The 56,180-nt window shown below is 69.6% G+C and carries 52 protein-coding genes and 1 tRNA gene; 11 read left to right on the top strand and 42 right to left on the bottom strand.

Annotated elements, in window-relative coordinates; genetic code table 11:
* Positions 1-218: 218 nt before the first annotated feature.
* From ACFRFH_RS15010 to ACFRFH_RS14990, 5 genes are all read right to left on the bottom strand, one after another.
* Positions 219-458, bottom strand: a complete 240-nt coding sequence (locus ACFRFH_RS15010) for a hypothetical protein (protein WP_382463792.1) — start codon at positions 456-458, stop codon at positions 219-221.
* A 195-nt stretch (positions 459-653) separates the two neighbouring features.
* Positions 654-2,777, bottom strand: coding sequence for an ATP-binding protein (locus ACFRFH_RS15005; RefSeq protein ID WP_382463791.1), 2,124 nt, complete (start codon positions 2,775-2,777; stop codon positions 654-656).
* Positions 2,778-2,953: 176 nt separating this feature from the next.
* Positions 2,954-3,679 (bottom strand): hypothetical protein, encoded by a 726-nt coding sequence (locus ACFRFH_RS15000; protein WP_382463790.1) that lies wholly within the window; start codon positions 3,677-3,679, stop codon positions 2,954-2,956.
* A 34-nt stretch (positions 3,680-3,713) separates the two neighbouring features.
* Positions 3,714-4,382 (bottom strand): hypothetical protein, encoded by a 669-nt coding sequence (locus tag ACFRFH_RS14995; RefSeq protein WP_382463789.1) that lies wholly within the window; start codon positions 4,380-4,382, stop codon positions 3,714-3,716.
* Positions 4,379-4,708, bottom strand: coding sequence for a hypothetical protein (locus ACFRFH_RS14990; protein ID WP_382463788.1), 330 nt, complete (start codon positions 4,706-4,708; stop codon positions 4,379-4,381). Before ACFRFH_RS14990 ends, ACFRFH_RS14995 begins: the two co-directional genes overlap by 4 nt.
* A 489-nt stretch (positions 4,709-5,197) precedes the next feature.
* Here ACFRFH_RS14990 and ACFRFH_RS14985 point away from each other — a divergent pair, with 489 nt between their 5' ends.
* From ACFRFH_RS14985 to ACFRFH_RS14975, 3 genes are all read left to right on the top strand, one after another.
* The gene (locus ACFRFH_RS14985; protein WP_382463787.1) at positions 5,198-6,115 is read left to right on the top strand and encodes a sensor histidine kinase; all 918 of its coding nucleotides are present in this window, start codon (positions 5,198-5,200) and stop codon (positions 6,113-6,115) included.
* Positions 6,112-6,714: a response regulator gene (locus tag ACFRFH_RS14980; protein WP_382463786.1), complete on the top strand. Its 603-nt coding sequence runs from the start codon at positions 6,112-6,114 to the stop codon at positions 6,712-6,714. The genes ACFRFH_RS14985 and ACFRFH_RS14980 overlap by 4 nt, the downstream gene beginning before the upstream one ends.
* Before the next feature lie 83 nt (positions 6,715-6,797).
* A complete protein-coding gene (locus ACFRFH_RS14975; RefSeq protein WP_382463785.1) occupies positions 6,798-9,659 on the top strand; it encodes an AAA family ATPase in 2,862 nt (953 codons plus the stop codon).
* Between the two features lie 21 nt (positions 9,660-9,680).
* Here the strand turns inward: ACFRFH_RS14975 and ACFRFH_RS14970 are convergent, their stop codons facing one another.
* Positions 9,681-10,037, bottom strand: a complete 357-nt coding sequence (locus tag ACFRFH_RS14970; RefSeq protein ID WP_382463784.1) for a hypothetical protein — start codon at positions 10,035-10,037, stop codon at positions 9,681-9,683.
* Between the two features lie 264 nt (positions 10,038-10,301).
* Between ACFRFH_RS14970 and ACFRFH_RS14965 the strand changes: the two genes are divergently transcribed.
* The gene (locus ACFRFH_RS14965) at positions 10,302-10,838 is read left to right on the top strand and encodes a hypothetical protein (RefSeq protein WP_382463783.1); all 537 of its coding nucleotides are present in this window, start codon (positions 10,302-10,304) and stop codon (positions 10,836-10,838) included.
* Positions 10,839-10,896: 58 nt separating this feature from the next.
* Here ACFRFH_RS14965 and ACFRFH_RS14960 read toward each other — a convergent pair whose 3' ends face one another.
* The 3 genes from ACFRFH_RS14960 to ACFRFH_RS14950 all read right to left on the bottom strand — a co-directional run bounded on the left by ACFRFH_RS14960 (position 10,897) and on the right by ACFRFH_RS14950 (position 12,482).
* Positions 10,897-11,415 carry a hypothetical protein gene (locus ACFRFH_RS14960; protein WP_382463782.1) on the bottom strand — a complete coding sequence of 173 codons (519 nt, stop codon included), beginning with the start codon at positions 11,413-11,415 and terminating at the stop codon, positions 10,897-10,899.
* 80 nt (positions 11,416-11,495) lie between these two features.
* Entirely contained in the window at positions 11,496-11,789 is a 294-nt protein-coding gene (locus ACFRFH_RS14955; RefSeq protein WP_382463781.1) for a hypothetical protein, read from the bottom strand.
* A 63-nt stretch (positions 11,790-11,852) separates the two neighbouring features.
* A complete protein-coding gene (locus ACFRFH_RS14950) occupies positions 11,853-12,482 on the bottom strand; it encodes a HEAT repeat domain-containing protein (RefSeq protein ID WP_382463780.1) in 630 nt (209 codons plus the stop codon).
* 248 nt (positions 12,483-12,730) lie between these two features.
* On the opposite strand from ACFRFH_RS14950, the gene ACFRFH_RS14945 reads away from it, so the two are divergent.
* Together ACFRFH_RS14945 and ACFRFH_RS14940 are read left to right on the top strand one after the other, a co-directional pair.
* Positions 12,731-13,135, top strand: coding sequence for a DUF6578 domain-containing protein (locus tag ACFRFH_RS14945; protein WP_382463779.1), 405 nt, complete (start codon positions 12,731-12,733; stop codon positions 13,133-13,135).
* Between the two features lie 225 nt (positions 13,136-13,360).
* Positions 13,361-13,489 carry a hypothetical protein gene (locus tag ACFRFH_RS14940; protein WP_382463778.1) on the top strand — a complete coding sequence of 43 codons (129 nt, stop codon included), beginning with the start codon at positions 13,361-13,363 and terminating at the stop codon, positions 13,487-13,489.
* Here the strand turns inward: ACFRFH_RS14940 and ACFRFH_RS14935 are convergent.
* Positions 13,461-14,216, bottom strand: a complete 756-nt coding sequence (locus tag ACFRFH_RS14935; RefSeq protein WP_382463777.1) for a hypothetical protein — start codon at positions 14,214-14,216, stop codon at positions 13,461-13,463. The genes ACFRFH_RS14940 and ACFRFH_RS14935 overlap by 29 nt on opposite strands.
* A gap of 350 nt (positions 14,217-14,566) precedes the next feature.
* Between ACFRFH_RS14935 and ACFRFH_RS14930 the strand changes: the two genes are divergently transcribed.
* The gene (locus ACFRFH_RS14930) at positions 14,567-15,292 is read left to right on the top strand and encodes a hemerythrin domain-containing protein (protein WP_382463776.1); all 726 of its coding nucleotides are present in this window, start codon (positions 14,567-14,569) and stop codon (positions 15,290-15,292) included.
* Positions 15,293-15,364: 72 nt separating this feature from the next.
* Positions 15,365-17,995, top strand: coding sequence for an ATP-binding protein (locus tag ACFRFH_RS14925; RefSeq protein ID WP_382463775.1), 2,631 nt, complete (start codon positions 15,365-15,367; stop codon positions 17,993-17,995).
* Here ACFRFH_RS14925 and ACFRFH_RS14920 read toward each other — a convergent pair.
* From ACFRFH_RS14920 to tyrS, 18 genes are all read right to left on the bottom strand, one after another.
* Positions 17,992-18,807: a hypothetical protein gene (locus tag ACFRFH_RS14920; RefSeq protein WP_382463774.1), complete on the bottom strand. Its 816-nt coding sequence runs from the start codon at positions 18,805-18,807 to the stop codon at positions 17,992-17,994. The genes ACFRFH_RS14925 and ACFRFH_RS14920 overlap by 4 nt on opposite strands.
* A gap of 436 nt (positions 18,808-19,243) precedes the next feature.
* Positions 19,244-19,317, bottom strand: a tRNA-Pro gene (locus tag ACFRFH_RS14915).
* A gap of 96 nt (positions 19,318-19,413) precedes the next feature.
* A complete protein-coding gene (der, locus tag ACFRFH_RS14910) occupies positions 19,414-20,919 on the bottom strand; it encodes a ribosome biogenesis GTPase Der (protein ID WP_382463773.1) in 1,506 nt (501 codons plus the stop codon).
* Positions 20,912-21,589: a (d)CMP kinase gene (gene cmk, locus ACFRFH_RS14905; RefSeq protein WP_382463772.1), complete on the bottom strand. Its 678-nt coding sequence runs from the start codon at positions 21,587-21,589 to the stop codon at positions 20,912-20,914. The genes der and cmk overlap by 8 nt, the downstream gene beginning before the upstream one ends.
* A complete protein-coding gene (locus tag ACFRFH_RS14900; RefSeq protein WP_382463771.1) occupies positions 21,586-22,674 on the bottom strand; it encodes a prephenate dehydrogenase in 1,089 nt (362 codons plus the stop codon). Before ACFRFH_RS14900 ends, cmk begins: the two co-directional genes overlap by 4 nt.
* A 30-nt stretch (positions 22,675-22,704) precedes the next feature.
* Entirely contained in the window at positions 22,705-23,451 is a 747-nt protein-coding gene (locus tag ACFRFH_RS14895) for a pseudouridine synthase (protein WP_382463770.1), read from the bottom strand.
* Positions 23,441-24,055, bottom strand: coding sequence for an SMC-Scp complex subunit ScpB (locus tag ACFRFH_RS14890; RefSeq protein WP_382463769.1), 615 nt, complete (start codon positions 24,053-24,055; stop codon positions 23,441-23,443). Before ACFRFH_RS14890 ends, ACFRFH_RS14895 begins: the two co-directional genes overlap by 11 nt.
* Positions 24,045-24,926 carry a segregation and condensation protein A gene (locus ACFRFH_RS14885; RefSeq protein ID WP_382463768.1) on the bottom strand — a complete coding sequence of 294 codons (882 nt, stop codon included), beginning with the start codon at positions 24,924-24,926 and terminating at the stop codon, positions 24,045-24,047. The genes ACFRFH_RS14890 and ACFRFH_RS14885 overlap by 11 nt, the downstream gene beginning before the upstream one ends.
* On the bottom strand, positions 24,910-25,809 hold the full coding sequence (locus ACFRFH_RS14880) for a ParA family protein (protein WP_382463767.1): 900 nt from the start codon (positions 25,807-25,809) through the stop codon (positions 24,910-24,912). The genes ACFRFH_RS14885 and ACFRFH_RS14880 overlap by 17 nt, the downstream gene beginning before the upstream one ends.
* A 139-nt stretch (positions 25,810-25,948) precedes the next feature.
* A complete protein-coding gene (xerD, locus tag ACFRFH_RS14875; protein WP_382463766.1) occupies positions 25,949-26,854 on the bottom strand; it encodes a site-specific tyrosine recombinase XerD in 906 nt (301 codons plus the stop codon).
* Positions 26,851-27,519 carry an NUDIX domain-containing protein gene (locus tag ACFRFH_RS14870; RefSeq protein WP_382463765.1) on the bottom strand — a complete coding sequence of 223 codons (669 nt, stop codon included), beginning with the start codon at positions 27,517-27,519 and terminating at the stop codon, positions 26,851-26,853. The genes xerD and ACFRFH_RS14870 overlap by 4 nt, the downstream gene beginning before the upstream one ends.
* Positions 27,519-29,276 (bottom strand): CTP synthase, encoded by a 1,758-nt coding sequence (locus ACFRFH_RS14865; RefSeq protein ID WP_382463849.1) that lies wholly within the window; start codon positions 29,274-29,276, stop codon positions 27,519-27,521. The genes ACFRFH_RS14870 and ACFRFH_RS14865 overlap by 1 nt, the downstream gene beginning before the upstream one ends.
* A 52-nt stretch (positions 29,277-29,328) precedes the next feature.
* The gene (recN, locus tag ACFRFH_RS14860) at positions 29,329-31,047 is read right to left on the bottom strand and encodes a DNA repair protein RecN (RefSeq protein WP_382463848.1); all 1,719 of its coding nucleotides are present in this window, start codon (positions 31,045-31,047) and stop codon (positions 29,329-29,331) included.
* 58 nt (positions 31,048-31,105) lie between these two features.
* Positions 31,106-32,032 (bottom strand): NAD kinase, encoded by a 927-nt coding sequence (locus ACFRFH_RS14855; protein ID WP_382463764.1) that lies wholly within the window; start codon positions 32,030-32,032, stop codon positions 31,106-31,108.
* A gap of 102 nt (positions 32,033-32,134) precedes the next feature.
* On the bottom strand, positions 32,135-33,451 hold the full coding sequence (locus ACFRFH_RS14850; RefSeq protein WP_382463763.1) for a hypothetical protein: 1,317 nt from the start codon (positions 33,449-33,451) through the stop codon (positions 32,135-32,137).
* A 100-nt stretch (positions 33,452-33,551) separates the two neighbouring features.
* Complete coding sequence (locus ACFRFH_RS14845) at positions 33,552-34,343, bottom strand: TlyA family RNA methyltransferase (protein ID WP_382463762.1); 792 nt, start codon at positions 34,341-34,343, stop codon at positions 33,552-33,554.
* Positions 34,336-34,524, bottom strand: coding sequence for a hypothetical protein (locus tag ACFRFH_RS14840; RefSeq protein WP_382463761.1), 189 nt, complete (start codon positions 34,522-34,524; stop codon positions 34,336-34,338). The genes ACFRFH_RS14845 and ACFRFH_RS14840 overlap by 8 nt, the downstream gene beginning before the upstream one ends.
* 27 nt (positions 34,525-34,551) lie before the next feature.
* The gene (gene tyrS, locus ACFRFH_RS14835; RefSeq protein WP_382463760.1) at positions 34,552-35,883 is read right to left on the bottom strand and encodes a tyrosine--tRNA ligase; all 1,332 of its coding nucleotides are present in this window, start codon (positions 35,881-35,883) and stop codon (positions 34,552-34,554) included.
* 168 nt (positions 35,884-36,051) lie between these two features.
* On the opposite strand from tyrS, the gene ACFRFH_RS14830 reads away from it, so the two are divergent.
* Together ACFRFH_RS14830 and ACFRFH_RS14825 are read left to right on the top strand one after the other, a co-directional pair.
* Positions 36,052-36,678, top strand: a complete 627-nt coding sequence (locus ACFRFH_RS14830) for a DNA-binding protein (protein WP_382463759.1) — start codon at positions 36,052-36,054, stop codon at positions 36,676-36,678.
* On the top strand, positions 36,675-37,274 hold the full coding sequence (locus tag ACFRFH_RS14825; protein WP_382463758.1) for a hypothetical protein: 600 nt from the start codon (positions 36,675-36,677) through the stop codon (positions 37,272-37,274). The genes ACFRFH_RS14830 and ACFRFH_RS14825 overlap by 4 nt, the downstream gene beginning before the upstream one ends.
* A 112-nt stretch (positions 37,275-37,386) precedes the next feature.
* On the opposite strand, the gene ACFRFH_RS14820 is transcribed toward ACFRFH_RS14825, so the two are convergent.
* The 9 genes from ACFRFH_RS14820 to ACFRFH_RS14780 all read right to left on the bottom strand — a co-directional run bounded on the left by ACFRFH_RS14820 (position 37,387) and on the right by ACFRFH_RS14780 (position 48,130).
* Positions 37,387-38,016: a DNA-3-methyladenine glycosylase gene (locus ACFRFH_RS14820; protein ID WP_382463757.1), complete on the bottom strand. Its 630-nt coding sequence runs from the start codon at positions 38,014-38,016 to the stop codon at positions 37,387-37,389.
* Positions 38,017-38,131: 115 nt separating this feature from the next.
* Complete coding sequence (gene argH, locus ACFRFH_RS14815; protein ID WP_382463756.1) at positions 38,132-39,592, bottom strand: argininosuccinate lyase; 1,461 nt, start codon at positions 39,590-39,592, stop codon at positions 38,132-38,134.
* The gene (gene argF, locus ACFRFH_RS14810; protein ID WP_382463755.1) at positions 39,589-40,527 is read right to left on the bottom strand and encodes an ornithine carbamoyltransferase; all 939 of its coding nucleotides are present in this window, start codon (positions 40,525-40,527) and stop codon (positions 39,589-39,591) included. Before argF ends, argH begins: the two co-directional genes overlap by 4 nt.
* Positions 40,528-40,577: 50 nt before the next feature.
* A complete protein-coding gene (locus tag ACFRFH_RS14805; protein ID WP_382463754.1) occupies positions 40,578-41,807 on the bottom strand; it encodes an acetylornithine transaminase in 1,230 nt (409 codons plus the stop codon).
* The gene (argB, locus tag ACFRFH_RS14800) at positions 41,804-42,724 is read right to left on the bottom strand and encodes an acetylglutamate kinase (RefSeq protein WP_382463753.1); all 921 of its coding nucleotides are present in this window, start codon (positions 42,722-42,724) and stop codon (positions 41,804-41,806) included. The genes ACFRFH_RS14805 and argB overlap by 4 nt, the downstream gene beginning before the upstream one ends.
* A gap of 1 nt (position 42,725) precedes the next feature.
* The gene (argJ, locus tag ACFRFH_RS14795; protein WP_382463752.1) at positions 42,726-43,880 is read right to left on the bottom strand and encodes a bifunctional glutamate N-acetyltransferase/amino-acid acetyltransferase ArgJ; all 1,155 of its coding nucleotides are present in this window, start codon (positions 43,878-43,880) and stop codon (positions 42,726-42,728) included.
* A complete protein-coding gene (gene argC, locus ACFRFH_RS14790) occupies positions 43,877-44,926 on the bottom strand; it encodes an N-acetyl-gamma-glutamyl-phosphate reductase (RefSeq protein ID WP_382463751.1) in 1,050 nt (349 codons plus the stop codon). Before argC ends, argJ begins: the two co-directional genes overlap by 4 nt.
* A gap of 208 nt (positions 44,927-45,134) precedes the next feature.
* Complete coding sequence (locus ACFRFH_RS14785; RefSeq protein ID WP_382463750.1) at positions 45,135-47,447, bottom strand: BNR-4 repeat-containing protein; 2,313 nt, start codon at positions 47,445-47,447, stop codon at positions 45,135-45,137.
* A 38-nt stretch (positions 47,448-47,485) separates the two neighbouring features.
* The gene (locus tag ACFRFH_RS14780; protein WP_382463749.1) at positions 47,486-48,130 is read right to left on the bottom strand and encodes a hypothetical protein; all 645 of its coding nucleotides are present in this window, start codon (positions 48,128-48,130) and stop codon (positions 47,486-47,488) included.
* Positions 48,131-48,602: 472 nt separating this feature from the next.
* Between ACFRFH_RS14780 and ACFRFH_RS14775 the strand changes: the two genes are divergently transcribed.
* On the top strand, positions 48,603-50,075 hold the full coding sequence (locus ACFRFH_RS14775; protein WP_382463748.1) for a hypothetical protein: 1,473 nt from the start codon (positions 48,603-48,605) through the stop codon (positions 50,073-50,075).
* 67 nt (positions 50,076-50,142) lie between these two features.
* On the opposite strand, the gene pheT is transcribed toward ACFRFH_RS14775, so the two are convergent.
* The 5 genes from pheT to ACFRFH_RS14750 are packed head-to-tail and all read right to left on the bottom strand — an operon-like array spanning position 50,143 to position 56,032.
* A complete protein-coding gene (gene pheT, locus ACFRFH_RS14770) occupies positions 50,143-52,686 on the bottom strand; it encodes a phenylalanine--tRNA ligase subunit beta (RefSeq protein ID WP_382463747.1) in 2,544 nt (847 codons plus the stop codon).
* A complete protein-coding gene (gene pheS, locus ACFRFH_RS14765; protein ID WP_382463746.1) occupies positions 52,686-53,726 on the bottom strand; it encodes a phenylalanine--tRNA ligase subunit alpha in 1,041 nt (346 codons plus the stop codon). The genes pheT and pheS overlap by 1 nt, the downstream gene beginning before the upstream one ends.
* A 53-nt stretch (positions 53,727-53,779) precedes the next feature.
* A complete protein-coding gene (locus ACFRFH_RS14760; protein WP_382463745.1) occupies positions 53,780-54,820 on the bottom strand; it encodes an SRPBCC domain-containing protein in 1,041 nt (346 codons plus the stop codon).
* Positions 54,817-55,182 (bottom strand): ArsR/SmtB family transcription factor, encoded by a 366-nt coding sequence (locus ACFRFH_RS14755; RefSeq protein WP_382463744.1) that lies wholly within the window; start codon positions 55,180-55,182, stop codon positions 54,817-54,819. The genes ACFRFH_RS14760 and ACFRFH_RS14755 overlap by 4 nt, the downstream gene beginning before the upstream one ends.
* Positions 55,183-55,228: 46 nt before the next feature.
* The gene (locus ACFRFH_RS14750) at positions 55,229-56,032 is read right to left on the bottom strand and encodes a TrmH family RNA methyltransferase (protein WP_382463743.1); all 804 of its coding nucleotides are present in this window, start codon (positions 56,030-56,032) and stop codon (positions 55,229-55,231) included.
* Between the last annotated feature and the right edge of the window lie 148 nt (positions 56,033-56,180).

Genomic DNA, 56,180 nt, shown 5'->3' with positions numbered 1-56,180 from the left:
TTTTGGACCATACGCGGTCGGGCCGGATTCTTAGCCGCGTCTTAGACCCGGTAGGTGAAAATGCATCAGCGACGTCGGCGGCCGCCCTCCCCCAAGGCAGTTCGCCGCCGGCGCCGCTTTCGAATCCGTGACGCTTCGGCGGGATGGCCGGCTTCGACGGCGCGGCAACCGCAAGGGCGGTTCCCCACGCCGAACCATCCGGTCTTGTCACCCCTCTCCTACGTCGTGGAGTCGAACGCCAGCGCGATCGCACTGCGTGCGGACAGGCTGCGCCCATCGATCTGCGCTTGCCGGAACGCGTCTGCGAGTGGGCTGTCGATGATCGCGTCAACGGCAGGTCCGTAGAGGGCGACCGCGAAGGAGTTCCGCAGTCCGGTCTGATCGCGAATGGACTGCGCCGCCCCGAGAAGAAGTCCCGCGCGTTCGGCGTCGCCCGATCCGGCCGCGAAGACCGCCATCGCCTCCAGCCTGTAGGCCACTCCTTCGTCGTGGCCGAGATCCGCGGACAGCTGGAGTGCGGCGCGGAACTCCTGCGCGGCTCGGTCCGGCTGTGCGAGCGCGAGGTGTGCCCACGCGACGTGGTGGAGGGCGAGCGTTTCGCTGAGCTCGTTGTGATCGGCGCGGGTCAGCGCCAGGCTTTCCTCGAAGCGGCTCTACGCCGCATCCGGTCTCCCCATCACGAGGTCGCAGCGCCCGAGGGTGATCAACGCGTGGGCCTCGCCCCAGGTGTACCCGCTGCCACGGAACAGTGCGATCGCCCTTTCGAACGCGTCGATCGCCTGTGGCAGCCCCGGGCTCGGCGCCGAGAGCACGGCGACGCCGAACATGGTCAGCGCCAGGGCCTCACCGATCGGTTCTCCGGCGTCGTGGAACAGTTCGGCGCTCCGTGCCAGCCGTTGCTCACCGACGTCCTGCTCGTCTTGCCAGTAGCCGATGAACGACCGGAAGTACAGGGCGATCGCCTGTGTCGTGTCGTCCAGCGCGTCCACGTCGGCCAGCATCGTGTCGGCCCAGCGGCGGACCTCCCCGAGGTCGCCGTTGACCCACCAGTACACGAACAACGCCATCGCCAGATGAGCGGCTCGGTCGAAACTCCGGCTGTCGAGGAGGTAGCGCTGCACCGAGCGCAGGTTGTCTCGTTCATCGTTCAGCCGTTGCACGAGTTCCCGCTGATGGGGGCCTTCGAGGTCGGTTTGGATGCGGTCGGCCCAGCCCAGGTAGTACTGCGCCTGACGCTCGTGCAGTTCGTCGAGCTCGTCGTCGCTCAACTGCCCGAGGGCGAACTCGCGGATGGTGGATAGCATGAGGAACTGCGTCCAGGTTCCGCGGTCCCGTTCCGTGACGAGGCTGTTGTCGACCAGGTCCCCGAGCACCGCGAACACGTCGACCTCTGCTCCGCCGAGGACGGTGGCCTCCGCCGCCTCCAGAGAGAAGCCGCCGCGGAAGACGCCGAGCCGGGTGAACACCGTGCGCGTCTGCTCGTCGAGCAGTCCGACGCTCCACTCGATCGCTCCCCGGAGAGTCTGCTGCCGTTCTGGGAGGTCCCTGGCTCCGCCGATGAGGATCGTGAGCGTCCGATCCAGCCGTTCGAGCAACGAGGCCGGGGACAGCAGCCGGATCCGGGCCGCTGCCAGCTCGATCGCCAGGGGCAGCCCGTCGAGCGCCACACAGATCCGTCCGACGACGTCCCGGTTCTCCGGACTGAGCTCGAATCGCGGTTTGACGGCGCGGGCGCGATCGACGAACAACTGCACCGCCGGACTGAGGGGCCCTTCGGTGTCGGTGTCCAGGGGCTCGACTTCGAAGGTCCGTTCGCCGCTCACCCGCAGCGGAGCCCGGCTCGTCACCATGATCTGCAGGTCGGACACGTCGGCAAGGAGGCTCGCGACGGCGGGGGCCGCGCTGACCACCTGCTCGAAGTTGTCGAGCACCACCAGGGTCCGCCGTTCGCGGAGCGCGATGACGAGCTTGTCCGAAAGCGGAGCATCCCCGATGTCCCGGACTCCGACGGCTTGCGCGATGGCGCTCAGCACTCGTTCCGGGTCCCGCACCGTCGCCAGCGGCACGAACGCGGTGCCCCCGACGAACCGACTCCCCACTTCTCGGGCGACCTCGATCGCCAACCGGGTCTTACCGATCCCGCCTGGCCCGATCAGCGTCACGAGGCGGGCCCCGCCGTCACCCAACAGGTCCGTGAGCTCCTGAATGTTATTCTCCCGGCCGATCAAGCTGGTCAGGGGTTCCGGAAGCCGGTTCCGGAGCGTCACGGCGGCCCTGTCCTCGCCGGATCGGGTCCCGGCACGGCTCTGGTCGAAGCGTTCCGCCAGCAGCGTGGCCAGGTCGCTTTCGAGCACGACCTCGAGTTCGGCAACGGAGCCGACGTACTTGAACGAGGCGCTGTCATCGTCCCGTATCCTCGCCAGCAGCTCGGCGAGCCTCGGCTCTCGCGCCTCCGCGGGTTCCTTGATGTAGATCAGCTTCGGGACGGTTGCCGGCACCAGGTTGTACTCGTCCTCCAGCCCCGACACCTGCTCGTCGGGTGCGATCCAGCCGTAGCGTTCCCCGTAGAGTCCGACGAAGACGTCGCTCTGCTCCAGGTATGCCCGGTACAGTTCGCGCGGCGGATGCGGCCGCGCGCCGAGCTCGAACATGACCGGGGCCAAATGCAACCGCTCGATCGCCGCCCGGGCGGCGCCGCGCTCGGGCGCAAGCTCCTTCAGCGTCGAACTGACGAAGACACGTATTCGCTGGTCCGGGGTGCGGATCACTCCGCTCATGCCGGAAAGTTTCCTTCCCGCACACAGCCGTGGCTACCCCCAGTTGAGCTCTTCCGGCACCCCCGGCCGGTGTTGCACAGGGCGGACCGGCAGGTCTACCTTTCACGAGAAGCGGGATCAGAGCATCTGATCCCCGCGTGGGGCGCTCGTGTGGGGCTGCATGAGCTGCCCGGCGGTCAGCCGCCGTACTTGGAGTGGATGACGATCGACGTTCCGTTGGAGCTGCAGATCTGCCCCGCGAGGGTCTCCGCCACCGTGAAGTCCCCTGGGGGCGCATGCATGACGCCGCCGGGGTGATCACCCGTCCCGGTCAGCCATTCCGCGAGGGAGGGGACGACAGTGCCGAGCAGGCCGGCCGACGAGGGATTCTTCTTCGTCTGGGCCGCCAAGGCTGCGACATCGGTCTTCGCCGACGCCGTCAGTTGCGTCCATTGCAGGTCGGAGACGTCACCGTGGTCGTGTCCCTGGTCGGCGTTCACGTAGGCGTCCTGAATCCTGCTGAGGGCGTGGCATTCCTCGGCGGTCACCGGATCGGGTGTGAAAGCCGACGTGCTGAAGTTCATCGTCGCAGCGAACCGGGTGGCATCGGGGACGATCAGTTCGATGGTGAGGCGGGTGTCCGGCGCGATGCTGTGGATGTCGAAGTCGAGTCTCTGTGCGCCACCGCACATGCCGTCTCGAGGCAGATCGACCTCCGGACCGACCGAGTAGAGACCGGAGGTGCAACTGAAATCGACATGGAGTGAGCGGGCTCCGGCCGGGACGGTCAGCAGCACGGAGGCGCGACCCGTGTGAAAGAGCTGCGCGGTCGGCCAGGCGGCAGTCGAGATCGCCGGGCTGACCGACGTTCCGGGTTGCGAAGCGGTGCAGCCGGCCAGAGCCGCACCGACCAGCAGCGTCACGATCCCTGACGCGATCAGTCGCCGGCCGGCCAGCTCACACCTCTTTCGTCAGGTCGCGGTCCCCGCGGATACCGCAGACGGTCCGGAGGGCGCCAACGGCCCGTTCCAGTTGCTCGTCGCGCACGAATCGCGGAAGGACGCGTCCGAATCGCATGAGGTGGACGGTGATCCGGCCCCGGACGAGCCCGTCGGTGCAGACGAGGTCGAGTGTCGGGACGATGCGAGCACCCGTCTGCGCCGAACCGATCTCGACGCCCACGACGACGGATGTGCGGAACGCGGCGACTTCTCGCGGTTCGCGGGCGCCGCGGAAGAACCGGATCAGATCACGGTCGGCGACGAGAGTCATGTACGCGCTGGCGACGAGTCGGGTCCGCTTCCCCGTGCTCTGCAGCGCGAACGCATCCGCGCTCGAGACGAGCGCGGGGTCGGTGGAGACGGAGACGATGAAAGCGTTCGGGTGCGCTTCGGCGAGAGTGCGTGTGCGGATCCGGTCCAGCCAGGCGAACCATTCGAAAAGGACGATCATCAAGCCGAGGCACCCGGCCACGATCAGACCGAGCACGGAAACGACATCGACCCAGCTGAACCCGTCGGCGTGCGCCGCGACGGCGCGCATCACCAGCCCGAACAGTGCGACCGCGATGGCAACACCGTACGCAGTCGCTGCCGCCGGCGAAACCCGGCGCTTCCGCTCCGTCATCGGCAACCGACGAACCCGGAGGTGACGATTCCCCTGCTCACGCCCGCCTGTTCGATGGCAGCCTGGATGTGGTCCTTGAGGAGCCCCGCGAGGATGACCGCCTCGGTCTCCCCCCGGTCTTTCATTATCTTGAGGTCAGCGGCCGACACTTCGCTCAGCGAGACGGGCTCTGTTTGCCAGCGCGGCTCTGTGACGATCGCACGCGCTGTGGTGACAGCCTGCTCTGTCGCGGGATCAGCGGCCGACGGGTCGCGCTTCACGGAGAGTGTGAGGCAGCCTTGTCCGGTCGTGCCATCGCTAAGTTGAAAGACGCGGCGGATCGACACGTCTGGACGGTCCGAGGACGCCGTCGGTCGTGCAGAGGCGCTCGGGATCGGCGCCTTCGCTTCGGAGGCCGAGCTGCAACCGGTCATCGCTGCCGACAGTGTCAGCGCGGCCCCGAGAGCGGCGGCGAGCAGCCACCGGCGACCCCGTGTCCCCCTCATGCGTGAACCTGCTCCCCGTTTTCGTGACCCCGTTGAGTTCGATCGGCGTGCTCGGGTGGCAGGCCCCCCTCTGCCTGCCACCCAGCGTCGCGATCCCCCGCGGCACGACGCTCTTTTTCACGCTATCGGCACTCGCGGGGGCGAGGGAATGTAGCCAAAGTAACATCCGGGTTGGCGCGAGCCGGGCTTCTGAGCGTCCATGATTGTCGTGTGGTCCCAGGTAGCCCCACCCAGCTCTCCGCGGACGAGGCCGCCCGTCTCGACGTCCGCATCACCGACGAACTGGTTCGCCGGCTGACCGCGCGAGGGAGTGCGCTCACCGCTGATCCGGTGGTCATCGAACAGGTCGCCGCCCAAGTACACAGGATTCTGCGGCGCACGTTCGCATCCCTCTGTGGCTCCGTCGACGATGCGCCCCCGCCAGCACCGCCCTCCGGCGTCGGGAGGACACGAGCTGCGCAGAACATCCATCCGAGCGACAGCCTCAACGCGGCGACCCTCCTGTTCGACATCGCCCTGACCGAACTCGCGTTCGACCAGCATGACCCGTCAGAGGTGGCCCGCGCCCTCAACGCGGCGATCATGGACGAGGTCGTCCCGGCATCGCTCGCGTATGTCGATGCGCTGCTGGAACGTCTGGCGGTCGCACACACCGAGGAACGACTCGGGATCTCACGCGAACTCCACGATCGAGTCGCCCACGGAATCGCGGCGGGAATCCAACGTGTCCGCCTCAGCCGGCAACCGACGAGCGCCGCAGCGGGACGCATCGCCGAAGCGCTCGACCTTCTCGAGTCGGCATTGGAGGAGACACGCTCCCTGGCTCTCGACCTCCGGCACTCCGTCGGCGACAAACTCCTCGATCAGGCGATCCTCGACTACGTCGTCGATCTCGTCTCAGAACCGCCGCACGTCGACGCTTCGAGCGAGGGCACCCCGCGCTCCCTGCCGGCGGGTGTCCAGGAGGAAGCGTTCATCATCGTTCGCGAAGCCATCCACAACGCACGCCGCCACTCGCGCGCCGGCCGTATCACTGTGGTCTCGAATTGGCGCCGCGACCGGTTGCGGATCAGCGTTGCGGACGACGGAGTCGGCTTCGAGCGTGACACGATCCGCCCGGGCGCACTCGGCCTCATCGCCGCCCAGGAGCGCGCGGAACTCATCGGCGCGGACCTGTCCATCGACTCCCGCCCGGGAGCCGGGACCACAGTGGCGTTGACGATCGCACGGCGGGAGTCCAGCGCATGACCCGGACGGTGGTGCTCGCCGATGACCACGCCCTCTTCCGCAAGGGAGTGCGCGCCCTCATCGAACGCGACTTCGATGTCGTCGGTGAGGCGAGCGACGGGGACGCCGCGATCAGACTCGTGGAGGACACCACACCCGACGTACTGTTGCTGGATGTCGAGATGCCGGGGCCGCCGCCCGAGCAGACCATCAGCACCGTCCGACGACGGTCGCCGACGACGGCCGTCATCATCCTCACCATGCACACCGACGCCGTCCTTCAGCGCCAGCTCATCCGAGCGGGCGCATCGGCCTTCGCGGACAAGAGCATCAGCGAGAGCGCACTCCACCGCCTCATCGCCACCGCACGACCTCAGGCGGCCTCCCCGCCGGACGAGGCATCGCAGAAGAGCCAACCGGATCGAGTTCTCACGGAACGGGAACTGGAGGTCATCAGGATGATCGCGCAGGCGTACACCAACCGCGAGATCAGCACACGCCTCAACATCACCGAAGGCACCGTCAAGAGGCACACGACCAACATCTACGCGAAGCTCCACGCCACCTCGCGAATCGACGCGGTGCGGAAAGTCGTCCGGCTACGCCTGCTGGAGACGTGAGGTCCTGAGCCGAAGCGGCCCTGTCTCAGGGCGCAGGACCCGTGGGACCATGTCCTATGCCTCCCGCGAGGACGAGCCCCGTCATGGTCGGCCGTGCGGCCGAGCTGGCGGCGATGCGCGACGTGTTCGCTGCAGGCTCGGCGGGCGTCGCGCGCGTGGCACTCGTGTCGGGGGAAGCCGGCATCGGCAAGACCCGCCTCATCGATGAGTTCCTCCACGAGATCGAGGCCGCACCGCACAGGCCGCCTGTCGTGGTCGCGACGGGACAGTGCGTGGACCTGGGAGATTTCGGCGCTCCGTTCACTCCGATCCGTCGAATGCTCCGCGAGCTGTATGCCGCCGTCGGCGATCGTGACTTCCGGGATGCCGCGGGCGCGGCGCTCGCCGTCAAGGCACTGTGTGCTCTGGTGCCGGAACTCGCGCCGGACTCCGACATCACGCCGGACGTCCCTCCGGAGTTCATCGGTGAGGCGGTCGAGCGAGTGGTCGCCGGCTTGGGCCAGGCTCGTCACCTGGTCCTGGTGTTCGAAGACATGCACTGGGCGGACCCCGCGACTCTCGCCCTGATGACGGCGCTGAGCATCACGCCGCGTTCCGCGCATGTGACGACCGTGATGACGTACCGCTCCGACGAGGTCGGGCTCGCTCATCCGCTGCACGCGCTTCTGGCCGAGTTGGATCGTCACCGCACGGTCACCACTCTGCCTCTCACGCGGCTCGAGGCAGCGGATGCCGAGCAGATCGCCCGGGCTGTCAGCGCAGGCCTCGGTCACGACAAGGCCGCGGCGATCGCGGCCCGCAGCGAGGGCGTGCCGTTCTTCATCGAGGAACTCGCCGAGTTGGACGTCGGCACGCCGTTACCCGTCACGCTCCGCGATGTCGTGCTGGCCCGCTACGAGCGTTTGAGCCCGCTCGCTGCCGGCGTGGTCGCGACGGTGGCTGTGGGTGGCGTGCATGTCGACGACGACCTGGTCGCCGAGGTCTACGACGGCGGCCCCGACTCGCTCCGGATCGGGTTGCGCGAAGCGATCGAGGCGAGCGTGCTGGTCACCGAAGGCGATGGGTACCGGTTTCGGCACGCGCTCATCCAGGAGGCTGTGCACGATGTCCTCCTGCCGGGGGAACGCGTGGAGCTGCATGCCCGCTACGCCTCCTCCCTTCACCGTCGCGTGTCGGCAGGTCACCGGGAGCACGCGGCCGAACTGGCCGAACACTGGCTCAGGGCCCGTCGCATCCCGGAAGCGTTCGACGCCGTTCTCGTGGCGCGCGATCATGCGAACGACACGCTCGCGCCGATCTCCGCCGCCACGCTCGGCGAACGCCTGCTCGAACTGTGGTCCCTGGTACCCGACGCGCAAGTGCGAGCGGGACTTTCGCGCGCCGCCGTCGCTCTGGAGGTCGCGCGCGCGTACGAGGACGCCGGCGAACGCGGACGAGCGTTCACTGCGGCCGAGGCGGGCCTGCGACTGGCCGAACCCGGCGAGACGCTGCTGCGTTCGCGGCTGCTGTTCGAAATCGGCAGCCGGCACCGCAGCGCCGGACGCCGCGACAAGGCATCGGAATGCTTCCTCGCGGCGCGAAGGCTCCTGGATGCCGACGGCGAGCCGGACGAACGCGCGCTGCTGGCGCGGATCGATGCGACCCGGGCGATCACCGACGAACGGCTCGCCTCGACAGCCCGTGAGGTGACGGACCGTGCCGTGGCACTCGCGGAGGGTGCGGGAGACCCTGCCTCACTCACGTACGCCCTCTTCTCGCGTGCGCACTGGCTTGACGAGTGGGGGGATTTCGACGGCGGCGGCGTCGCACTGCGCCGGGCGGCGGCAGTGGCGGCAGACGTCGGCACCCATCTTGCCGCCATGGTCAACCTGACCGGTCACCTCCTCCTGATCGGGGAGTATCAGGAAGGCATCGAGGTCGGGCGACGCGCCTACGACGAGGCGATCGCCGCCGGTCAAGAACGCGGGCTCGGCGCATTCCTCAGTCTCAACCTCGCCGAGACGGCGATCGACCTGGGCGACGTCGAGTTCGGCGTCGCCTGCGGCGAAAGGGCACTCCCCTTTCTCCCGACCACTCCGTACTTCCAGAACTGCATCCTCCTCGTTCTGGCGATGGCGGCGCTCTGGGACGACGACGGCGATCGTTCGCGCGCCCTCCGGGAACGCGAAAAGGAGGTGGTGGCCGACGACGGCAACGACGAGAACATCGTCGGCCGGCTGCTGCTCGACGGATATGCCGCGCTGACGGAGGCTGAACCGCACCATCCTGTCGAGGGTTCGGACGCACTCGGCGAACGGATACTGACCGTTCTCGACTGGGAGCGCCCCGGGCGAACAGAATATCTGCTCCCCATGGCGGGCTGGCTCGCCATGCGCGAGCCGGCCCTGCGCGACAGGCTGCTACCCGCGATTCAACATGCACGGGCGATCCCGTCCACGGGTCCGCAATCCGCCGCCTTCGGGGCCGTCGCGTGTGCGTTCACCGACGACACGGTCTCAGCGTGGCGTGATGCGCTCGCCCAGGCCGAGGAGGGGCGCATCCCGAACCGGTACGTGCACCTCGCGCGCCTCCGGCTGGCCGAGGCTCTCCTCGAGAGCCGCCGACGCGACGAAGCGGCCGCCCTCCTCGAGCGGGTGGTCGCCGAAGCGCCCGGGAGAGGGGCGTCCCTCATCGCCAGGTGGGCGCGCGAGCTCATCATCCGCGCGCGCCTGAACCTGCCGGACGTCGTGCCGCGCGCCGACGCAGCCGGCGCTCCACCGCTCACCCGGCGCGAACGGCAGATCCTCGCGCTCGTGGCGGAGGGACTCACCAATCGGGAGATCGCCGGCCGACTCTACATCTCACCGAAAACGGTGTCCGTGCACGTCTCCGCGATCCTCGCCAAGCTTGGGGCTGCCAACCGAGCGGAGGCTGCCGCGTTCTACGCGGTCGCGTCCGCGGGATGAGCCCTCCCCTCCTGACGGCGGTCACCCGCTGCCCGGCACCAGCACACCCATCGGTGTCCCGTTCTGGCTGCAGGCGGCCACCGCATGGCGCAGGTCGCCCTGGAACGGCTGGCCATTCGGGTCGAACGTCGCCCCCGCGACGACCGGCGGGGTGATCGTGGTGTCTTCCAGGAGCCCGCCTACCTGACTTTCCAGTCCGTGGCTGACGAGCATGCTCAGCGCCTTCAACGACGTCGGCGCCGTGTTCACGATCGCCGCGTACTGCGCATCCGACAGCGTGCCCTTCGCACGGTCCATGTACGCGTTATCGAGCTCGGTTTGCACCGTCGCGAGGACCGCGCAGCTCTCCCCGATGCGATCGCGCGGGTCGGAGAACACGGGTGAGACCGTCGGGGTCGGGCTGGGCGGATCGGAGTGCGGTCTCGCCACCGATGGAACGGTGCAACCCACAAGAGCCGCCGTGCAGCACAAGGCCGCGATCGTGCCGAACGCGAGGCGTCCTGTTCCCCCTGCTGGACTGAGCGTCATCGTCCCTCCCCCAGCCTGATCGTAGCGGCCCAGCGGTCCGCGGCCCAGAAATACCTGCGCCGGCGGTCGATTCCGTGGATACTTGCCGGAACGGCGTCAGAGCGGGGAGGAACCATGAGCGTCGACCTTGATCGTCCGACGGCGGCCGCGGCACGGCTGGAAGCCAGACCCGGCTCGCGTCGATGGCCGACGATCTTCGTCGGCCTGGTGGCCGGCGTCACACTCGGCGTCCTCGGAACGATCGCTGTCGGCGCTCTGACCGGCGCGGTCTCACCGAACCTGTCCGGCGCCGCCGCGGAGATCCCGGTGCTCGCTCAACCTCAGCAGCAAGCCGACGCACTCCCGACGAACATCCCCGGCTTCGATCGTGCGTTCATCGTCGCCGGCTCCTCACGGCTGGTCGGTCAGGTGGACGGGGTCACTTACTACCTGTCGCGGCCGACAGGCGGCGGAGTGTGCTTGCTCATCCTGCCCGCTGCGCCGTCGATCCGCTGGGCGCAGAGCTGTGGTGACCACCTACCGATCGGTGTCGCCACCGCCGACGCAGGCAGCGCCCGCGTGGTGAGCTCGGAGACCCCCACGCCGCAAGGCGCGATCCGGCTGGGGCTCAACGTTCTCGTCGACCCGACGTCGACGATGCTGAACCACTGAGGGCAACTCCTCCGCTTGCCGCACCGACCACCCCACGCGGGCAGTTTGGGCGCTTTCGCTAGTGCGCGGTAGCGGAACTAATCAATGTGCTGACCGCCGCGGCCGCCGCCAGAACAACGCCCGCCACTTCAAACCCAATGGCGACCAAGAGACGGTTCGCCTTCTTTCGGTTCGCTGCTCGTGCCGCTTGAATCATGTCAAGGTACGGCTTCGTCAGCTTGGGCCCAGCCGTGTATTCCGACTCCGCGAAGATCTCCGGGCTCATTATGCCCCGGAGATTCCCAATGTTCAGTTCCTCATAAGCCCGCGGACTTGCAACAGAGATCGCGACGCACGCGCTGACGGCGAAAACGAGGACCGCTGTTGTGAAGGCCGCCACAGACCACCACTCAAGATGAACACGCGCCGCCCCCGTGATCGCACCGATCGCGAGGAACAACGTGGTCAGAGTGCCGGAAGTTTTTATCACGTCAGACGCCCGCGTCTCCAGGCTCGCTTTCGTGCCGCGCTCCTCAGCGAGCTGATCGTCGACAATGCGGAAAATTCGCCCAGATATGGGCGCCCCTGACTGCGACACCGGAGACGGGTACGGCTGAACGGGCGGCTCTGCTCGATCACCGCTGTCCGAGCCGAACTCCCCCCAAAAACCTCGAACCTTCACAGAGCACCGTCCGTCGCGGTCGCTTCACCGTCCGAAAGCAAAGTGATCGCCAGCGAGTCGCCGGTGCTGTCCTTGATGGTTCCGTGCCACACGTCTTCACCGGAGAAATCGTCGACGTGAGCGGCGTCGCTCAGCTCTATCGTTACGATCGCGTACTCGTCGCGTTGCCCCACACGGAATGCGCCATCTTCGGGGACGAGAAGAACCTCGTTCCCTGCGCTGAGGGCAGACGCGTTGCCTTCGATGATCTTGACAACCACCTCGGTACCGACTTCCCAGTCTTCAGGCATCACCGCATCCTTCGCGCTTGGTCGTCAGTATTGCGTCGGACTGCTTTGCGCGACAAGAGGGAGTTACGACGGTCGCCGGTCCATCCCAGCAACGCCCTGGTTGAGCTTCTTCAGCGCCTTGGCCGCTTCGCGCCGAACAAGCGGCCTCTCGTGGGTGAGCATCTTCTCCAGTGGAACGCGTGATCGCGGATCTTTCTGCCGGCCCAGCGCTTCGGCTGCATGTGCCGCAATATCGTCCTCGTCGAGGAGATCCCACAGAACCCGCACTGCTCGCGGGTCCTTTGACCGCCCGAAAAAGCGAAGCAGCTGCTCTCGGTCTCTCCCATATGCTCGGTCCCGCGCCAACGCTTCGAGTTCATCGAAGTACTGATCGCCGGCCAGCCCACCCAACGCATTCCCGATCGCCCATCGCACAGCCCGATACTGTCCAACCTCGGGCAGCCTGAAGCGATCGATCAGCACCGGAGGCGCCAGCTTGCGTGCGCCGGGAACCGTGAGCGCCCTCACGATCGGCTCCTCCACCCTGCTGCGAACCTCCCACGGCACGCGCTCATCAAGATGAGCCAACCAGTCGACGAGCACGGGCACAGCCTCGTCGTACGATTCGCGCGTATTGACGAGCTCCCAGAGGTCATCGATCTCCACACCGACCTGGCTGAGCTCGAACAGCAACTCAATGGGCGCCCTCGTCATTTCGCGCGACTCCCTATCTGAATAGACGTTCGAGGCGGCGCCCTTCGGGGCGTCGACCGTTCAGCAGCGCGACCAGAAGCATGCCTCGACGGTAGCGTCACCAGGGGGCCTCACCCGGAATGGGGGCGGCCAGTACGGGATCTTCTGGGGTGTACCGCGGTCGATCAACGCCGCGATCTTGACTCCCTGAAGCTCACTGCCGCCAGACCAACCCGAGTGAGCGCCACCCCCTGCGCCACAATGAACGAGTGAACGTGAACGTGGAAATAGCCGACTGGGAGCAGGAATGCTGCGGCACGCGGATCTCTCTGAACCAGGTTGTGACGTTGGATGTCTTCGCTCGCCCCGAGTCGGTCCCCGCGGAGCAAGCGTGGGGCACTGGCCTAACGGATTTGTTCGAGAGCCATCACGACATGTTCACGGGCGGTACCCGCGTTACCGGACGCGTAGCGCGGATTCGAGCAGTCTGGGCACCCTACGGAGGCCCCGTGATAGCGGGCAATCTGGCGGACGTTGAGCAGATACGGGGGGCCGAAGACCTGGGAGACGGTGTCAACTACGGCCGCGAGGTCTTCCCCAACGCGTTTGTGGTGACCCTGAGTGTTGCCGAAGGGGTGGAGCTCCCTTCAGGCCCGGCAGAGCCTAACCCCTGACGTCATCGACACACGTCAAAGCCCCGCCCATCTAGGTGACTCGCAACCTAGGTTCGCCGCTCCGCCCGCTCCATCAGGACGAGCTCGACGACACGCACAACCTCGTCGAGCGTCAGGCGGTAGGTCACGCAGGGCCATCTGGGCTCCGGAGAAGTCGGTGTCCGGCCGACGGCGGTCCGTGGCCTTCGCAGTACTAGCAGTCATCCTCCACCTCCTGCCCAGTGGATGCCGGACAACGCCAACTACGGGTGCGAGTATGTCACCCGGTACGTTTTCGTCCTCAGCAGCTACGGGCTCAGCATCAGCCAGCAGGACGCAGACGCGATCAAGCAGACGCTGAAGGACCGCCCGTAATTTGAGCCCGGATGGCGTCCCACCGAGGATCGGTCCCGTCATCGCGGAGGCCGTGCGCCTCAGTGAAGTACTGCCAGCACGCGCCCGCAAGAGCAGAGGCATCCAGAATCGGAGCCACCGCCGCGATCGCCTCGGTCAAAGCTTTCCGGGTCCGATCCAGTTCGACGGTGAAATCGCTGAGCCGCGGCTCCCACCCTTTCTTCGCAACCGGTTTAGCCGCCCCGAGAGCCATGTACGCGTAGCCTCGGTCGTTCTTCGCGAAGAAGACGGTGTCCGACGAGAGATCGCCGAAGTCGAGCGCCCACAGGACGGGGGTCCGTTCCGCGCGCCATTCGGGGATCATCGCCTCCACGAGGTAGTTCGTTGCGTGTCTCACTGGTTCGACCAGGCCGTCAAAGAAGCCGACCGGGTCCTCGTCCTCCCAGAAATCCCAGCCGGGGTCGTCCACTGAAAGGGAGTAGGTCCAGCCGTGCTCGTTGTGGAATCTGGACACCGGCTGCTCTAGGAACTCCTTGGAACGGATGACGGAAAGCGCGGCCCGCAAAGCATCCGTCTTACCGACGAGCTTCGCTGGCTTATCCTCCTCGTCAAGGACGGAGACGAGTTCCAGCCCGGTGCGCACGTTAGAACGAGCGAGCACTCGCACCGCGTCCACGTAGTTAGCGCTTGCTTCGAACTGCGCCCGCCTCACCGCGTCCAGCATCCGCTCGCGATCCCTGGTCTTCATCGTGCACCTCCCCTGACTTACTAGGTCTACGCCCCGGGATGCGCTTAGGCGATATCGGGAAGACCACGGGCGCCGAACCCATCAACGCCCGTCCTGGCCGGCACTGGGTGAACCGTGTTTCACACCGCCGCACAGATACCCGGCGTGACTACTTCAACTCAGACCCGTCAGCCGGCCGGTATCCTCCCGCCGGAATTCGTTCGGCTCGCCCGGCCGAGGTCGACACGAGATCTCGCGACGTTGCGTGGGGTGTACCGCTCCGCACTCGTGAGGCGCGCCTGGTGCGCAGCCCTGAGCGGGAGATATGCTCCGGCCGGGGAAAGCCGAGGTTTGAAAGAGGGGGTGACCCCGTGACCGATTTTTTTGTGATGAAGCCGGGCGAGACCGCAGCTCCGCTACCTCCGGGTCCTGTGCTCTGTGCCGGGTCAGCGGACATGCGTCGCATCCACCGGTTCTTCCTGTGGGCGTACGAGGAGGCCCCAGGACTTGTGCGCTCGGTGAAGCCGGGCGACACTGCCCGCTCAGCCGAGGTAGGTGATGTCCTGTCCAACTTCGACAAGGGGTTGCTTGTGCATCACGAAGGCGAGGACCTATTGATGTACCCGACGCTGGCTGAGCGAGCGCCGGCGTGCGCGTTGCACGTCGAGCAAATGCTTCAACAGCATCGGCAGGTCGCGGAACTGGTTGACGCGCTGGAACCGTTGCGCACGCGATGGATCGAAACAGCGGACGCCGGCGTCGGCGGCGAGCTCGCTCACACCTACGAAGACCTCTCCACTGTGCTTCAGACGCATCTCAGGCGTGAGGTCACCGAGGTGATGCCCGCCGTGGACCGTGTTCTCACTGAGGCCGAGCTCACCAAGGTCGGGCAGCATGGCATCGACACGCTCGACAGGAAGCTCCTGCTCAGCTATCTCGGAATGATCTTGGCAGCCAACCCGGAGGGTGAGCGTAAAGAGCTGTTCGTTCAGATGCCGCTGCCGGTTCGGATTTTGTACCGCGTCGTCGGGCGGCGCATGTACCGCCGGCGGTACGCGGACCTATTCCCCGGTCGTCCGATCCCGGCCGCACTTTAGCCAGCCCGGCGCGAGACAACGGATCTGCGGAGTACCTAGCCAGTCACGCGGAGGGACGGGATACTTTCGTCCATGAGCGGCGCGGAACGCTCGATTCGCACGCCGGATCAACGGTTGCGGGTATTTGTCAGCTCGACTCTCAAGGAACTTGCCGAGGAGCGCCGAGCAGTTCGCGCTGCGGTCAATCGGCTCCACCTGGCGCCAGTCCTATTCGAACTCGGCGCGCGACCACACCCGCCCCGAGACCTCTACCGCGCATACCTGGAACAAAGCGACGTATTCGTCGGACTGTACTGGGAGCGGTATGGCTGGGTCGCACCCGGTGAGGAGGTGTCCGGCCTAGAGGATGAGTACACCCTCACTCCACCAGGTCTCCCCAAACTCATTTACATCAAGGAACCGGCCGACGCGCGTGAGCCCCGGCTAAAGGATCTTCTGATCCGCATCCGCGATGACGACACCACGTCGTTCAAGTATTTCTCGTCCCCTTCGGAACTCGCGAAGCTCGTGGAAGCGGACCTTGCCACCCTGCTTGCCGAGCGCTTTGACGAGAGCCGGACTGCGTTGACGAGCGACACGGTAACTTCCGCCCCTGCGAAGGCGTTCGACGGACCCGTCTCTGAGCTACCCGCGGTGCTGACGGAGCTGATCGGTCGGGACGTGGACGTCGAGGTACTCCTGCGGATGCTCGTTGATGGAGCGCGTCTCGTGACGCTGACGGGTCCGGGCGGAATCGGAAAGACCCGGCTCGGGATCGAGGTAGCGCGGTCCTGGTCCCAGGCATCCGGGGAGCGGGCCGTCTTCGTGCCACTCGCACCGGTCCGCGACCCAGACCTGGTGCCAATGGCGATCGCTCAGGCAATCGGATTGCGGGACGCCGGGGAAAGATCGATCGTCGAGGACCTGGCACTGGCGCTTCAGGTGCGTCCGGTCCTTCTCGTTCTCGACAACTTCGAGCAGGTAGTCGCCGCGGCGCCAACGGTCGCCCAGATCCTCGGCGAGGTGCCGACATTGAAGGTGCTCGCCACAAGCCGAACGCTGCTCCGGGTGAACGGTGAGCGCAGCTTCGGCGTGGGATCCCTGAGTCTGCCCCACGTATCGGCTTCGACAGAACCCGACGAGGTTGCATCGAGCTCGGCAGGGTCCTTGTTCGTGGAGCGTGCGCGCGCGGTCAAACCCAGCTTCGAACTCAACAGCGGCAACGCGCAGGCCGTTGCAGAAATCTGCCTTGCGCTCGACGGGGTTCCGCTCGCTCTCGAACTAGCGGCCGCGCGGACCCGAATAATGTCACCGGAATCATTGCGCGAACGACTCGACCACTCGCTTGCGGTGCTCATCGGCGGCCCGCGGGACCTTCCAACGCGTCAGCAGACTCTTCGCAAAACGATCGAGTGGAGCGCTGAATTGCTCGATGCGGAGCCTCGCCGAATGCTGTCGAGGATCAGTGTCTTCCCCGGAGGCTTTTCGCTGGAGGCCGCGCAGGCCGTCGCGGTCGATTCAGCGGACCTCGACGCGATCGATCTGCTGAGCGACCTAGTCGACAGCAGCTTGGTCAGCGAGCAGGACCGGGAGGACTCGACCTGGTTTGCCATGCTCGCGACCGTGCGCGAATACGCCATCGAGCAGCTCACCGGTGACGAGCTGGCCGAGCTTCGAGAGCGTCAGGCGAGCTACTACTGCCAACTGGCCGCTCGGATGAAGTCCGATCTCGAAGGACCTCGCCAGCGGGAGCTCTTCCAGCGGCTTAACGACGAACGGGACAACCTGCGGACGGTTGCACGGTTCCTACTCGACTCCGGAAGTTTCGACCGGGCCGCGGACCTGGCCTGGGCGCTCTTCGTCTACTGGTGGGTAATCGGAGATCTGGGCGAGGTCCGCCGCTGGGCTGACGAAATGCTGGAATCGGCGGAGGCCCTCAGCACGCGAACGCGAGCGATCGCAACCTACTTCGCGTCTCTGATCGGCTTCTGGCAGAACGCGGACACGAGGGCGAAAGCGCGTGCCGAAGAGAGCGCGGAACTATTTCGCAGGTGCGCTGACCCCGAGGGCGAAGGTTCGGCGTTGACCGCCCTCGGAATCACGATCATCGCCCAAGGACGTACCGACCTTTCCCAAGCCGCAGAAGCCTTCGAGAAGGCCCTCCGACTGTTTCACCAAAGCGGGCACCAATGGGGCGAAAGCCTCGCTCTCATCACTGTGGGTCGAATCGCCTTGGCGCGCGGAGAGCCCCAAGAAGCGCTTGAACGCTTTGAGGAAAGCCTCGCTCTAACCCGGGAACGACACGACCAGTTCAACGAGGGCATCGCTATCGACCACACGGCGTGGGCACACCTGGCACTAGGTCAGCCCGAGCTCGCCGCAGCTGAATTCAACTCCGCTCTCGGCATGTCGGAGGCTTTGGGTCACAACGAAGGAATCGCGTACGGGCTTGAAGCAATGGCTGTCATTGCAGCTTTGAAGGGCGAACCCGAACGTGCCGGAAAACTGCTCGGCGCAAGCGACAGCCTCAGGGTTCAAACCGGGCTGCGCAATTCCCTCTCCCAGGTCCTGTACCAACCATTCATTGACCAGATGGTCGCTCAGGGCGGGGCGAAGGAGTTCGAGTGGGGCCTCGTTCTTGGGCGCGATCTCGACACCACGGAAGCAGTGGCGTACGCGCATGAGACCAGTAGAGGCGTCGAAGGCGGCGTGGTTCGCGGCTAGGTGCCCAGGACGACGATCCGGGTCTGGACCGGCGGTGACGCTGGCGCGTGGGTGGTCGGGTCGCCGAGGAAGAACTGGCTGATGGTCGCACCGGCGGCGACGAGCCCGGTCATGTCAGCGCTGCGGGTGATCGTCTGGCCGCCGTCGAGTTGCGGGTCCTGAATGTTCGTCTGCGAGCACACGGTGGTGCCGGCGATAACCACGCATGGCAGGCCACCCGGGCCGCCCCACTGGGTGCCTGGCGACTGGACGCTGGTCGTCGTGAACGTAATGACGCAGTGGGCGGCGGTGCAGGAGTACAGGTCGTTGATGGTGCTCCACGTCGGGGCGTCGTAGGCGGGGAACCCAGAGACTTCGCCGTCCCCGCCTTGGGTTTGTATCGCCGTCCAGAACGCGGCGGCGGCCGCCTGCGCCTTCTGATCCCACCCAGCCTTGTCGGTGGCGTCCTGCCCTTTCGCAGCGGCTACCGCTGCCGCTTTCGCTGCTGCTGCCTTCGCGGCGGCGTCCTTCACAGCCTGCGCTTTCGCCGCCGCGTCCGCCTGAGCCTTCACGGCGGCCGCGTGACGCACCGCCACTACTTGCTGCTCGTGTGCGGCCGCCTGCGCTTGAACACCAGCGAACACGGCGACGCCGACGACCAGTGCGAGAACAGCCCCGGCGGCGATCCATGCCGGACGGCGCCGCCACCACACGGTCGAAGTCACGGGTGCGGGCGCGAGTTCGGCACCGCAATCCGTGCAGAACCGACCATTCTGGCCGGCGGAACCGCAGTCGCGGCAGAACGAGCCAGAGGCTGCGATAGTGTCAGTCACTTCACGAGGCTATGGGCGGGCGGTCCGCCCCTCAAGACACGCATTCGCGGGGCACAGCGCTGCGCCGTCTCGTCGCGATCGCGCTGGGCCATGTCGCCCGGGGCATGTCCTCCGGGACGGCGGCCGCGGTGACGGCATTAGGTTTCCCCGGCAGTTGTTCCAGTGCATCTTCCCGTCGACAGCCGGAGTCTTCCCGATTCGGGCTAGGAGAGGCATGGCTGCGGGTGGTCGAAGCACTAGTACATGGAGCGTTCTCCACGCCCGTCGCTAGGCTGCGCCCCACCCGCTACCCCAAACGCCGTCGCTCGCAAAGCGAGTGACGTCGCCCGGGGCCCCTCGCGGGCGGGGACCCCAATAGTCAGTGCGAGTTCTGAAAAAGCCGGAGGGGCACGGGGTCGCATTGCGACCTTCGTGCCCCTCCGGCTTTTTCAGAACGTCGGGCTGACAGGATTTGAACCTGCGACCCCTTGACCCCCAGTCAAGTGCGCTACCAAGCTGCGCCACAGCCCGTTGCCGTCCCGCCCAGGCCGTGAGAGCGCCAAGCAAGACAACTCGTCTATCTTAGCGTGTCGGCGAGGCCGGTCGTGACCAAGCCGAACGCCATGGCTAGCGCTTGCGCTTCTCCCGCACGCGCATGTTGAGGACGATCGGGCTGCCCTCGAAGCCGTAGACCTCGCGGAGGCGGCGGATGATGTAGCGGCGGTAGCCCGGGTCGAGGAACCCGGTGGTGAAGGCCACGAATGTCGGCGGCCGACTGGTGGCCTGGGTGCCGAACAGGATGCGCGGCTGCTTGCCGCCGCGGACCGGGTGCGGGTGCGCCGCGGTGAGCTCGGCGAGGAAGGCGTTGAACTTGCCGGTCGGGATGCGGGTGTCCCATGACTCGAGCGCCAGCTCCAGGGCAGGGACCAGCTTCTCCAGGTGGCGGCCGGTGCGGGCGGAGATGTTCACGCGCGGCGCCCAGGAGACGTGTGCGAGGTCCTGCTCGATCTCGCGCTCCAGGTAGCGGCGGCGGTCGTCGTCCAGCAGGTCCCACTTGTTGAACGCCAGCACGAGCGCGCGGCCGGACTCCAGCACGAGGTCGATGATGCGGACGTCCTGCTCGCTGATCGGCTGCGACACGTCGAGCACGACGACGGCGACCTCCGCCTTCTCCAGCGCGGTGGAGGTGCGCAGCGACGCGTAGAAGTCGGCGCCCTGTTGCAGGTGCACGCGGCGGCGGATGCCGGCGGTGTCCACGAAGCGCCAGACCTTGCCGCCCAGCTCGACTTGCTCGTCCACGGGGTCGCGGGTGGTGCCGGCGAGCTCGTTGACGACCACGCGCTCCTCCCCCGCCGCCTTGTTGAGCAGAGAGGACTTGCCGACGTTCGGGCGGCCGACGATCGCGACCCGGCGGGGTCCGCCGACCTCGCGCTTGGCGACCGCGGAGACCTCGGGCAGCGCCTTCAGGAGCTGGTCCAGCAGGTCCGCGACACCGCGGCCGTGCAGGGCCGAGACCGGCCAGGGCTCGCCGAGGCCGAGCGACCACAGCTCGGTTGCGTACGGCTCCTGGCGGGCGTCGTCCACCTTGTTGGCGGCGAGGAAGACCGGCTTGTCGGTCTTGCGGAGCAGTCGGACCACATGCTCGTCGGTCGCGGTCGCTCCGACGGTCGCGTCCACGACGAAGAGCACGGCGTCGGCGAGGTCGATCGCGACCTCGGCCTGGGCGGCGACGGACGCGTCGATGCCGCGGGCATCCGGCTCCCAGCCGCCGGTGTCGACCAGCGTGAAGCGGCGGCCGTTCCACTCCGCCTGGTACGAGACCCGGTCGCGCGTGACGCCGGGGGTGTCCTCCACGACGGCCTCACGACGGCCCAGGATGCGGTTGACGAGCGCCGACTTGCCCACGTTCGGGCGGCCGACGATGGCCAGCACCGGCAGCGCGGGGAGGTAGGTGATCGCGTCGGGGTCCTCGGTGACGGCGCCGAGGAGGTCGAGGTCGGTGTCGTCGAGCTCGTACTCCTCCAGCCCGGTGCGGAGGGCGGCGGCGCGCTGCACCGCGAGGTTCTCGTCGAGGTCCGCGAGGCGCTCGACGAGGTCGTCGGCGCCTGTCGGCTCGTTGTCGATGTCAGACATGGGTCTCTTTCTGTACGACCGCGATGACCGCGTCGACGGTCTGGTCGAAGTCGAGGTCGGTGGAGTCGACGGTGGTCACGCCGTCTGCGGCGTTCATGAAGTCCACGACCCGGGAGTCGGCCGCGTCGCGTCTGCGGAGGGCCTCACCGACATGGGAGGCGGAATGGTCGGCCAGCTCAGCGGAACGCCTGGCAATTCTAACCTCTTCGTCGGCGGTGAGCAGGATGCGCACCTGGGCGTCCGGGCAGACGATGGTGGTGATGTCGCGTCCCTCCACCACGATGCCGCGCTTCTCGGTGCGGGAGACGATGGAGCGGAACAGCCCGGTGAGGAAGTCCCGCACCTCCGCCACGCGTGCGATGGCGCTGACCACGGCGGTGACCTCCGGCTCGCGGATGGCCTCGGTGACGTCGCGGTCGCCGACGAAGACGTGGTACGTGTCCGGGTCGGTGCCGATGCGGTAGTCGAAGTCCGGGAGGGCGTCGATCACGGCGGCGGAGTCTGTGGGGTCGAGCCGGCGCTGCACCACGAACCAGCTCAGCGCGCGGTAGGCGGCCCCGGTGTCCAGGTACGACCAGCCGAGCGTTCGGGCGGCCGCCTTGGAGACGGACGACTTGCCGCTCCCGGCCGGCCCGTCGACGGCGACGACGATGGGGTTGGTGTCGGTCATCCGGCGATCCTCCAGCCGCGGTCGGTCAGGTCGGTCACGGTGCGCTGCCACACCTCGGGGAGCACGGCGATCTCCGCCAGGCCGAAGGCGGCGCCCGGCGAGTGCTCCAGGCGCAGGTCCTCCAGGTTCACATCGAGCTCACCCAGCTCGGCGAGGAGGCGCGCGAGCTCGCCCGGCCGGTCGTCCACCATGACGACGAGGCTGGAGAAGCGCTTGTCCTGGCCGTGCTTGCCCGGCAGCCGGGAGACACCCAGGTTGCCTCCGGCGATCTCCTCGGCGATGGTGCGGCGGGAGCCGGCGGCGTCCACGTCGTCCAGCGCCGTGAGCACCCGGTCGAGGTCGTCGCGGTAGTCCCGCAGGATCTGCACGACCGCGGGCGCGTTGGCGCCGAGGATCTGCACCCACAGCTCCGGCTCGCTGCCGGCGATACGCGTGACGTCGCGCACGCCCTGGCCGGCGAGGCCGAGCGCGGCGTCGGTGGAGGCCGCGAGCCGCTTCGCCATCAGCGACGAGACGATCTGGGGCGTGTGCGAGACGAGCGCGACGGCGGCGTCGTGGTCGGCGGCGGCCATCTCGACGGGCGTCGCGCCGAGGTCGAGGATGAGCGCCTCCACCAGGTTGACCGAGGCGCGCGCGTTCTCGGGCCGGGCGGCGACCACCCACGGGCGGCCGATGAACAGGTCGGCACGCGCGGCGCTGGGGCCGCCGCGCTCCCGGCCCGCGAGGGGATGCGATCCGACGTAGCGGGAGAGGTCGACGCCGGTCGCGACCAGCTCGGCGAGCGGCTGGCCCTTCACGCTCGCGACGTCGGTGACGACGGCGGCGGGATGCGCGGCCAGTTCATCGGCGACGACGCGTGAGACGAGGTCGGGCGGCACGGCCACCACGATCAGTGCGGGCTCGGCTCCGCCGTCGTCCGGGCGGCCCGCGCCGTAGTCGGCGGCGAGGCGCAGGTGGGCGGGCGAGGCGTCGGCGAGCAGCACGTCCACGCCGCGGGCGCGCAGCCCGAGCCCGACGGACGCCCCGAGCAGTCCGGCGCCGACCACGCGGACGGGTCCGGCGAGGCGGGAGGCGGAATCAGTCACGGATCAACCTTAGCCGGGGCCGAAACGGGCTCACTGCCGCGAGATCGTCAGCAGCGCCCCCAGCTCCTCCTTGGTCAGGTCGCGCATCGCGCCCACCTTCAGCGTGCCGAGGTGCAGCGGCCCGAACTGGCGCCGCACGAGCTCGATCACGGGATGGCCGACCTCCGCCATCATCCGGCGGACGATGCGGTTGCGGCCCGAGTGCAGGGTGATCTCCACGAGGCTGTCGCCGCCGCCCGACCGCGACTGCAACAGGCGCGCCTTGTCGGCGGCGATCGGCCCGTCCTCCAGTTCGACGCCCTTGGTCAGGCGCGCGATCGTCTGGGGTGCGACCGTGCCGCGCACGCGCGCGATATAGGTCTTGGTCACGCCGAAGCTGGGATGCGCGAGCACATGCGCGAGCTCGCCGTCGTTCGTCAGGATGAGCAGGCCAGAGGTCTCGGCGTCCAGACGACCGACGTTGAACAGCCGCTCCGGGTAGTCCGCCGTGAACCGCGACAGGTCGGGTCGGCCCTGCTCGTCGCGCATCGAGCTCACCACGCCGACCGGCTTGTTGAGCATCACGTAGCGCCGCGACGTGTCGAGCTGCACAGCGGTGCCGTCGACGGCGACGCGGTCGGTCGCGGGGTCGACGCGGCGGCCCAGCTCGGTGACCACCTGGCCGTTCACGGTGACCCGGCCGGCGGCGATCAGGTCCTCCGACACCCGCCGGGAGGCCACCCCGGCCGCGGCCATGACCTTCTGCAGGCGCTCGCCCTGCGGAGCCTCAGCGGACATCGTCGAACCCTTCCGCGCCGTCGGCCAGCAGCGGCGAGATCTTCGGCAGCTCCTCGATGGAGTTGATGCCGAGCTGGGTGAGCAGGAGGTCGGTGGTGCCGTAGTTGATCGCGCCGGTCTCGCTGTCGGTGAACAGCTCGGTGATGAGGCCGCGGCCGGCCAGCGTGCGCACCACCGAGTCCACGTTGACGGCGCGGATGGAGGCGATGGCACCGCGGCTGATCGGCTGCTTGTAGGCGATCACCGCGAGGGTCTCCAGCGCCGCCTGCGACAGCCGGGTGGGGTTCTGCTGGAGGACGTAGCCGGAGACGACGGCGTCGAACTCCGGCCGCACATAGACCCGCCAGCCGCCGCCGACCTCCCGCAGCTCGAAGCCGCGGCGCACGCCGGGCGTGCCACCGGGGCCGCTCTCGCCGTCGAAATCGGCCACCAGTGCGTCGACCGCCGCGCGCACGCGCTTCACGGGCGCGCCCACCGCCGTCGCGAGCGTCACCAGGCTCATCGGCTCGTCGGCGACCATGAGGATGGCCTCCAGCGCGCGCTCGATCTGCGCGTCCTCGACCCTGGCCGGCTCCGTCTCCAGCTCGGTTCCGTCAACCGTCATAGTCCGCTCCCAAGTTCGACAGGTTCTCCTCCGACCAGTGCTCCGCCGTCCAGCGCAGCGTCAGCTCGCCCAGCGGCTCGACCTGCTCGAACGCGATGGCCGCGTGCCGGTACAGCTCGAGCACGGCGAGGAACCGCGCGATCACGACGCCCTTCTGCTCCGCGCCGGCCACGAGCTGCCGGAACGACAACGGCTCGCCGGCGCGCAGCATCCCGACGACCACGGCAGCCTGCTCGCGGATGCTGACCAGCGGCGCGTGCAGGTGGTCCAGGCCGACGACGGGGATCTCGCGCGGCGTCATCGCCAGCGTGGCGAGGGCCGCGAAGTCCTCGGCGGTCAGCGTCCAGACGAGCTCGGGCGTGCGCTGGCGGTACTTGTCCTCCAGCCGCACCGTGCGCGCGTGCCGCGAGCTCTCGGCGTCGAGGTGCGCGGCGAACCACGTCGACGCCTCCTTGAACGCGCGGTACTGCAGCAGGCGCGCGAACAGCAGGTCGCGCGCCTCCAGCAGCGCGACGTCCTCGGCGTCGACCAGCTCGCCCTGCGGCAGGAGGCCGGCGATCTTGAGGTCGAGCAGCGTCGCCGCCACGAGCAGGAACTCGCTCGCCTCGTCCAGGCTCTCGTCGGCGTCGAGGCGGCGCAGGTAGGCGATGAACTCGTCCGTGACCCGGCTCAGCGAGATCTCGGTGATGTCCAGCTCATGCTTGGAGATCAGCGACAGCAGCAGGTCGAAGGGCCCCTCGAACTCCCCCACCGCAACCCGAAACCCCTGCCCGCCGAGGGGCACGTTGTTGTCACTTTCGGCGCCCGGAAGTGACAACGACGTGCCCTTCGGGGTCATGGTGTTCGAGGGGTCGTCAGGCGACGGCGCCACGGTGGATCAGTTCCCTCGCGAGCTGGCGGTAGGCCTCCGCCGCCTGGTGCTCGGGCGCGAACTGCGTGATCGGCGTGGCCGCGACCGAGGCGTCCGGGAACTTCACCGTGCGCGAGATCACCGTTTCGAGCACGCGGTCGCCGAACGCGTCGACGACGCGCTCCAGCACCTCGCGCGAGTGCAGCGTGCGGGAGTCGTACATGGTCGCGAGGATGCCGTCGAGCTCGATCGCCGGGTTGAGCCGCTCGCGCACCTTGTCGATGGTCTCGATGAGCAGGGCGACGCCGCGCAGGGCGAAGTACTCGCACTCCAGCGGGATGAGCACGCCGTGGCTCGCGGTCAGTGCGTTGACGGTGAGGATGCCGAGCGACGGCTGGCAGTCGATGAGGATGACGTCGTAGTCGGCCGACACCTTGCGCAGCACGCCGGCGAGGATCTGCTCACGCGCCACCTCGTTGACCAAGTGCACCTCGGCGGCCGAGAGGTCGATGTTCGCCGGGATGATGTCCAGCCCCGGCACGCCGGTGGTCTGGATGGCCTCCCGAACGTCCGCGTTGCGGTTCAGCAGCAGGTCGTAGATCGTCGTCACGTCGTGGGTCTGCGCGCCGAGCCCGGCCGAGAGCGCGCCCTGCGGGTCGAAGTCGATCGCGAGCACCTTGCGGCCGTAATCGGCCAGCGTCGCGCCCAGGTTGATGGAGGTGGTGGTCTTGCCGACCCCGCCCTTCTGGTTGCACAGCGCCACGACCTTGGCGGGCCCGTGCTGGGCGAGCTCGGCGGGTACGGGGAATGTGCGCAGCGGGCGTCCGGTTGGTCCGAGCGGTGCGGCGATGGATGCGGTGTCCATGCCGGGAAGCTCCGTCCTGACCTCGTCGTTGCGCGTCACCTGGCTGATCCTCGTCCCTCTCGATCGTCGGCCGTTCACGGCCTGTTCACGGGCTCCATCCTATCCGCGCCCACCCCGCTCCGCGGGCCGTGGCCGCGGCGGGTCCGCAGGGCTGTGCCCACGATTCGGCAGGCTGCGCCTACCGCGCCCGCGGATGAGCCGTCGCGTACACATCCCGCAGCGCGTCCGCCGTCACCAGCGTGTAGATCTGCGTCGTCGCCACCGACGAGTGGCCCAGCAGCTCCTGCACCACTCGGACGTCAGCTCCGCCCGCCAGCAGGTGGGTGGCGAACGAGTGCCGGAGCGTGTGCGGCGAGACCTCGACGCCGAGCTGGGCGCGCTCGGCGGCGGCCCGGATGATCAGCCAGACGTTCTGCCGCGACAGCCGCGCGCCGCGCATCCCGAGGAACAGCGCGGGCGTCGCCCTCCCCCGCGCCGACAGCACGGGGCGCGCCCGCACCAGGTAGGCGGCGATCGCGACCTGCGCGAAGCTGCCGAGCGGCACGATCCGCTGCTTGGCGCCCTTGCCGGTGAGCCGCACCACGTCGGTGTCGATCACGTCGTCGACGTTGAGGCCGACCGCCTCGCTGACGCGCGCGCCGGTCGCGTACATCAGCTCCAGCAGCGCCTTGTCGCGGAGGTGGTCCAGCTCGTCGCCGTCCGTGGCCGCCAGCAGGGCGGCGACCTGGTCGACGGTGATCGCTTTCGGCAGGGTGCTCGGCAGCTTCGGCGGGCGGATGTCGCGGGCCGCGTCCACCTCCACGCGGCCCTCCTCCAGCAGGAACCGGTGGAAGCCGCGCACGGTCGACAGCATCCGGGCGAGGGAGGCCGCGGTCAACGGCGACTCCTCGCGCGAGCCCAGGTGGGCGAGGTAGGTCGAGACGGTCACCGGCTGGACCTCGCGGATGTCGCCGACGCCCTCGCCGTCCAGCCAGACCGTGTAGACCGTGAGGTCGCGCCGGTACGCGGCGACGGTGTTCGCCGAGAGGCCGCGCTCGATGGCGACGTGCCTCAGGAAGGCGTCCGCGTCCGCCGCGACGGTCATCCCGCTGCGCTCTGCCCGGCGGTCTCGGCCTCGACCGCGGCCAGCTTGTGGTGGCTCGGCCAGGGCGCGTCGGCGGCGCCGAGGCTCGCCCAGCCCTTCTCGCGGGCGACCCGCGCGGCGAGCACCGCGATGATCAAGATCGAGTTGTGGACGCGCCGCTCGAGCACCGCGTCGACCGCCTCCTCCAGCGGCACCCACGCCACCTCGATGTCGGCCTCCTCCGCCTCGCGCTCGAACGCCTCGGCGGTGGCCCGCACCCCGCGCGCCAGGTAGACGCGGATGGCCTCGTCGTTGCCGCCGGGGCTCGTGAAGACGTCGGTCAGCACGTTCCAGCGATCGGCCTCGAGGTCGGCCTCCTCGGCCAGCTCGCGCTGCGCCCCGATCAGCGGGTCCTCGCCGCGGATGTCGAGGAGTCCGGCCGGGACCTCCCAGTCGCGGTACCGCACGGGATGCCGGTACTGCTTGATCAGCAGCACGCGGTCCTGGTCGTCCAGCGCGAGCACCGCGACGGCGCCCGTGTGGTCGACGTACTCGCGGGTGATCTCCTCGCCGTTGTAGCGGAAGGTGTCGCGCCGCACGTCCCAGATCTTGCCGTCGAAGGGCACCTCCGACGAGACGATCTCCGGACGGAACGGCTCGTCGCGGAACGCGCCGCCGTCCGCCATCAGGCGTCCGCGCCGACTTCGACCGCGCCGACCGCGGCGCCGACCTCGTCGTCCGCCGCGACCTCGAACAGGAGGCTGGCCTTCTGCCGTTCGAGCGCGGCGCCGACGAGCCCGGCGAACAGCGGGTGCGCGTTGTTCGGGCGCGACCGCAGCTCCGGGTGGGCCTGGGTGCCGATGTAGAACGGGTGCACGTCGCGCGGCAGCTCGACGTACTCGACCAGGTGGCCGTCCGGCGACGTGCCGGAGAACCAGAGGCCGGCGTCGGCGATCTGCTCGCGGTAGTTGTTGTTGACCTCGTAGCGGTGGCGGTGGCGCTCGCTGGCCTCCGGAGCGCCGTACAGGTCGGCCGCGAGCGAGCCCTCGGCGAGGACCGCCGGGTACAGGCCGAGGCGCATGGTGCCGCCCAGGTCGCCGCCGGCGATGATCTCGACCTGCTCGGCCATTGTGGCGATCACCGGGAACTCGGTCTCCGGGTCGAACTCCGAGGACGACGCTCCGGCGAGGCCCGCCTCGTGGCGCGCGTACTCGATCACCATGCACTGCAGGCCCAGGCACAGGCCGAGCGCGGGGATGCCGTTCTCGCGGGCGAACTTCAGCGCGCCCACCTTGCCCTCGATGCCGCGAACGCCGAACCCGCCGGGCACGCAGATCGCGTCGACGTCGCCGAGCTGTGCGGCGGCGCCCTCCGGGGTCTGGCACTCGTCGGACGGGATCCACTTGAGCTTCACCTTGGTGCGGTGGGCGAAGCCGCCCGCGCGCAGCGCCTCGGTGACCGACAGGTAGGCGTCGGGGAGGTCGATGTACTTGCCGACCAGGCCGATCGTGACCTCGTGCTTGGGGTCGTGCACGGCCTCCAGGAGGCGCGCCCAGCCGTGCCAGTCGACGTCGGCGGCCTTGTCGAGGCCGAGCTGGTCGATGATGTATGCGTCCAGGCCCTGCTCGTGCAGCATGGTCGGGATGTCGTAGATGCTCGGGACGTCCACCGCGTTGACGACGGCCTGCTCGTCCACGTCGCACATCAGCGCGATCTTGCGCTTGTTCGACTCGGACACCGGCCGGTCGCTGCGCAGCACGAGCGCGTCCGGCTGGATGCCGATGGAGCGCAGCGCCGCGACGGAGTGCTGGGTGGGCTTGGTCTTCTGCTCGCCGGAGGCGTTCATGTACGGCACGAGCGAGACGTGCACGAAGAAGCAGTTCTTGCGGCCGAGCTCGTGGCGCACCTGGCGCGCGGACTCGATGAACGGCTGCGACTCGATGTCGCCGACCGTGCCGCCGATCTCGGTGATGATGACGTCCGGCGCGGGCTCGCCGTCCGGTCCCGGCTGGGCCTGGAGGCGCATCCGGCGCTTGATCTCGTCGGTGATGTGCGGGATGACCTGGACGGTGTCGCCCAGGTACTCGCCGCGGCGCTCCTTGGCGATCACGTTCGAGTAGATCTGGCCGGTGGTGACGTTCGCCGACTGGGAGAGGTTGATGTCGAGGAAGCGCTCGTAGTGGCCGATGTCGAGGTCGGTCTCCGCGCCGTCGTCCGTGACGAAGACCTCGCCGTGCTGGAACGGGTTCATCGTCCCCGGGTCCACGTTGAGGTACGGGTCGAGCTTCTGCATGACCACGCGGAGACCGCGGGCTGTCAGGAGGTTTCCGAGGGAGGCGGCCGTGAGGCCCTTCCCCAACGAAGAAACGACACCACCGGTCACGAAGATGTGCTTGGTAGTGCCGTTTTTGCTGTTGGTCTGAGCCGCGTCTGAATTATCCACCACGGGCTTGCAGCTTATCACCTGCTGCGGGGTGTCCCGCGCGTGTCGCGACTCAGCGTGCGGACGCGGCCATGTCCACGAGCTCGCGCGCGTGCGTGAGCCCGCTCTCGGAGTCGGGCAGGCCGGACAGCAGCCGCGCCATCTCCGCGATCCGCTCCTCCCCGTCGAGCCGGCGGACGCTGGAGGCCGTGACCGCCCCGTCGTTGCCCTTGACGACCGTGAGGTGGTTGTTCGCGAACGCCGCCACCTGCGCGAGGTGCGTCACGACGATCACCTGCGCGCTCTGGGCGAGTCGCGCGAGCCGGCGGCCGATCTCGATGGCCGAGGCGCCGCCGACGCCGGCGTCCACTTCGTCGAAGATGAAGGTCGGCACCGGGTCGGTCGCCGCGATGACGACCTCGATGGCGAGCATGACGCGCGAGAGCTCTCCACCGGACGCGCCCTTGCCGAGCGGCCTCGGCTCCGCGCCCGGGTGCGGGCGCAGCAGGATCGCGACCTGGTCGCGGCCGCTGGCCGTGTAGCTCTGCGGGTCGGCCTCGTCGCGCTGGGTGACCTCCACGACCACGCGGGCGTCCGGCATGGCGAGGGCGGACAGCTCGTCGGAGACCGCGGCGGCGAGGCGCTCGGCGGCGACCCGGCGACGTTCGCTGAGGTCGGCGGCGAGCTCCATCACGAGCGCCTTGTCAGCCGCCACCTCGTCCGTGAGCTCCTGGATGCGGTCGGCGTCGCCGTCGAGCTCCAGCAGCCGCAGGCTTCCGGTCTCCAGGGTGCTGATCACGTCGTCCAGGGTCGGCCCGTACTTGCGGACGAGCGTGGACAGCTCCGCCCGGCGCTCCTGGACTGCCTCCAGCTCACGGGAGCCGTCGGTGTCGAGCGTGGCGAGGTAGGTGGAGAGCTGGGCGGCGATGTCGGAGGCCAGGTAGCTGAGGTTGGCGACGGCCTCCACGGTCGGGGCGAGCTCGGCGTCGTGAGGCGCGACGCGCTCGACCTGGCGGCGCGCGGCCTCCAGGAGGCCGACCACGTCGGGCTCCTCGGACTCCTCTGCCGAGAGCAGCTCGCGGGCGCCGGAGGCGGCGAGCCGCAGGTCTTCGAGGTTGGTCAGCCGTTCGGCGCGCTCGCCCAGCTCGTCGTCCTCGCCCGGCTGCGGCGCGACGGCCTCGATCTCGGCCATCGCGACCCGGAGGTCGTCGGCCTCCCGCGCGCGCCTGTCCCGGTCGGCGAGGAGCTCGTCCAGCTCGGTCGCGTTGTCGCGCCAGCGGTGGAACACCTGCACGTAGCCGTCGAGCGCTCCCGCGAGGTCGGGCCCGGCGAAGCGGTCGAGCGCCTCGCGCTGGGCCACGGCCGATCGCAGCCGGAGCTGGTCGGACTGGCCGTGCACGACGACGAGCTGCTCCCCGAGCTCGCTCAGCACGCTCACCGGCGCGCTGCGGCCGCCGACCACGGCGCGCGACCGGCCCTCGGCGGACACCGAGCGGCTCAGCACGAGCTCCGCCGCGCCGTCGCCGAGCGGGTCGACGTCGCCGCCGGCGTCGCGGACGCGCTCCACGACCTCCCCCGGCTCCTCGACGCGCCAGCGGCCCTCGACCCAGGCCTGGGCGCTGCCGAGCCGGACGGCGCCGGTGTCGGCGCGCTCGCCCAGCAGGAGGCCGAGTGCCGAGACGACCATCGTCTTGCCCGCGCCGGTCTCGCCGGTGATCGCGGTGAACCCGGGACCGAGCGGCAGCGCGGCCTCGGCGATGACGCCGAGGTCGCGGATGGAGATCTCGTCGATGCCGCCGCGTGGCGCGGTGTTTTGCGTGCGTCCCGCCGCGGTGCGGGTGGTAGAGCGCTCAGTCACGTCCGGCCGGCCCCCGCCATCCGGTGACCGGAAGGTCGAACTTGTGCACGAGCCGGTCGGTGAACGGCCCGGGGTGCAGGCGCGCCAGGCGCACCGGGATGGGCGAGCGCCGCACGACGACGCGCGAGCCGCGCGGCAGGTCGAACGCACGGCGGCCGTCGCACCAGAGGATGCCCTCCCCGCCCGCGCGGTCCAGCAGCTCGATCGCGAGCGACGAGTCGGCGTCGACCACGAGCGGCCGTGAGAACAGGGCGTGCGCGCTGAGCGGCACGAGCAGCAGCGCGGCGACGCCGGGCCAGACCACCGGTCCGCCTGCCGAGAAGGAGTAGGCGGTGGACCCGGTGGGCGTCGACATCACGACACCGTCGCAGCCGAAGCTCGACATCGGCCGCCCGTCGACCTCGATGACGACCTCGAGCATCCGCTCCCTGCTGGCCTTCTCGACGGTCGCCTCGTTGAGCGCCCAGCTCTCGTAGACGACCTCCTTGCCGACCTTGACGCGCGCGGAGAGCGTCATGCGCTCCTCCACCTCGTAATCCTTCGCGAGCCCGCGCGCGACGGCGATCTCGAGGTCGTCGCGCTCGCTCTCGGCGAGGAAGCCCACATGCCCGAGGTTGACGCCGAGCAGCGGAGCCGTGCAGCCCCGCACCAGCTCGGCCGCGCGCAGGATGGTGCCGTCGCCGCCGAGAACGATCACCAGCTCGAGGTCGCTCGCCTGCACTTCGTCGCCGAGCACGGCGACAGCGTCAAGGCCCGGCTCCGCCGCGAGCAGATCGCGCCGCTCGTCCTCGCTGAGCACCGGCACGACGCCCGCGCTGATGAGCTGCCGGCACACCTGCACGCCGGCGTCGAGGGAGTCCTGACGACCGGTGTGCGCGACGACGAGAATGTATCGCTGCGCGTCACCCGATGCCGCCACGTCGCCTCCCTCTGCCATCGCCCGGTTCCGGGCCGTCCCACCATTCTGTCGGTTTTCGGTCGGGGATGTGCTGGGGACGGGGAGATTGTGGAGAACGTTCACTCAGGAGGCGGGTGTGCGGACAGCTTCATCGCCCGGCCGCGGTCCGGGGCGCTTCACGGTGCCGTGCAGTTCGCGCAAGCGCGTGCGCACGGCCACGAGCTGCACCGCGATGACAGCGAGCTCGGCGAGGAGCTGCCCGGCGAGCGCGCCCGTACCGGCGAAGAACAGAGCCCCCAGGAAGATCGCGGGCATGCCGACCGCCGCCCCGACCACGGCAGAGCGCGCAGTGGCGGACAGCCGCCCGAGGGCGACCAGGAGCACCACTCCCGTGGACATGCTGAGGCAGATCACCGTCACGTTCGCGCCGGCGATCGCCGCTGCCAGGGGCGGGACGCGCACGGTCCCGACGAAGACGATCTGCGCGGCGGGCTCCGCCAGGAAGGCGAAGCCGACCCCGGCGAGCACGCCGATTCCCGAGCTGATGAGGGCCGCGCGGATGGCACGCTCGATCCTCCTGGCCGGATCGGGCTCGCGGCCCACCCAGCCCTTCAGCACGTACTGCTGGGTGACCAAGACCTGCTGGAACATTCGCTTGAGCCTGTCGACCGACGCGTACAGCAAGGTGGCGTCGACCGAGCCGAGCGTCGCGACGGTCGTTCCGAGCGAGAGGTACACCGACGAGAAGATGTTGGTGGTCAGAGCGTGACCCTGCATCCTCACTACCGCGATGATCCGTCGCGGCCCGAGAGCCACCAGGTCAGCGGGTCTCGTTCCCAGCACCATCGCAGCCACGAGCGGCGCGCTCACGGCCGCGATCAGGAGGGCGATCGGATAGGCGAGGACCGTCCACCCCGCCGAGATCGCGACCGCCGAGGCCGCCACCAGGACGGTGCGCGGGAGCACATCGGTAAGGAGGAAGAGGCGCGGTCGCATCATCCCGATGAAGATCCAGCCCGCCCCCAGCACCGCCAATCCGCTCACGATCGACACCAGCGCCGCGAGCACGGCGAACCGCGGGGCGAGGGTCGCGGAGAGCGGGGCTGCGATGGCTAAAGCGGGCACAGCGACCGCGCTCTTGGTGACCAGCGACGTGGCGAAGGCGCGGGCACGGTTCCTGTCCGACATCCTGGCCACGCGCTGACTTCCGCTCAGACCCCACCCGAGTTCCACCACCACTCCGGCGGTGCCCCCCAGCGACTGCCCGAGCGCGATCGCCGCCCAGGCTCCGCCGCCGTGGGTCGCGGTGATGGCCGGGAGAGCCAGCAGCGGCGATACGGCGTTCAGCACCGGGATGGCGAGATAGCCGATGAAAGCCACGAACAGCGCCCGCCCCTGGACGGCACGGGTTCGCCACGAGGCGACGCGGGCGGAGCTCATCCGATGACTGTAAGGCCGGGCACAGCGGCGACATGTCGGATATCACTCTGCGGCCGAAATGATCGCCCGAGAATTCACCGCTCAGCGACGGGCGCACTACTCACGCAGTGATGTCCCGAACCGTCTCCAACCACCTCGTCGGGTTGCTTCCACGCTCGCTCAGGTGCACCAGCGCCTCCTGGTTGCCGTGCGACCCGGCGATCGGCGAGGCGATCGCGCCTGCGGTGCCGAGCCCCAGGTCCCACGCGCTCCAGAGCACGCCGCCGACCGCGTCGGCGCGCAGCCCGGCGTCGCGGACGATCCCTTCTCGGATGCCGCCCCGCCCGACTTCGAACTGCGGTTTGACGAGGAGGACGAAGTCCGCGCCCGGGGCAGCGAGGTCACGCAGGGCGGGGAGCACCTGGGTGAGGGAGATGAACGACAGGTCGGCGACGACGAGTTCCGGACGCAGGTCGGGTCCGACGAGGCGGCCGAACGACTCGCGGGTCAGCTCCCGGACGTTCACACCCTCGTACGAGAAGAGGCGTTCCTCCAGAGCGAGTTCTGGCGCGAGCTGACCGTGGCCCACGTCGACCGCGAGAACCAGCCGTGCGCCCCGCTCAAGCAACACCTGGCTGAACCCTCCGGTGGATGCTCCGGCGTCGAGCGCCGTGCGGCCCTCGACGGCGACGCGGAAGGTGTCCAGGGCCGCGATCAGCTTGTGCGCACCGCGGCTCACGTAGTGGTCCGCGCCGGCGACGGCGAGCTCCTGGTCGTCGCCCACCTTCGTGGACGCGCGCACCACTGGTCTGCCGTCGACCGTCACCAGACCGCCCGCGATCAAAGTGGCGGCGTGGGTCCGCGACCGCGCCAGTCCGCGCGCGGCGAGTGCGACATCCAGCCGTTCAGGCATGCCGCGGAGCGTCGGCGCCTTCGAGCCGGGCGGACAGCTCCTGGTGCAGGGCGAGGTACGACTCCGCACGCGTGTTCAGCGGCTGCTCCTCGATCACTTCCAACGGCGTCAGGAGGCCGTCCGAGGCCGTCTCGGCCCCGTCCGGTCCGCCCCTGTCGGCCGATCCCGTCTGGCTCTGCATGTCCGTCACCCTACCGTCGCTCCCCCACTACTCCACGAACACCCCGCTGAGCGTCTTCTTCCCGCGCCGCAGCACGACCATCCCGCCCGGGAGCAGGTGGTCCCCCACGGCCGCCTCCGCGTCCTCCACCTTCGCGTTGTTCACGTAAACCCCGCCTTGGGCGACCGCGCGGCGGGCCTCGCCGAGGCTCTTGGTGAGCTCGGTGTCGACCAGGGCCTGGGCGATCGTGGTGGAGGAGGCCGTCGTCGTGTTGGGGAGTTCGCGGAGCGCCGACTCTAGCGTGCCGCGGTCCTGGCCGGTCAGGTCGCCCTGGCCGAAGAGTGCCTCGGACGCCGCGATGACGGCCTCGGTCGCCTCCGCGCCGTGGATGAGCGCCGTCACCTCGTAGGCCAGCGTGCGCTGGGCTTCGCGGCGGAACGGCTCCTCGGCGACCGCGCGCGCGAGGCGCTCGATCTCGGTGCGGTGGAGGAAGGTGAAGACCTTGAGGCGGTCGATCACGTCGGCGTCGTCGGCGTTGAGCCAGAACTGGTAGATCGCGTATGGACTGGTGAAGCTCGCGTCCAGCCAGATCGCGTTGCCCTCGCTCTTGCCGAACTTCGTGCCGTCGCTGTTCGTGATCAGCGGGGTGCCGATGGCGTGGCCGTGGACGCCCTCCACCTTGCGGATCAGGTCGGTGCCGCTGGTGAGGTTGCCCCACTGGTCGCTGCCGCCGGTCTGCAGCACGCAGCCGTACTGCCGGTAGAGCTCCAGGAAGTCCATGCCCTGCAGGATCTGGTAGCTGAACTCGGTGTACGAGATGCCCTCGTCGGAGTTGAGGCGGGCGGCGACGGCGTCCTTCTTGAGCATCGTGCCGACGCGGAAGTGCTTGCCGATCTCGCGCAGGAAGTCGATCGCCGAGAGCGGCGCCGTCCAGTCGAGGTTGTTGACCAGGCGGACGGCGTTGTCGCCCTCCGACGACAGGAAGCGCGTGACCTGCTGCTGGAGGTAGCCGACCCACTCGGAGACGGTCTCCTTGGTGTTCAGCGTGCGCTCAGCGGTGGGCCGCGGGTCCCCGATGAGGCCCGTCGAGCCGCCGACGAGGCCGAGCGGCTGGTGGCCGGCGAGCTGGAGGCGACGCATGGTCAGGAGCTGCACGAGGTTGCCGAGGTGCAGGCTCGGCGCGGTCGGGTCGAAGCCGCAGTAGTACGTGATCGGGTCGCCGGAGAGGAGCTGCTTGAGGGCGGCCTCGTCGGTGGAGACGTGGACGAGTCCGCGCCACTTCAGCTCGTCCCAAACGTCGTCGAAGGAGGGGTCGTTGGTCTGCGCTGCGAGCCTCTGCTCTGCGCTGCTCCGGTCTGCTGCTGCGGCGGTATCTGGCACTCCCACAGAGTAGCAGCGGCGGTCCTTCCGCCCCGTCCGACGATCAGGTCTACAGGCCTGATGAGGGTTGAATCAGGTCTCAGGACCTGATAGTGTGCGAATCAGGTTCACAGCCCTGATGTTCGCGCCCCGCCTCACCCGTTCCGGAGCGCAGCCCGAGGAGGTCCCATGTTCGTCGTCACCGCCGACCAGGTCGACAGCCGCAGCCGGCCCGACATCGTCGCGCCGACGCTCGCCGCGCTGAACGAGCGCTACGGCGAGCGGCTCGCGCTCCCCGCCGACCGGAACGCCGGCGACGAGCTCCAGGCGCTCACCGCCGACGCCGCCACCGCCCTCGACATCGTCACCACGCTCGCGCGCGGCGACGCGTGGAGCGTCGGCCTCGGCATCGGCGACGTGCGCTCTCCGCTCCCCGGCGCCACGCGCGAGGCCAGCGGCGACGCCTTCGTCGCCGCCCGCGCCGCGGTCACCCGCGCCAAGCGCACGCCGCTGCGCTTCGCCGCGGAGGCGGTCGCCGCGCCGGAGGCCGCCGCCGACGTCGAGGCGCTCGTCGGCCTCCTCCTGACGCAGCGGGCGGCCCGCAGCGAGGCCGGCTGGGAGCTCTACGACCTCGTCGCCGCGGGGCTGACCCAGGCGGAGGCCGGCGCGCGGCTCGGCATCACCCCGCAGTCGGCGAACGACCGCGCCCGTGCCGCCGGCCTGCGCGCCGACCTTGCGGCCCAGCCGGCCCTGGTTAGGCTGTTGGGGACCGCCGACGCAGCCCAGCAGTCGGCCGAACGACCGGAGGATGGATGACGTCCCTGCCCGTGCCGCAGCTCCTCGTCGCCGTCTTGCCGATCATTCTGTGGGCGCTCGCGCTGATCAGCGCCATCGCCGCGGTGTGCTGCATGATCGCCACGCTCCGCACGCCGCGCCGGCCGCTGGTCTACACCGCGGTCGGGCTGCTCGGGCTCGCGTTCCTCCTGGTCGCGCTCCCCCAGCACGGCGCTCCCCTGGTCTTCCGGGTGCTCATCGGCGTCGTCGCGCTCGCGCTCAGCGTCGTCGGCGGCGGACCGGCCGCGCAGCTCGCCCTCGCACTCGCGACACGGAGCACGTCGGTGCCCGGCGTCCACGGCGGCATCGTCGTGCACGACAGGGTCAGCGGGCTTGAGGAGACGCGCGAGGTGCTGCGCGGAGGGACGACGATCGGCTACCTGGAGCGCTTCGCGACCACCGGCTCGATCATGGCGGGCTTCCCCGAGGCGCTCGGCGTGATCATCGCGATCAAGGGCGTCGGGCGGTTCACCGAGCTGGAGGCCCCGGAGGCGCGCGAGCGGTTCATCATCGGCACCCTCGTCAGCCTGATCTGGGCCTGCGTCTGCGCCGGCCTCTTCCGCTTCGCCGTCGCCTGACCCGCTCCCACCCGCCCCTCTCCCACCCTCCCGCTTCGCCGAGGGGCACGTTGTTGTCACTTTCGGGCGCGAAAAGTGACAACGACGTGCCCCTCGGCGGCTGGGAATGGGGTCAGGCGTGGGATTTGGGGTGGCGCTTGTACGGGGAGACGGTGGGATCGCCGGGGAGCCAGTAGCGCCACGGGAAGGTGACGCTGCCTCCGGCGCCGGAGACGCCCGTGCGCGGACCGGTCTCGTACGCCGGCTGCTCGTCGGGTAGCCGGAGGTCGAACGGCGGCGCGAGCACGTCGGAGCCGTTCTCGGACAGCAGGATGCCCGCGGCGACGACCAAGCGCGCAGGCCCGCGCGCCAGGTCGCGCGCCGGGACGGTACGGCCGGTCGGGCCGCCGCGCCGGTGCGACGCGAGGTCGGCGCCTTCCACGACCTCCCCCGCCCGCAGCAGCACCGCCGATGACTCCCCCTCGGGCGAGCACACCACGTTCGCGCAGACGTGCATCCCGTACGTGAAGTACGTGTACAGGTGGCCGGGCGGGCCGTACATCACCGCGTTTCTTTTGGTGCGGCCGCGGAAGGAGTGCGAGCCGGGGTCGACGCCGTCGCCGACGTAGGCCTCCACCTCGGTGATGCGGATGGCGACGACGCCCTCTTCCGTCTCGTGGCGGAGCACCGCGCCGAGCAGCTTCGGCGCGACCTCGAGCGCTGACGCGGTGAACACGTCGCGCCCGGGCCGGTGGAGGGTCATCCGGCTCAGAAGATCCGGCCGCCGGCCAGGACGGTCACGATGAGCCCGACCACGATCACCGCGACCGCCACGACGACGATCAGCGGGATGACCCAGCCCGGCCGCTTGCCGGCCATCAGCCGAGGTCCCGTCGTGTCGCCACGAGGGCGCGGGTCAGCGCCCGGACGCGCTCGGTCAGGGCGGCGAGCTGGTCGGCCACCCGGTCGGGAGCGGTCCCGCCGGCTCCGGTGCGGCTCGCGACCGAGCCGTCGACGGTCAGCACCGACCGCACCTCGGGCGTGAGCAGCGGGGAGACGGCCGCGAGCTGCTCGTCGGTCAGGTCGCTCAGCTCCAGGCCGTTGTCCTCCGCGAACTTCACCAGGCTGCCGGTGATCTCGTGGGCGTTCCGGAACGGGACGTGCTGCTTGACCAGCCACTCGGCGACATCGGTCGCGAGCGAGAAGCCCTGCGGGGCGAGCTCCGCCATCCGGTCGGTGTGGAAGCGCAGCGTCGCGACCATCCCGGCGAACGCGGGGAGGACGACCTCCAGCGTCTGCACCGAGTCGAAGACCGGCTCCTTGTCCTCCTGGAGGTCACGGTTGTACGCCAGCGGGAGGCCCTTGAGCGTGGTCAGCAGGCCGGTCAGGTTGCCGATGAGACGCCCCGCCTTGCCGCGGGCGAGCTCGGCGATGTCCGGGTTCTTCTTCTGCGGCATGATCGACGACCCCGTGGAGTAGGAGTCGTCGAGGGTCACGAAGCCGAACTCGCGCGTGTTCCAGAGGATGATCTCCTCGGCGAAGCGCGACAGGTCAACACCGATCTGCGCCGCGACGAAGGCGAACTCGGCCACGACGTCGCGCGCGGCGGTGCCGTCGATCGAGTTCTCCGAGCTGGTGGCGAAGCCCAGCTCCCTGGCGACCAGCATCGGGTCGAGCCCGAGCGTGGAGCCGGCGAGCGCGCCGGAGCCGTACGGCGAGACGTTCGCGCGCCGGTCCCAGTCCGCCAGCCGCTCCAGGTCGCGCACCAGCGGCCAGCAGTGCGCGAGCAGGTGGTGGGCGAGCAGGACGGGCTGCGCGTGCTGGAGGTGGGTGCGGCCGGGCATGATCGCGGTGGGGTGCGCGTCCGCCTGCGCGGCGATCGCGTCGATGAGCGCGATCAGGCGCTCCGCGATGATGCCGGCGTGGTCGCGCAGGTAGAGGCGCACGAGCGTCGCGATCTGGTCGTTGCGGCTGCGGCCGGCCCGCAGCTTGCCGCCGAGGTCGGCGCCCGCCCGCTCGATCAGGCCGCGCTCCAGGGCACCGTGGACGTCCTCGTCGCTTTCGGCGGCGGCGAACGACCCGGAGACCACGTCGGCCTCCAGGACGTCGAGGGCGCCGAGCATCCCGGCGAGCTCGACGTCGTCGAGATAGCCTGCCGCCGCGAGCGCGCGGGCGTGGGCGCGGGAGCCCGCGATGTCGTAGGAGGCGAGCGCCCAGTCGAAGTGGGTCGACTTGCTCAGCGCGGCCAGCTCGGGCGAGGGTCCGCCCGCGAAGCGCGCGCCCCAGAGCTTGCCCTCGTCGGTCTTGCCGACGCCGCCGGTCGTTTCGTCCGCGGTCATGCCGCACCCTCCTCGTTCTTCGCAAGCAGCCACACCAGCAGCGCCTTCTGGGCGTGGAGGCGGTTCTCGGCCTCGTCCCAGACCACCGACTGCGGGCCGTCGATCACGTCGGCCGTCACCTCCAGGCCGCGGTAGGCGGGCAGGCAGTGCAGGAAAACCGCGCCGTCCGCCGCGAGCCCCATCAGCTCGGCGTCCACCGTGTAGTCGCCGAAGACGGCGACGCGCTCGGCCTTCTCGTCCTCCTTGCCCATCGACACCCAGGTGTCGGTGATGACGACGTCGGCGCCGGCGGCGGCCTCCCTGGCGTCGGTGAAGACGGCGACCGAGCCACCGGTGCGCTCCGCGATCGCGGCCGCGTCGGCGAGCACGGCGGCGTCCGGCGCATAGGCCGCGGGAGCCGCGACGCGGACGTGCATGCCTGCCGTCGCGCCGCCCAGCAGGTACGAGTGCGACATGTTGCTGGCGCCGTCGCCGAAGAAGGCGAGCGTCAGCCCCTCGGTGCGACCCTTGCGCTCGCGGACCGTCTGCAGGTCGGCCAGGATCTGGCAGGGGTGGAACTCGTCCGACAGCGCGTTGACGACCGGCACGGTCGTGCCCTCCGCCAGCTCCTCCAGCCCGGCCTGCGCGAACGTGCGCCAGACGATCGCGGCGACCATCCGCTCCAGGACGCGCGCGGTGTCGGCCAGCGACTCCTTGCTTCCGAGCTGGCTCTCGCCGCTCTGGATGATCAGCGGGCTGCCGCCGAGGTCCGCGATCCCGGCCGCGAACGAGACGCGCGTGCGGGTCGAGGTCTTGTCGAAGATCACGGCGACGGTCTGCGGGCCGGCGAGCGGCTTCGCGGAGAAGCGGTCGGCCTTCAGCCGGTCGGCCAGGTCGAGCACCTCGGCCTGCTCGGCCGGGCTCAGGTCGTCGTCGCGGAGGAAATGACGTGTCATCGGGAAGTCCTTTATCTGCGTCAGGAGGGCTGCGTCAGGAGGTCGGAAGGTCAGGAGGCGTGCACGTCGGCGAGTGCGCGGCCGAACCGCTCGCGGAACTCCGCGAGCTCGGCGTCGCCCACGATCAGCGGCGGAGCGAGGCGGATGCTCGACTCGTTCGGCGCGTTGATGATGAGGCCGTTGGCGAGCGCCGCGTCGGAGAGCCGGTGTCCCTCGCCGTCGGTCAGGCCGACGCCGATCAGGAGGCCGGCGCCGCGCACGTCGCCGATCAGCGGAGAGCCGTACGAGCGCAGGATGGCGCGCAGCTCCTCCCCGCGCCGGGCGGCGTTGCCGACCAGGTCGGCGCGCTCGATCTCGCCGATCACCGCGTTGCCCGCCGCCGTCGCGAGCGGGTTGCCGCCGAAAGTCGAGCCGTGCTGGCCCTGGCTGAACAGCTCGGACGCCCGGCCGAAGGTGATGAGGGCGCCGATCGGCACTCCCCCGGCGATGCCCTTCGCGACCGTGATCGCGTCCGGCAGGATGTCGGCGTGCTGATAGGCGAACCAGCGCCCGGTCCGGCCGATGCCGGTCTGGATCTCGTCGATGATCAGCAGCGCGCCGTGCTGCTCGGTGAGCTCGCGAGCACGCTGGAGGAAGCCGTCCGGCAGGTCGAGCACGCCGGCCTCGCCCTTGATCGGCTCCACGAACAGCGCGGCGACCCGGTCGTCGATCGCGGCCTCCAGCGCCTGGATGGTCGAGTCGATGTGCTCGACGCCGCCGGGCAGCGGCTCGAACGCCTCGCGCATCGGCGGCTTGCCGGTGAGCGCGAGCGAACCCATCGTGCGGCCATGGAAGGCGTTGTGGAGGGCGAGCACGCGCGTGCGCCTGCCGTGCGGCCCCTTGTTGAGCCGCGCCAGCTTGAACGCCGCCTCGTTGGCCTCCGCGCCCGAGTTGCCGAACAGGATGCGGCCGTGCTCGCCCGCGCCGGTGATCGCGCGCAGGCGCTCGGCGAGCTCCAGCTGCGGCGGCGTGGAGAAGTAGTTGGAGACGTGCGCGAGCGTCGCCACCTGGCTGCTCACGGCCTCCACCAGCGCCGGATGCGCGTGGCCCAGCGAGTTGACCGCGATCCCCGCGAGGAAGTCGAGGTACTCGTTGCCGTCGACGTCCCAGACCCGGCAGCCCTCGCCGCGGACGAGCATGAGCTTGGGGGTCGCCAGTGTGCGCATCATGGCGTCGCCGAAGCGGGGCTTCCAGCGCCCCCGGGTGTTCGCGTCCGTGCCGTGTGCGAGCTGCGCGGTCATGCCGGCACCACCTCCGTTCCGATTCCGGACTGCGTGAACACCTCGAGCAGGATCGAGTGCGCCACGCGTCCGTCGATGATCGCGGCCTTGGGGACGCCGCCGTCGACCGCGTCCAGGCAGGCCGACATCTTGGGGATCATGCCCGACTCCAGCGACGGGAGCAGCTCGCGCAGCTCCGGCGCGGCGATCTTGGACAGCAGCGAGTCGCGGTTCGGCCAGTCGCTGTAGAGACCGGCGACGTCGGTCAGGATGACCAGCTTGGCCGCCCCGAGGGCGACGGCGAGCGCGGCCGCCGCGGCGTCGGCGTTGACGTTCAGCGCCTGGCCCGGGTCGTCGATGTCCGGCGCGATCGAGGACACCACGGGGATGCGGCCGGCGTCGAGCTGGGCGAGCACGCCCTCCGGGTTCACGCCGATGACGTCGCCGACCAGGCCGAGGTCGACCTCGTCGCCCTCGACGACCGCTCCGCGCTTGCGGCCCTGGAAGAGCCCGGCGTCCTCCCCGGAGAGGCCGGCGGCGAGCGGACCGTGCTTGTTGATGTTGCTCACGATGTCGCGGTTGATCTGACCGGTCAGCACCATGCGCACGACGTCCATCGCCTCGGGCGTCGTCACGCGGTAGCCGCCGCGGAACTCGCTCTCGATGCCGAGCCGGTCGAGCATCGCGGAGATCTGCGGTCCGCCGCCGTGCACGACCACCGGGCGCAGGCCCGCGTAGCGCAGGTAGACGATGTCCTCGGCGAAGGTGCGCTGGAGGTCCTCGTTCACCATCGCGTTGCCGCCGAACTTCACCACGATGATCCGGTCGTGGAAGGTCTTCAGCCAGGGCAGCGACTCGATGAGGGTCGCGGCCTTGTCCGCTGCGGCGGCGCGCTCGGCGGCCTCCGCGGTGTCGTTGTCGTCGGTCTCTGTCGTCATCTCAGCTCGAGTAGGCACTGTTCTCGTGGACGTAGTCGTGGGTCAGGTCGTTGGTGAGGATGGCCGCTGTCTCGTCTCCCGCGTGCAGGTCGATGAGAACGTGCACGGCGCGCGGCGTCAGGTCGACGAGATCGCGCGGCTGGTCCGGCTCCCCCGCCGTGCAGACCTGCACGCCGTTGATCGCGACGTCGATCCCGTACGGGTCGAACTCCGCGTCGGTGGTGCCGACCGCGGCGAGCACCCGGCCCCAGTTGGGGTCGTTGCCGAAGATGGCGGCCTTGAACAGGTTGGACCGGGACACGGCGCGACCGACCGTCACGGCCTCGTCCTCCGTGCGGGCGTTCACGACCTCGATCGTCACGTCGTGGGAGGCGCCTTCGGCGTCCTCCTGGAGCTGCTTCGCCAGGCTGCGGCACACGTCCGTCAGGGCCAGAGCGAACTCCGCCGGGTCGGGTGCGACGCCGCTCGCGCCGGAGCCGAGCAGCGCGACGGTGTCGTTGGTCGACATGCAGCCGTCCGAGTCGAGGCGGTCGAAGGTGACCCGGGTCGCGGCGCGGAGGGCGGTGCCGAGCTGCGTGGAGTCGAGTACGGCGTCGGTGGTGATGACGACGAGCATCGTCGCCAGGCCCGGCGCGAGCATCCCGGCGCCCTTGGCCATCCCGCCCACCGACCAGCCGGCCGGGGAGACCCACTCGGCCTGCTTCGGCCGCGTGTCCGTCGTCATGATCGCCTGGGCGGCGCCGAGTCCGGAGTCGCCCGCGAGGGCGTTGGCCGCCTGGGCGACGCCCGCGGTCAGTTTCTCGACGTCGAGCTGCTCGCCGATCAGCCCGGTGGAGCAGACCAGCACGTCGCCCGCGGAGACGCCGAGCGCGGCGCCCACGGCCTCCGCCGTCGCGTGCGTGGTCTGGAAGCCCTGCGAGCCGGTGTAGCAGTTGGCGCCGCCGGAGTTGAGGACGATGGCCGAGACCACGCCGTCGGCGATGACCTGCTCGCTCCAGAGGACGGGGTTCGCCTTGCAGCGGTTGGTGGTGAAGACCGCGGCGGCCGCCGCGAGCGGTCCGCGGTTCTGGACCAGCGCGAGGTCGCGCGTACCGCTCGACTTGAGACCGGCGACGACCCCGGCGGCCGAGAAGCCCTTGGCAGTGGTGACGCTCATGGCGCGACTCCGTTCACACTCAGGCCGGCGGTCTCGGGGAGCCCGAGAGCGAGGTTCGCGGACTGGATCGCCGCGCCGGCCGTTCCCTTGTACAGATTGTCGATGGCGAGCACGGTGACGACCCGGCCCGCCGCCCGGTCGAGGGCAACCCCGATCAGCACGGTGTTCGAGCCCAGCACGTCCGCGGTGCGCGGCACGGTTCCGGCGGGGAGGACGTGCACGAAGGGCTCGTCCGCATAAGCGGCCTCCCAGACCTCCTGGAGGTGAGCAGCGGTCACCCCCGGCTTCACCCGGGCGGTGGAGGTCGCCAGGATGCCCCGCGACATCGGCACGAGCACCGGTGTGAACGAGAGCGTCGGGTTGACGGCGCCCGCCTTGCGGAGGTTCTGCTGGATCTCCGGGATGTGCCGGTGGGTGCCCCCGACCGCGTACGGGTTGGCCGAGCCGAGGATCTCGCTGGCCAGGTACATCGTCTTGAGCGACTTCCCGGCGCCGGACGGCCCGACGGCGAGGACGCTGACGAGGTCCTGCTCCTCGATCACGCCGGCGTGGATGCCGGGCGCGAGGGCGAGCGAGACGGCGCTCGCGTTGCAGCCGGGCGCCGCGATGCGGGTCGCGCCGGCGAGGTTCGCGCGCTGCTTGGCGCCGTCCGCCCCCACGATGAGCTCGGGGACGCCGTACGCCCAGGAGCCGTAGTACTCGCCGCCGTAGAACGCCGCCCAGTCCGCGGGGTCGTCCAGCCGGTGGTCGGCGCCCGCATCCACCACGAGGGTGTCCTCCGGGAGGTCGGCGGCCACCTCCCCGGAGCGGCCGTGCGGCAGCGCGAGGAACACGACGTCGTGACCGGCGAGGTTCTCCGACGTGTTCTCGACGAGGGTGAGGTGGGCGAGCGAGCGCAGGTGCGGCTGGTGCGCGGCGAGCGGGTGACCGGCGTTGTTGTGCGCGGTCACGGTGCGGATCTCGAAGTCGGGATGGTCGGCGAGGATGCGCAGCAGCTCACCACCCGCGTACCCGGAGGCACCGGCGACGGCAACCGAGAAAGTCATGCTTGTTCCTTGATGGGGTGGACGACAGGGGGCCGAGGATCGGCGACGCCCCAGTCCGACCGCGAAAGGTCGCCCGAGCGCCGCCTAGATTCGGCGGTCGCGCAGGCGTCGGCGCATCGAGGGGGCACCGACAGTAAGCATGCTGCAACCCTACCGCCCTGGTCGGGTCGGTCGCCAAATCGTCGTCGTCATACAAGAGCGGACGGGATCACCGCTGCGTCGTGTACACCCACAGAGGCTGTGGGTTCAACGATGTCAGAGACGGCTCGGCGCCCGCGATCACCCCTGCAGGCGTCACGATCCGATCGCCGTTGTCCGGCATAGTGAACCACTGAAGGGACCAGTTGCGGCCACTGGATGTCGCCCCACCCAGGTCGCGGCTTCCGATGAACCAGAGGCCGTGATGCGAGGGGCCGTCCTCCATCGGCGCCACCCGAGACACCCCCGGCGAGTCGGCGACAGCCAGACCACTGCGGGAGTCGACGATGACGTGATTGTTCCGGGAGCCGTGCGAGTAGTCGGCCACGATCCAGGTCGGATGCGATGTGCCATACGCTGCCGTCGTGCCGATCTGGGAGTTCAGCGACATCGTGCCGACACCGGAGACCGGCTCCACCCCTGTGTCCGTCGTCAGGGGTCGAGGCTCCCAGCTCTTGGTCCGCGCGTCCAGATGCGCCGTGTAGAGCTGGAGGTCAGAGCGCTCGTCGAGCTTGGTGTAGAACAACACCGGATTGTTCTTCCCATCGAGCTGAAGCGCAACCGACACCAAGCCGTTGTCGCCGTCCGCTTGGCCCGGCACACCCTCCGGCACGTCGTCCACGACGAGTCCGGCTGTGGTGTCGTCGTACTTCACTGGCGTCGAGATTTTCGCCCCGGCGATTGTCTTCCATGTCACGAGATCCGCGCTCTCGGCATACGAGACCCGACTCGTCGTCCGCACGTCAGCGTTGTTCCGCCACACCCACGCCATCCGAAAGACGCCGTCGGTCCCGCGCACGATTTGGCTTGGATACATGTTGTAGACGTCGTCGATGTCTCCCTGATGCGGTCCCGTTTCGCGCGGGGAATCGCCGTAGTCAGTGAACGTGCTGTGCACCTTCCACGTTTTGGTCGCAGGGTCGTAGCGGTCGAACGCGCGCGTTCCGCCACCCGACCACCCGATGCGATATGTGATCATCAGCGTATCGGCGCCGGCACCGGTACCAGGCACCGTGATGAACGACGGGTAAGTGAGGTAGCGGTCTTGAACCCGCGGCGCCAGGCCTGTCACTCTCGAAAGCGAGCGGACGTCGCCTGCCGTCGTCGTGCGGTAGTACGCGCCGCCACGCGCCCACACACGATACTCCTCTGCGAGGTCACTGCCATCGAGCGAGCCCGCGTGGAGATTGCCGATCACATGAAGCTGCCCATCGCTATCGAAGGCCATTGTGACGCTGTTGTGAGCGTCGTCGGGCACCCGCGTATCGAGCTCCTGCGTGGTCCAGGCAGGATCGGAGTCTCCATCGACGCAGGGAGCCGTCGATTCCGAACCTGCGAGGCTCCGGCTCGCGACGCGAAGATATCTGTCTGTGCCGTAGTACGCGACGTACTGCCGGTCCCCTCGGGTGAGCACGGACTGGCCGACCGTGTTGTGGCCGAGCGTCAGGCCGACGCAACTCGTGGCGATGACCAGCGGGGCTCCGTCGCTGTGCGAGGAGACAACCGAGAAGTCGTCGAATCGAACGATAGGCGTTGCGGCTGAAGCGATACTCATCAGAGCAACCGCGCCCCCTGCGATCGGCGTGTCGTCGACGATCTCGTTGGGAGCGAGCACAGGTGATCCGTCTTTGGAGATCGAGACTCGGAACCTGCCGGGTGCCGACGAAACGATCTCCAGCGTGTAGTTCCCCGGCTTATCGAGTGACAACGAGCCACGTTTCAACGCAACCTCGTTCGGCACGCGGCTGGAGTCGGAACGCATGAATTGCCATTCGTTGGTCGAATCCCTGAATCGGAGTGCATAGTACTGCTGCCGACCCTCCACACCACGGTCGCGCAGATTGACCACCGTCCCCCTCCAGGTCCCCGAGAGCTTGGTACCTACCTCGAGGTCGGCTCGAACCCGGAAGGCTCCACCACTGAGGTCGACATGCTGTTGGATCGCCAGAAGAGAACGACCTTCCGGCACACCGGCGGCGTTCGCTTCCATCGCACCGTCGCGCACGGACCAGTCGCCCCAGACCCCTTCGTGCCAACTACTCCGAATATCCGTCGAATCAGCTCGGTCGAAACCATCCGTGATCGCTGCAGGCTTGTCGCTCGTCGTCGCGACCTTCGCATTCGAGAAAGCAGCGGTGCTGTAGTGGCTGTAGAGCGCCGCATGTCCTCCGACAAGACGATCGACGATAGGGAGGGCGACGGTGCGGTCCGCCGCTTTCACGAGATTGCTCTCCTGCGGCGCTCCGACGGGACGGGCGAACAGCGCCACGTCGTCGACGCCAGCGGTGCGCACGCCGACCAGGTATCGCTCGTCTGTGGACATCGCCTCGGAGAGGTTGCCTGAAGCGACAACCGATTCTTCTAGTCCGCCTGTGATCTGGGAAGGCCGTTGACGAAGCACCTGCCAGGCGCGTGTGGCAGCGCCTTCGGCCCTGATCCTGAACACGTATCGGTCGTCCAACGAATTCGGCTGAACATTGAACGCCAGGCCACTGTACGAACGGAGGGGCGCGTCCTGCATGATTTCGACGGAGGCCTGGAAGGCGCTGCCCAGAGCCACTCTGGCAGAGAACCCGCATCGTCGCGCAGGTCAAAGCTGTATTCTCCGTATCCGGTCGATGCCAACGACATCCGGTACGGCGCATCAGCACGGAAGCCCGAGTCGAGGGTGCCCGTGGCGTACACCCTGGATTCGGCGATGTCGATGAACTGCCACTGGGGCTCGGATTCCGTGAGCGCCATCCGGAAGGAGAGCATCTTCTGACTGCTACCGCTCACATGAACGGCCAGTCCACTCCACATCCGAAGGCGATTCTCGGACCTGATCTCCGTCGACACTGTGAACGTGTCGGCAAGCGCGATGTCCGTCGGGGTGATGACACGGTTGCCACCATCGCCGAACGTCGTGAGCGCACCATCCTGGACGCGCCAGTTGTACCGGTTCATGGTCCACCCCGGAATCGTCACGCCGTCGGTGTCGAAGCCGTCGCGGACCTCGACCGGCATCGACGACGGACGACTCCGCGGCTCAAGCAATATGTCCGCGCGCGCTGCCGTCAAGGCGAACACGCTCGAGGCGATGGCGATGAGAACCGCCGCCCCACCTGCCCGGACGGCCAGTCTTCCGCGCTTGAAACGCGCTCGTCTATGCATAACACATTAATATATCGATTCTGCGTGCTAACGCCACAACGCTCCCTGGTTCCGTCGCCCGTGGGCATCCCAACCCTGCCGCCCAGGTTGGGTCGGTCGCCAAATCGTGGGCATCACAAAGCGCGGGGCCTGCGATGGCGGCATCGGCAGCTCCGATGATCCTGCGGGTGATGTTTCCTCGGCCTGGTCGACTGTCGGCGGACCGCTCGTCGCCTCGCCCCTATCCTGACCGGGGTGCGTCCCGCCGTCGCTCCCGAGGTGAGCCGGCTTCCGCCGATCCGAAAGCGAGTCGTCAATGAATCCGTTCCGCTATCGACGTCAGTTCTTGCTGACACCGTCCCGGAACGTCGATCTTCCCGGATGGAACACGCTCGAGGTCGGCGATCACCGCCTGTACGCGCATCCCGACCTCGCGGTGAGCGTTCACGATGATGCGGACTCCCCCGTTCGCCTCCTGCTTCTCGGTTTTGCGATCGACCCTGCCCGACCCGAGCTCGACGACGCGGCACTTCTCGAGGAACTCGCCGCGAGCTGGCGAGGAGACGTCTCGAACTGGTCGGCAGTCGGCCTGGCCGGTCGGTTCGTGCTGGTGGTTTTCACCGCCGACGACATCCTCTTCCTCGCCGACCCGTGCGGACTGCGGACCCTCGAGTACGTGCACCACGACGGCGCGGTTCACGCCGCCTCGCAAGCACTGCTGCTCGAGGAGGTGGTCCCGCTCGCCCCGGACAAGCGGTACCGCGAGCTGCTCGCGTCGCGCTACTGGCGCGACGCGCAGGAAGGCTTCCTGCCCGCGGACGCGACGCCGTTCGACCGGGTGGGGCGGCTCGTCCCCAATCATCTGCTCAGAGCGAGCACGGGAGAGCAAGAGCGATACTGGCCGGTGGTCGGCTCCCCCCTGCACGCTCGGCAGGGGGCCGACCCGGCGCATCTGATCGATTCGGCGATCACCCGACTCCGTTCGTCCCTGGCGGGCGCGGCCCGGCGCTTCCCGCTCGCTCTGCCCGTGACCGCCGGCCTCGACTCGCGGATGCTCTTGGCGGCATCGACGCCGCTCGCCGACAGTGTGTTCCACTACACCTTCCGCTACCGGCACCTGCACGGCAGATCGCCGGACATCGCCATCCCGGCGCGGCTGCTCGCCGCCCGCGGAGTGGACCACCACATCATCGACTGCCGCGAGCCGGCGACGGCGGAATGGCTGCGCGTCTACCGCGCCAACTCCGCGATCTCGCACCTCGACGACTGGGGGCAGATCGCGTATGGCATCGAGCGCGGGTTCCCCGCCGACCGCGTCGCCGTTAAGGGCAACGCGGCCGAGGTCGCCCAGTTCTACATGCGGACGGACGGGGTCCTTCCCGACACGGCCACCGGAGAGCAGCTCGCGCGTCTCATTCCCGGCTGGGAGACGGTGCCCGCCATTGTGGCCTCCCTCGACCGATGGCGGGAGCAGGCGGCTCCTGCTGCGGCGGCGGCCGGGATCGACCTTGACGTCCTCTTCCACTGGGAGCACCTGTGCGGCTCCTGGCAGGCGCAGAGCCAGCTCGAATGGGACATCGCTCAGGAGGCGTTCACGCCGTTCAACGACCGCGTTCTGCTCACGACCTTGCTGCAGCTCCCCGACGAGCTGCGGACCGCTCCCGAGCGCACGGCATTCCGGGAGATCATCGCCTCCGGTGGGTCCGACCTGCTGGACGAGCCGATCAATCCGCGCACGTCGGCTGTGCGGATACAGGAGTTCCTCCCGCGCGCCGCCTATCGGGTGAAGCGCACGCTGCGGTCCCGGACCCTCCGGTAACGACATTCGTCACGAATGTCGGGTTTCGGGGCGCGAAACGCGACATTCGTGACGAATGTGCGGGCGGTTACTCGCGGATGTGGGCGCCGAACAGCTCGTCGGCGCGGGCGGCGCCCGCGAGCTTCGCCTCGCTGGCCTCCGCTGCGGTGAGCGTGCGGTCGTCCGCGCGGAACCGCAGCGCGAAGGTGAGGCTCTTGTGGGCGGCCGGGAGGCCGGCGCCGCGGTAGTCGTCGACCAGGCGGATGTCCTCCAGGAGCGCGCCAGCGCCCTCCTGAACAGCAGTCAGCAGCTCGCCCGCCGAGACCTCGTCGCGCACGACGAGCGACAGGTCCTGCGTCGCCGCGGGGAACCCGGCGATCACGCCCGCGACGATGTCGGCGGGCGCCACGGCGATGAGCGCGTCGAGGTCGAGCTCGTAGACGGCGACGACGCGCGGGAGGTCGAGGTCCTCCGCGATCGCGGGCAACAGCTCTCCGGCGTAGCCGACGACGACGCGCGCGCCGTCCGCGGCGTGCGCGACCAGCTGCGCCGTGCGTCCGGGGTGGAAGGCCTGGTGGCGGCTCTGCACCGGCTCCACCCGCACGCCGACGGCGGTCGCGGTCTGCTGGACGGCCGTCAGCGCGTCGGCGAGACCGGCCGCGACCGGTGTCTGGCCCGGCTGCTTCTCCACGGGGTTGCCCACGATCAGACCGGCCAGGTGGCGCGGCTGGGCGGGGATGCCCGCGTTCAGGCCGGCCAGCACGTCGTCGCCGGGGAGGGCCGCGCCGAGCGGCAGCTCCTCGCTGCCGAGCACGACTCCGCCGGGCAGGAACACCGTGCCGAGCTCGTAGACGCGCAGGTCGACCAGACCGCGCGCGAGGTTGCGCTTGGCGACGTCGATCAGGCCGGGGAGCAGGGACGTGCGCAGGTAGGGAGCGGTCGCGTCGAGCGCGTTCGCCAGGCGGACCGCGGGAACCGGGCCGGCCTCGGGCGAGCCGAACAGGTCGTTCTGCGCCTCCGAGACGAACGGGAAGGCGAGCACCTCGGTCGCGCCGTTGTCCGCCAGCATCTGGGCGACGGCGCGGCGCAGCTTCTGGGCGCGCGACAGGCCGCGGCCGGGAGGCGCGACGGGCAGCACGGACGGGATGCGGTCGAACCCGACGATGCGGGCGACCTCTTCGGCCAGGTCGGACTTGTCGCGCAGGTCGGGACGCCAGCTCGGCGGCACGACCAGCAGGCCGGAGGCATCGCCGGTGACGGTGCCGCCGATCTCGGCGAGCGCGCCGCGCACCTCGTCGTCGGTGAACTCGACGCCGATCAGGTTCGGGGTGTAGTCGCTCGGCAGGCGGATCGGCTCGGCCTCCCCCGCCGTGTCGAGCAGGGAGCCGAGCTCGTCGGCGTGGCCGCCGGCGAGCTGCTCCAGGAGCTGCACGACGCGCGCCGCGGCCGCAACGGCGACCCGCGGGTCGACGCCGCGCTCGAAGCGCTTGGACGCCTCGCTCGGCAGCTTGTGCCGGCGGGCGGTGCGGGCGATGGACACGGGGTCGAAGTTGGCGGCCTCCACGAGCACGTTGCTGGTGCCGGCGCCGATCTCGGTGGACGCGCCGCCCATCACCCCGGCCAGGCCGATCGCGCCGGACTCGTCGGTGATGAGGAGGTCCTCCGCGTCGAGCGCGCGGGTCTGGTCGTCCAGCGTCACGAGCGTCTCGCCCGGGTGCGCGCGGCGCACGACAATGCCGCCGGACAGCTTGTCCAGGTCGTAGCCGTGGATGGGCTGGCCGAGCTCGAGCATCACGTAGTTGGTGATGTCCACGATGAGCGAGATCGAGCGGATGCCGGCGAGCTTGAGGCGTGCCACCATCCACGGCGGGGTCGGCCGGCTGCCGTCCACGTCGCGGACCACGCGCGTCACGAACACCGTCGCTCCGACGCGCCCGCGGATGGGCGCGCGGTCGTCGATCGTCACGCTGAACCCGTGCGCGTGAGCGCCCGTGGAGTGCACGCGCACCGCGTCGGCCGGGTCGCGGAAGGCCGCGCCGGTCGCATGCGAGTACTCGCGCGCGATGCCGCGGATCGAGAACGCGTAGCCGCGGTCGGGGGTGACGTTGACCTCCACCGCGGTGTCGTCCAGGCCGAGCAGCGAGACCGCGTCGGCGCCGACCTCCGGGTCGAGGCCCAGGGTTGAGAGCCGGAGGATGCCCTCGTGGTCGTCGCCGAGGCCCAGCTCGCGCGCGGAGGCGATCATGCCGTCCGAGACGTGGCCGTAGGTCTTGCGTGCGGCGATCGGGAAGGGACCGGGCAGGGTCGAGCCGGGCAGCGTCACCACGACCTTGTCGCCGACGAAGAAGTTGCGGGCGCCGCAGACGATGCCGTGCACGTCCTCGCCGCCGTCGGCCGCCTTCTGGCCTTCCGGCGCGACACGCACCTGGCACCAGCGGATGGTCTTGCCGTTGCTCTGCGGCTCCTCCACGAAGTCCAGCACCTGGCCGACGACCACCGGGCCGCTGATCTCGAAGCTGTGGACGTCCTCCTCCTCGAGCCCGACGGACACGAGGGCGGCGTGGACCTCCTCGGCCGTGGTGCCCGGCTCGAGGTCGACGTACTCGCCGAGCCAACTCAGGGGGACGCGCATCAGACCACCATTCCGAACTGCTGGGAGAACCGGACATCGCCCTCGGCCATGTCGCGCATGTCTTTGACGTCGTTGCGGAACATCAGCGCCCGCTCGACGCCCATCCCGAACGCGAACCCGGAGTAGACCTCCGGGTCGATGCCCGCCGAGCGGAGCACGTTCGGGTTCACCATGCCGCAGCCGCCCCACTCGATCCAGCGGGCGCCGCCCTTGAAGGTCGGGTGCCAGAGGTCGAGCTCGGCGCTCGGCTCGGTGAACGGGAAGTAGTTGGGACGCAGGCGCACGCGCGCGCCCTCGCCGAACAGCGTCTTGGCGAAGTGGTCGAGCGTGCCGCGCAGGTGCGCCATGGTCAGGCCCTTGTCGACGGCGATGCCCTCGGTCTGGGTGAAGACCGGCAGGTGCGTGGCGTCGAACTCGTCGGTGCGGAACACCCGGCCCGGCGCGATGCGGTAGACCGGCAGCTCGTTGCCGAGGAGGGCGCGCAGCTGCACCGGGGAGGTGTGCGTGCGCAGCACGAGGTGCGCGTTCGTCGGCTCGACGAAGAAGGTGTCCTGCATCGCGCGCGCCGGGTGGTCGGCGTCGAAGTTGAGGGCGTCGAAGTTGTACCACTCGCTCTCCAGCTCCGGACCCTCCGCGACCTCCCAGCCCATGCCGACGAAGATGTCGGCGATGCGCTCCTGGAGGAGGCTCAGCGGGTGCCGGGCGCCCGGCGTCCAGCGGGTCGGGAGGGCGGTGACGTCCACGGCCTCGGCGGCGAGCCGGGCGGCGTCCTCCTCGGCCGCGATCACGGCCTCCTTCGCGGCGAACGCCTGGCTCACGCGGGCGCGGGCGCCGCCGACGAGCTTGCCTGCCGCGGCCTTCTGGTCGCCGGGGAGCGAGCGGATGGCGGCGTTCAGCCGCGCGAGCGGGGAGCCCTCGGCGGTGTGATCGTGACGGACGGCCTTCAGCGCGTCCGAGGTGCCGGCGGCGTCGATCGCGCTGAGCGCCGCGGCGACAGCCGCGTCGACGGTTCCCTCGGTGATTTCTGTGGTTTCAGACACGGTTCCCTATTCTAGTCGGCCGGGGACACTGGCTAGCCGGGCGGGATGGGGCGTTACTCCGCCGAGTAGACCAGGTACGCGGCCTCCCAGAGCCGGTCGGGAGCCGGGACCGTCAGTCCGGCGAGGAGCAGAGTCAGCTGGTCGATCAGCTGGTGCCAGCCGGCCGCGAAGTCAGGCGCCGAGCGCAGCCGCCCGGCGCCGAAGATATCCCTTACTCCGTCTTGCTCGAGCGACAGCAGCGTGCCGTCGCCGGTCTCCGTCAGGCGGATGCTCACCGCGGCGTCGCCCCAGGTGAAGCGCAGGTGGGCGCGCTCCTCGAGGTCGAGCACCTCCAGCTCCTGGATGGCGCCCTCGATGTTCTCGTCGCCGAGCCGCATCACGTCGCCGACGCGCAGCCGGCGCTCGCGGACCGGGTCGTCCGGCCACTCCACGACCGGCCACAGCCAGCGGCTGACGCGGTCGGGCAGCGTGAGGGCGTCCCAGACCTCGTCCACGGGCGCGTCGAGCAGCCGCTGTAGCGACACCGCCGAACGGTCGCCCTCGCGCGTCATCGTGGCCCGTACGAGCGCCGCCTCCTCGCTGCGGTACTCGTCCAGCGCGGCGTCGAACGCGGCCGGGTCGGCGGCCTCGCCGAGGTAGCCGTCGTGCTCCTGCGGCGACGCCTCCGCGCCGAGCTCGCGGGCCAGGTGGGTGAGGACGTCCTGCCAGCCCGCTCCGTACACGGAGGCGGTGACCGCCTGCACGCGCCGGTGGGTCAGGGTGAGGAGGACGCGGCCCTCCCCCGCCGGCCGGACGACGGCCTCCAGCTCGGTCGGCGCCTCTGCTTGGCCGTCGCCGCTGAAGCGCCAGGTCACCAGGAGGCGCCGCTCCGGATCGCAGGCCAGCACGAGGCCGTCCACCACGGCGTCCGCGTCGGGGCCGCCCATCGCGAGGCGGAAGCCGTCGGCGGTCTGCTCGTAGCGCCCGATCCAGCGGGCCAGCCGCGCGGGCTCGGTGAGCGCGGCCCACAGCTCGGCGGCGGTCGCCGGGTACTCGCGTTCGACCGTCACCGAGCGGCGCGGGCCGTCGAGGGAGAGCTCTCCCCAGAGGGTCATGAGGCGGCCTTTCCGGTGCGGTGGTTGGTGTGGAGGTCGTCGGTACGGCTGCGGCCGCGCACGAGCTCGGTGCCGAGCGCGTCCAGGCGCTGCTCCCAAAAGGCGCTCAAACCGTCGAACCAGGCCGCGGCCTCCTCCAGCCCGGCGGGCTCCAGCGCGTAGACGCGCCGCTGGCCGTCCACCCGGGAGGCCACGATGCCCGACTCCCGCAGCACCCGCAGGTGCCGGGAGGCCGCCGGCTGCGTGATCCCGAACTCGTCGGCGGCGAGCGTCGCGAGCTCACCGGCGGTGCGCTCACCGCGCGCGAGCAGCTCCACGAAGCGCCGCCGCACGGGGTCGCCCACCGCCTCCAGACCGTCCATGTGGACAATCTATCAAGCCTGTGTTATATAACGCAAGGCTTATCGATCACTCGGAGCGCTGTGCGAACGCCGACTCGTACAGGCAGACCGAAGCCGCGGTCGCGAGGTTCATCGACTCGGCGCGGCCGTAGATCGGCACCGTCACCACGCGGTCCACCAGCCCCAGCAGGTCGTCGGCGAGCCCGTGCGCCTCGTTGCCGAACACCCACGCGGTCGGCCGGGCGAGCTGGCCCTCCTGGCGGGCGGCGAGGAGGTCCTCCCCCTTGATGTCCGCGGCGAGGACACGCAGGCCGGCGCTGTGCGCGCGCCCGACGACGTCGGCGAGATCGGCGCCGACCGCGACCGGGACGTGGAACAGCGAGCCCGTCGTGGAGCGGACGACCTTGGGGTTGTAGAGGTCGACGGTGCGGCCGGTCAGCACGACCGCGTCGGCGCCCGCGGAGTCGGCGGCGCGGATGATCGTGCCCGCGTTGCCGGGGTCCCGCACCTCCTCGAGGATCGCCACCAGCCGTGGCTCGTCGGCGAAGATGTCGCGGACGGAGGTCGGGAACTGCCGGCACACGGCGACGAACCCTTGCGGCGTCACGGTGTCGGCCATCGTGTCGAGAACGTGCTCCGTGACGAACTCGACGTCGACGCCGGCCTCCACGGCGGTCTGCGCGATGTCCTGGTAGCGCTCCAGCGCGGTCGGCGTCGCGTACAGCTCGACGACGAGCTCGGGCCGGTAGGTGAGCGCCTCGGACACCGCCTGCGGGCCTTCGAGGAGGAAGAGCCCGGTCTCGGCGCGGGCGGGACGCTTCGCCAGCTTCGCAACGGCGCGGACGCGCCGGGAGCGCGGGTTGTCAAGCATGCGCACAGCCTATCGGCGCACCGCGCCCCTCCGCAGGCACTACCGAGGGGCACGTCGTTGTCACTTCCGGGCCCCGGAAGTGACAACCCCCGGGCCCACGGCCGGTAGCGGTGTCCCACAAACGGCCCGGGGGGGGGGGCCCGGGCCC

Source organism: Leifsonia sp. NPDC056824, assembly GCF_042789575.1.
In the GTDB taxonomy this organism is placed as follows: Bacteria; Actinomycetota; Actinomycetes; order Actinomycetales; family Microbacteriaceae; genus Leifsonia.
This window is presented reverse-complemented; position numbering and strand designations above follow the sequence as displayed.

Coding starts and splice junctions, on each gene's coding strand:
- ACFRFH_RS14870 (WP_382463765.1), bottom strand. CDS start 27,519: ATGGCGGACGGCGGCGCGTTCCGCGACGAGCCGTTCCGTCCGGAGATC.
- ACFRFH_RS14895 (WP_382463770.1), bottom strand. CDS start 23,451: ATGTCCGCTGAGGCTCCGCAGGGCGAGCGCCTGCAGAAGGTCATGGCC.
- ACFRFH_RS14785 (WP_382463750.1), bottom strand. CDS start 47,447: ATGTCCACAGACGAGCGATACCTGGTCGGCGTGCGCACCGCTGGCGTC.
- ACFRFH_RS14965 (WP_382463783.1), top strand. CDS start 10,302: ATGAGCGTCGACCTTGATCGTCCGACGGCGGCCGCGGCACGGCTGGAA.
- ACFRFH_RS14850 (WP_382463763.1), bottom strand. CDS start 33,451: ATGAGCTCCGCCCGCGTCGCCTCGTGGCGAACCCGTGCCGTCCAGGGG.
- ACFRFH_RS14750 (WP_382463743.1), bottom strand. CDS start 56,032: ATGCTTGACAACCCGCGCTCCCGGCGCGTCCGCGCCGTTGCGAAGCTG.
- argF (WP_382463755.1), bottom strand. CDS start 40,527: ATGACACGTCATTTCCTCCGCGACGACGACCTGAGCCCGGCCGAGCAG.
- ACFRFH_RS14820 (WP_382463757.1), bottom strand. CDS start 38,016: ATGACCCTCCACCGGCCCGGGCGCGACGTGTTCACCGCGTCAGCGCTC.
- ACFRFH_RS14955 (WP_382463781.1), bottom strand. CDS start 11,789: ATGCCTGAAGACTGGGAAGTCGGTACCGAGGTGGTTGTCAAGATCATC.
- ACFRFH_RS14805 (WP_382463754.1), bottom strand. CDS start 41,807: ATGACCGCGCAGCTCGCACACGGCACGGACGCGAACACCCGGGGGCGC.
- ACFRFH_RS14755 (WP_382463744.1), bottom strand. CDS start 55,182: ATGGACGGTCTGGAGGCGGTGGGCGACCCCGTGCGGCGGCGCTTCGTG.
- ACFRFH_RS14760 (WP_382463745.1), bottom strand. CDS start 54,820: ATGACCCTCTGGGGAGAGCTCTCCCTCGACGGCCCGCGCCGCTCGGTG.
- argB (WP_382463753.1), bottom strand. CDS start 42,724: ATGACGACAGAGACCGACGACAACGACACCGCGGAGGCCGCCGAGCGC.
- argC (WP_382463751.1), bottom strand. CDS start 44,926: ATGACTTTCTCGGTTGCCGTCGCCGGTGCCTCCGGGTACGCGGGTGGT.
- ACFRFH_RS14830 (WP_382463759.1), top strand. CDS start 36,052: ATGTTCGTCGTCACCGCCGACCAGGTCGACAGCCGCAGCCGGCCCGAC.
- ACFRFH_RS14925 (WP_382463775.1), top strand. CDS start 15,365: ATGAGCGGCGCGGAACGCTCGATTCGCACGCCGGATCAACGGTTGCGG.
- ACFRFH_RS14995 (WP_382463789.1), bottom strand. CDS start 4,382: ATGACGGAGCGGAAGCGCCGGGTTTCGCCGGCGGCAGCGACTGCGTAC.
- pheT (WP_382463747.1), bottom strand. CDS start 52,686: ATGCGCGTCCCCCTGAGTTGGCTCGGCGAGTACGTCGACCTCGAGCCG.
- ACFRFH_RS14840 (WP_382463761.1), bottom strand. CDS start 34,524: ATGCAGAGCCAGACGGGATCGGCCGACAGGGGCGGACCGGACGGGGCC.
- argH (WP_382463756.1), bottom strand. CDS start 39,592: ATGACCGCGGACGAAACGACCGGCGGCGTCGGCAAGACCGACGAGGGC.
- ACFRFH_RS15005 (WP_382463791.1), bottom strand. CDS start 2,777: ATGAGCGGAGTGATCCGCACCCCGGACCAGCGAATACGTGTCTTCGTC.
- argJ (WP_382463752.1), bottom strand. CDS start 43,880: ATGAGCGTCACCACTGCCAAGGGCTTCTCGGCCGCCGGGGTCGTCGCC.
- cmk (WP_382463772.1), bottom strand. CDS start 21,589: ATGACCGACACCAACCCCATCGTCGTCGCCGTCGACGGGCCGGCCGGG.
- ACFRFH_RS14950 (WP_382463780.1), bottom strand. CDS start 12,482: ATGACGAGGGCGCCCATTGAGTTGCTGTTCGAGCTCAGCCAGGTCGGT.
- ACFRFH_RS15010 (WP_382463792.1), bottom strand. CDS start 458: ATGGCGGTCTTCGCGGCCGGATCGGGCGACGCCGAACGCGCGGGACTT.
- ACFRFH_RS14935 (WP_382463777.1), bottom strand. CDS start 14,216: ATGAAGACCAGGGATCGCGAGCGGATGCTGGACGCGGTGAGGCGGGCG.
- ACFRFH_RS14825 (WP_382463758.1), top strand. CDS start 36,675: ATGACGTCCCTGCCCGTGCCGCAGCTCCTCGTCGCCGTCTTGCCGATC.
- ACFRFH_RS14980 (WP_382463786.1), top strand. CDS start 6,112: ATGACCCGGACGGTGGTGCTCGCCGATGACCACGCCCTCTTCCGCAAG.
- ACFRFH_RS14975 (WP_382463785.1), top strand. CDS start 6,798: ATGGTCGGCCGTGCGGCCGAGCTGGCGGCGATGCGCGACGTGTTCGCT.
- ACFRFH_RS14780 (WP_382463749.1), bottom strand. CDS start 48,130: ATGCCGGTCGAGGTCCGCGACGGCTTCGACACCGACGGCGTGACGATT.
- ACFRFH_RS14940 (WP_382463778.1), top strand. CDS start 13,361: ATGCCGGACAACGCCAACTACGGGTGCGAGTATGTCACCCGGTACGTT.
- der (WP_382463773.1), bottom strand. CDS start 20,919: ATGTCTGACATCGACAACGAGCCGACAGGCGCCGACGACCTCGTCGAG.
- ACFRFH_RS14845 (WP_382463762.1), bottom strand. CDS start 34,343: ATGCCTGAACGGCTGGATGTCGCACTCGCCGCGCGCGGACTGGCGCGG.
- xerD (WP_382463766.1), bottom strand. CDS start 26,854: ATGACCGTCGCGGCGGACGCGGACGCCTTCCTGAGGCACGTCGCCATC.
- ACFRFH_RS14890 (WP_382463769.1), bottom strand. CDS start 24,055: ATGACGGTTGACGGAACCGAGCTGGAGACGGAGCCGGCCAGGGTCGAG.